The organism is Jiulongibacter sediminis (assembly GCF_001306455.1).
Classification (GTDB): Bacteria; Bacteroidota; Bacteroidia; order Cytophagales; family Spirosomataceae; genus Jiulongibacter; species Jiulongibacter sediminis.
In genome coordinates, this window is sequence record NZ_LGTQ01000005.1 from 576507 (window position 1) to 634177 (window position 57671).

The window sequence follows — 57671 nt, forward strand, 5'->3', positions numbered from 1 at the left end:
GTCACCATTGTACTCAACCTCTGATGCAACGATTTGGAATTGTAGGAACTTCCAGAGCGTCATTTGCGGTTTACAACACAAAAGAAGAAGTAGACCTGCTTGTTGAAGGCTTAGCAAAAGTGAAGCGGTTTTTATTGTGATTTTTTTAAGGCTGATTTAAGAAGTATTAATGACCATTAACGAAATACAAGACGAGATTATCGAAGATTTTGAACTCTTTGATGATTGGGAAGGCAAATACGAATACATTATTGACCTGGGCAAAAAGTTGCCTGAGTTAGCGGAAGAGCATAAACAAGATGAGAACATCATCAAGGGCTGCCAGTCTGTTGTTTGGCTTCATGCCTATGAAGAAGGCGGTAAAGTCTTCTACGAAGCAGACAGTCAGGCAATAATCGTGAAAGGTTTGGTGAGTATGCTAACCAAAGTCTTAAGTGGACAACCTGCTGAGGAGATAATGAAAGCTGATTTGTATTTTATTGATAAAGTAGGCTTGGCAAGTCATCTGGCACAAACACGCTCAAATGGTTTGGTGGCCATGTTAAAACAAATGAAAAATTATGCTCTTGCTTTCACGAGCAAAGAGGCAACGACAAAATAAAATGACGGAAGCAGAATTAGAACTAAAAGATAAAGTAGTAGCGGCCATAAAAGAAGTTTATGACCCCGAAATTCCCGTAGATGTTTTTGAACTGGGTTTAATTTATGAAGTTAAAATTTTCCCCGTTAATAATGTTTACATATTGATGACATTGACATCTCCTTCTTGTCCATCAGCTGAGCAGATCCCTAGCGAAATTGAACAGAAGGTTCGTGACGTCGAAGGTGTCAGTGATGTTTCTGTCGAATTGACTTTTGATCCTCCTTACAGCACGGAAATGATGTCAGAAGTAGCTAAGCTGGAGCTTGGCTTTATGTAGTACCAAATTTAAATTTAGATAGATATGTATTCTCCTCAATTAGTAGCCCCAATGAAAGCTCAGCTAACCGACGCCGGTTTCAGCGAGTTAACCTCAGCTGCAGATGTAGATAAGTTTTTTGAAGATCAAAAGGGAACAGCCTTAATTGTAATTAACTCAGTATGTGGTTGTGCAGCAGGAACTTGCCGCCCTGGCGTGTTAGGTTCGTTGCAGCGTTCAGCTGTTAGGCCAGATCAGTTGGTGACGGTTTTTGCTGGCTTTGACACAGAAGCTACTCAGCGTATGCGTGAATATATTCCAATGCCTCCTTCATCGCCTTCTATTGCATTATTCAAAGACGGGGAGTTGGTTCATTTTGTAGAACGTCATCACATTGAAGGTCGTTCGGCTGAAATGATCGCTCAGCATCTTGAGATGGTGTATGATGAAGTTTGCGGAGCTGAAGCCTAATTCAAAGGTTAAAGATCCTAGATTTAAGACAGAAGACTAGCTGTCATGAAAGCATCAGAATTTGTTCTGGTGCTTTTTATTACGTAAAGAACAAATCAGAAGCTATGCGATCAGCCTGAAGTTTTCCCTGTGGTGTGAGAAAGATAGTTTCACCCACTTTTTGGAGCATTTGATGATCTAAATAGTGAGAGAGCGTTCTGTTAAAATCCTCATCAATTAAGCTACTCACTTTAGTCAAGTCTACCCCCCATTTTGTTCTCAATCCAGTCATTATCAATTCGTTAGCAATATCTGTTTTGCTAAGCTGTTCCACTTCAAATAGCACCTTATCTTCAGCCAACGACTTTATATATAGTGCATTATTGGAAACATTCCACTGACGGTTAATACCATCAAAGGAATGAGCCGAAGGGCCGATACCTAAGTAAGGTTCTCCTTTCCAGTATGACGTGTTATGCCTGGCGTATTGATGATTTCTGGTAAAATTTGAAATCTCGTATTGTTCAAACTGATGCTTTCCAGTTTCTCCAAGCAATATCTCAAATTGCTCAACAGCAAAATCCTCATCTATTGGCTTCATTTGCTTTTTTTTCAATTGATGACCGAAAACCGTTTTATCTTCAATAGTCAAACAGTAGGCAGAAAGATGTGTAAATGAATAACTTAAAGCCTTTTCCAGGTTTTTTTTCCAAATATCATGCGTTGGGTGGGGGATTCCGTAAATCAGGTCAATACTGAAATCCTTAAAACCGGCATCTAACGACTTCTGAATACATAACTCTGCATGTTCAGCCGTATGTGCACGGTTTAAGTATTTAAGCTGAGCTTCGTCAAAACTTTGAATTCCAAGGCTTAATCGGTTGATTCCTAGGGATTTCCAAAGGCGAAGTGACTTGTCATTGACATCGTCGGGGTTTGCCTCAAGGGTAACTTCTGCTTTTGAATCAACGGTGTAAAAGCGGTTAATAGCTTCAAAAACCGATGAAAGTTCTTCTTTATCGAGTAAGGAAGGTGTACCGCCACCAAAGTAGATGGTGTTCAGATGTTTGTTCTTAAGATAATCTTTTTGCAGTTCAATTTCTCTGACCAGTCCACTCACCAGTTCTTTCTTTTTTGAAAGATTAGTAGAGAAGTGAAAATCACAATAATGACAGGCCTGTTTACAAAATGGGATATGCAGGTATAGGTGCATTATTTGGTTCCTACAAAGTAGAAATCAAGGCTCTCATCAGGCTCAACACAAACACAATAGTCTTTCCATTCGATACTGGCAGCGAGAGTATCCTGAGAATCATGAAGCTTATTTCTGTTCTTTCTATTCATGTACTCATATGGAATTCGCAGCACCCATGATGGCAGTTTATGTTGTAGATCAAGCACATCCCATTTCATCATTTTCTGAACAGAAACCTTATTTTTTTCGTAATAGTCCCAGACCTTGTCATTGCCGCTTACTCCCAGGGTATCTACAGTTTTGAAGTATTTTTCCATGAGTTCTTTGAGCTCATTAGTGAAATACTCTCTTACATGCCATGGATTTCGACTGAGTGAAAACTTCTTGTTGACTGTAGTCAAAATGATTTTACCCCCTGGTTTAAGTACGCGTTGAGCTTCAGCCACAAATTTCTTGTCGTCCTGGATATGCTCAATAACCTGAAATGAGACAACGAAGTCAAACGTATTGTCTTCAAATCTGGATAAATCGGGGAAACTAGCTGTTTGAAAAGTAGAATCAGGGTATTTTTCCTGAAGAGCCTTTATTAGCGATTCGTTTTTATCAAGACCTGTGTAATGATCAGATACCTCAATTAATTTTTCTACGCCACGGCCCCAACCACAGCCAAGCTCGAGGACGTTTCCGTGAAGAATTTTAGACACTTCTTCATATGGAAAATATAACCTCTGGTGTACAGGATTATCAGAAGCAATCTCTGCACTTGTAATTTCAGTTGTCGCGTAACTCATTTATTAGGAATTGCATTAAATCTGATCAGGCAAATACCAAAACAATGCCATGAACTGCTTTTGTTAATCAAAGATAGGAATTTGTCTCGATTTACATTAAAAAGAAAACCCGACCATCGTTGGTCGGGTTTTCAAATATCAAAATTGGTTTTGAATTAAGCAGGTTGCTGATTCATTACCTCTGTTTGCTTTCTGATTGACTCCATGTGAATCAACTTAAACAACTCTTCAACGGTTTCGTTATAAAGATTAAGGCTTTTGCCCCATTCTGCACGGCTATCGTGTACTTTATTCCATCTGTCAAGCTGAAGAACTGCTACATTATTATCTCTTTTGTACTCACCAAGTTGCTCAACAACCGCCATTCTGGCTGCGATTACTTCAAGAAGCTCTCTGTCAAGATTATCAAGACGACCTCTCAAACGCTCAAGCTCATCCTGGAAATCAGCACCGTAAGTTTCGTTTCTGAACTCGATACCTTTTAACATCTCGCCCAAAGCGTCAGGTGTTAACTGCTGAGCCGCATCAGACCATGCTTCATCAGGATTTCTGTGAGATTCAATGATCAAACCGTCATAGTTAAGGTCCATCGCTCTCTGAGTTAGCTCAGCAAGGTAGGCACGCTTACCAGCCATATGGCTAGGGTCACCTATCATTGGAATATCAGGGAAGATTGACTTGAACTCAACCGCGATCTGCCACATTGGAGAGTTTCTGTATTTAGCTTCCTGAGCATTAGAGAAACCTCTGTGAATAGCACCTAATTTAGTGATACCTGCACCTGCTATACGCTCAAAAGCTCCAACCCATAGAGCCAGATCAGGGTTTACAGGGTTTTTGATGAAAACAGGTACATCAACTCCTTTCAATGAGTCAGCAAGATCTTGTACGTTGAAAGGGTTTACTGTAGTTCTTGCTCCAACCCAAAGAGCATCCACTCCATATTTAAGGGCAAGCTCAACATGCTGAGGAGTAGCAACCTCACATGAAGTAGGAAGACCAGTTTCTTCTTTAGCTTTTTGCAACCAAGGCAAAGCAGGCTCTCCAACACCTTCAAAACTACCCGGACGAGTACGTGGTTTCCAAACTCCGGCTCTTAGAATGTGAGCATATCCTTCTTTTGCGATAGCTCTTGCAGTTTCAAGGTATTGCTCCTCTGTTTCTGCACTACATGGTCCGGCAATAATTAATGGTTTTCCTCCAGTATCAATCCAACTGCTGAGAGGTTCTGTGTTTAATTGTACGTTCATCTTCTACAAATTCAAGCTTTCGCCTATGGTTCCTAAAACTGATAATGAAGGCCCTGAATTAGAACTACTTCATTTTGAGGCCACAAAGATAGCAGATATTGTTTGAATTAATTCTCTAAGGATTATAAAAAAAGCTATGCTCCGTATTAAAAAAGCCTTTATTTTGTGCAACACTTTTAAATCAAACGGAAGGCTTTTACTTTTCAATGAAATCTCCTTTTAAGTTTTATCTTTTTGCGGTTATACTCATCATTATAGATCAGGCGATAAAGCTTTGGATGCACTTTGAGGTGATTCCAAACCACTTTGGTGAAATTGACCTTATACCCGGTTTTTTAAAACTTCATTATATCACTAATAAGGGGATGGCCTTTGGGATGGAGCTTGGCGGTGATTACGGTAAACTTATTTTAACAGCTTTCAGGCTGGTAGCCATGGGAGTAATCGTTTATATTCTAGCGAAGTTGGCCAGGAAAGGCTCCCCGGATGGTCTTTTATGGAGTTTAGGTGCCATTCTTGCCGGTGCAATCGGTAATGTAGTTGATAGTATTTTTTACGGTGTGTTTCTCAATAACGCTCCATTTGATGCTCCATCGCCGTGGTTTCATGGGCAGGTTATTGACATGTTTTATGCTTATGGTCTCGATGGCTACTGGCCGGATTGGGTACCTTTCCTTGGAGGAACATATAACAACACCCCGATCTTTAATTTTGCCGATGCCTGCATTTTTGTTGGTGTGGTTACCATATTAATTTTCCAGAAGTCATTCATTGATCAACCTCTGGAGAATTCAAAAAATGAATTTCAAACTGCAATAGAATCAGATTATGACAACGAAGAGAACTAACTGGTTAATTTCGCTTACTATATTATTCCTCTTTGTGATGATTTTTCTTCCTGCCCAGGTAGCGTCACCAAGAATTCAAACGATTATTGTCGCTGTGGTTGGAGTTTTTGCCCTTGCATTTCAGGTTTTACTTCTCAGAACCTCAAAAGAAAAGACCCAGTCGTATATTCTCCTGGGTCTTACATTGATTGCGATGGCTTTGATGTTTTTGGTATATCGATAGACCAAAACTTATTTGTTCTCTTTAAACGGAATAATCAGCTTTTCTCCTCTTTCAGCGTAATTTTTAGTCTTTTCGTTAGCTTTCATCAGTGCATCAACTGTAATGCCATATTTGCCACCAACTACTCGCAATATATCTCCCGGACCGACAGTATGAATAGCCATCACGGGAACGGTAAGTTTTTTGCCAACACTCAATGAGTTAGCGGAAATATTATCATTATAAGATTGTAGCGTACTTACAGAAATATTGTACCTGTTTGCGATACTGAAGAGTGTTTCACCTTTTGAAATGGTATGTGTAGCCATTTTGGCATCTCCCATAGCGGGCTGAGCTTTCACCGTTTCTTCAACTTTAGCAGCTGGTACTTCTTCTACGGGCTCAGAGCTTTCAGTCGCAACATCTTCTTCATTAGCAATAGGCTCTTCTCTAACGACAACAGCCTCGGGATGGTCAAGCTCTGCTACCGTAGAGGCTTCGTCTGAAATCATTTGCCAACCTACATAAAGTAGAAGACAAACAATACCCACCAGACTAATCAAAACTGCCATTGGCAGATTTTTCGATGCTTCCTCAGGCTTGGGGTTTCTTTTTTCAAATTCCATGTTTCTATTTATTAAGCACGTACTTCCTGGCTCATTTTGGCCACTTTTTCTTTTAATTTTTCTTTGTAGTTGTCCAGAGCTTTAGCCATTTCTACATCTGCTGATCCAATAATCTGTAAGGCAAGAAGGCCAGCATTTTGACTTGCGTTTAAAGCTACAGTGGCTACCGGCACACCATTGGGCATTTGCAAAATGGACAAAACCGAGTCCCAGCCATCTATAGAATTACTGGATTTTACCGGAACACCAATCACCGGTAATGAAGTGCATGAGGCTACCATCCCCGGTAAATGTGCGGCTCCGCCTGCTCCTGCTATGATGACCTGAACGCCTCTTTTTCGAGCATTCTGAGCAAACTCAACCATTTTGATCGGGGTTCTGTGTGCTGAGACTATATCCACTTCATGTTCAACGCCAAATTCTTTAATAACGTCTATAGCTCCCTGCATGACTTTGAGGTCAGAGCTGGACCCCATAATGATACTGATCATTTTTATGCGTTTTTGCTCGTTACTTTGAGCGTCTGTTTTACAAAATTCACTTTTTCTTTCAACTTATCAAAATCGGCATCCACGACTGTAATATGCCCCATTTTGCGAAATGGTTTGGTGATAGCTTTACCGTATAAAAACGGATGAACGCCAGGCAAACCAAGTACATCTTCCATACCTTCATAATTGGCCGGACCGGTGTGGCCTTCCTCCCCTAATAGGTTAACCATCGCCGATGGTCCCACTGCAGAAGTGTCCCCGAGAGGTAAATCAAGAATAGCCCTTAAGTGTTGTTCAAATTGAGAAACCAAATTGGCCTTTAATGTATGATGACCGCTGTTATGTGGTCTTGGAGCCACTTCATTGATCAAAATCTCTCCATTTTTTGTCAAAAACATTTCAACCGCCAATAGTCCTACAATTCCGAAACACTCTGCGGTTTGTTTCGCCAGAGATGTCGCCTTTTGAGTAAGTTCTTCATTGATTTTTGCAGGTGCAAAAAGGTATTCAACCAAATTGGCCTCAGGATGAAAAACCATTTCTACCACCGGGAAGGTCGTAATTTCTCCGCTCTCAGACCGGGCTACCACCACAGCAAGTTCCTTTTCAAAATCGACCATTTGTTCAACCAGAGAAGGTTCTTCAAAGGCCTTTTGAAAGTCGTCATTCGTTCTGATTAATTGAACACCTCTGCCATCATAACCACCTTCACCAAGTTTATTGACAAAAGGAAGCTCAAAACTTGATTTTTGAACCGCATCTTTATTGTCAGTTAACTCAAAACCGGCTGTGGGTAACTGATTATCCGCATAAAATTGCTTTTGAATCCTTTTATCCTTGATTTTTCGAAGAATTGCCGGTTGAGGAAAAACCTTCTTCCCTTGTTTTTCGAGGTCTTCCAGAGCCTCAAGGTTTACATTTTCAATTTCAATGGTTATCACATCACAATCTTCAGCAAATGACATGACCGTCTTATAATCTTTGAAATCACCGTTGACAAACTCATGAGCAATGAATTTACAAGGTGCAGATGGGTCAGGATCTATGGCTTTAATATAGATATCAAAATCAATCGCAGCCTGAATTAACATTCGGCCTAGCTGGCCGCCTCCTAATATTCCTAACTTTTTTTCTGTGCTGTATGCCATAACTGAATATTTGGCTGCAAAAATAGGAAGCCACCAATAAAACGTCTTATTATTGTTGAAATACTTCGCCCGGAAACTGAATGAATAGCTTCTTAAAAACGACTGCACAGCAAATTTTTGATCAGCATACTATTAAGGAGTTGAAAGACCTTTGTGTAGTGTTGCCGAGTAGAAGAGCAACATTTTTCTTTAAAAAAGAACTGTCTGAGTTTTCTGAAACACCCTTTGTTTCTCCGCATGTTTATTCCATTGACGATTTTGTGACCGAGCTTTCAGGTTTACAAATCGCTGATCAGGTGACGCTGACCTTTGATCTATTCGAGCTCTATAAGAAGCATGATGAAAGCATCAGTTTTGAAGAGTTTATCACCTGGGGGAGTACAGTGTTAAAGGATTTTGACCTGATTGATCAGTATTTGGTTCCTGATGTGAAGGCCTTATTTAATTATATGAGTGAAGCCGAAGCACTTAGTCGCTGGGAGCCCGACAGCAGCCGGCCTATTGAGGCTACAGCAAATACTCGTTCTTATTTTCGTCTTTACGAAATTCTGGGTAAGGTGTATTATGAGTTCCGGCAGCATCTTCAAAACCAGAAAAGTGCCTATAGAGGTATGGCTTACAGACTCTTAGCCGAAGATTTCGAGCAAATAGACATCGATGACGTAGAGTTCTCTCATTTCTATTTTGTGGGTTTAAACGCTCTCAGTAAATCAGAAGAACAAATTATCAGTCGACTGGTCAAATCTAAAAAAGCGACCTGCTTTTGGGACACCGATCAATGGTTTATGAACTCAACTCATCAGGCAGGTGATGTTCTGAGGAGATACAGGAATAGTCAGGTTTTCGGCAAATGGAATGAACCGGCTGACCTTTTAAGAACCGCTGAACGTGAGGTTAATATTTTCGATAGTCCTTTTGAGACTTTACAATCAAAGCTCGGAAGTCAGTTTTTAGGCTCTGAGTCAACGGTTTTCGTCGTTCCCGATGAAAATTTGATACAGCCTTTGCTCTTTTCCATGGGGCAGGATGTCGCAGATTATAATATCACGATGGGGCTCGGGATGGGCCAATCAAAGATTGCGGTATTAATGAACGATCACCTTGCAATGCATACTGAGGGTGCCTACCTCTCTGCTGACGGGGTGAAGTTTAATCATCGATACCTGCTTAAACTTTTAAATAATCCATTGGTAAAGGCTTACGAACAGATCGTTTATCCGATTGAGAAGCCTTATCAGAGCCTTTCTAATTTCATCATTGAGAAAAACAAGGTCTTTATTACGGGTGACGAGGTAACTAAAAAATTAGCTTCAGATAAGCTATTTGACTTATTCTGTAGAGCTTGGAAAGGGAAAGCACAGAATATCGTCGTATTGCAGCAAAAGGTTCTTGAACTGCTTCAGGATCAATTAATCCAGGAGTTAGATGTGATGGAAAAGGGGTTCTTTATGCTCTATTTTTCTGTTTTAAACAGACTGGTCGATGAAATTAAAAAACATTCTGAGTTTAACACCGATGCCTTAAAGGCACTTTTGAAAGAACTTTTGAAGCAACATCGCGTACCATTTACCGGCGAACCTGTCGCTCCTTTACAAATCATGAGTTTGCTGGAGACTAGATGTCTTGATTTTGAACACGTTGTGTTATTTTCATTCAATGAAGGTGTAGTCCCCTCTTCTCAAAAGAATAACTCGCTCATACCTTTTGAAGCCTGTAAAGAGTATGGTATTCCGGTTTTTTCTGATCAGGATAGTATCATGGCCTACCACTTTTACAGACTCATGATGCGGGCAAAAAAAGTGGATATTATCTATACTTCTGGAGGAACATCGGGTGTAGGTGGGGGTAAGGAGAAAAGCCGGTTTGTGCTGCAGCTTTTGCATAAACTTGCTCCTGAAAATCCAAAAATGAAGGTATCTGAATCCAAGGTGGATTTTGTAAAAGATGATATTGATGAGAATACCGAGATTATTATTGAGAAAGATCAGGAACTCGTTCAAAAGATAACCGAATATCTTACAAAAAGAGGAATATCGGCATCTGCTCTGAGTACTTACTATGATTGTAGTCTACGCTTTTACTACTCTAAAATTCTTGGTTTAAGTGAACTTGATGAAGTTGAGGAAACTTTCGGAAATGATGTTTTCGGTAATTGGATTCATTACAGCATTGAGAAAATTGCAAAGGAAGTTATTCTGGAGAAAAACCTGATTACCGATGGACTTAAGCCCAAGGTGCTCGCCGCTATTCCTCGTGTACTAGATTCAGTATTTAATGAGCATTTTGCTGGTTATAGTGCAGATAGAGGAATAAATGTAGTTTATCGGGTTATGGCTAATCAGCTTTTGAAAACGTATTATGAGAAAGTGCTTTTCGAAGGCAATGATAACCTGATTGTTGCGTCTGAACTTAAAATTAAGGCCCCTCAGCAGCACGAAAAACTGAGCTATAGTTTAACCGGTAATATTGATAGCGTGGAGTTTGAAAATGGTGTTTTAAAGCTTATTGATTTCAAAACCGGTACTGTAAAAAACGCCGAACTCAATTTTTCGTCAAAAGAAACCTTTAATGAAGCCTTCAAAAGTGCCTCAAAAGGGAAATTCAGGCAGATGTCTATCTACAAATATTTAGCATATCATGAGCTTCAGAAAAGTGGGAAACTTAACGGATTTAGTCTTAGCCCATCAACACCAATGGAAGCTGGGATGTATTCCTTCAGAGATTTGAGTGAATTCCATCAACAAAACCAGATCCCACTGGAAGACCTTAAAAGGGAGGTCGAAAAAGCTCTTTCCGATTTTGTGGACGAAATTACTGATTCCCAAATTCCATTTGCTCAAACGGATGACCTGAAAAAATGTGAATGGTGCCCATTTAAAGAGGTTTGTGGACGATAAAAACAACGGTATGAAACAGATATCTCTTTTCCTGATTTTAACCATTTTTCTTATTTCTTGTGAAAGCAAAGAGGAGTCAGATAACACTTTAAACAAGTCTGTTCAACTTGATCGGGAACTGGCAGAGAAGCTTGTTGAATTACCGCTGGCGTGTGTTCAGACGGAGTATCCGAACAGACTGGGACAAACTTTAGGGGCGGAAGATGATTTGGCAACTCCAAAACAACTCAGACCGGCCTTTTACGGCTGTTTTGACTGGCATTCAGCCGTTCATGGCCATTGGTCTTTGGTTAAATTACTAAGGCTTTACCCTGAACTTGAAAAGGCTGACCAAATCAAAGAAGTACTGGTTCAGCACCTTAGTTCTGATAATATCCAGACCGAGCTCGATTTTTTTATGACGGAGCACAATCGGAATTTTGAGAGAACGTACGGTTGGGCCTGGCTATTAAAACTTTCGCAGGAGTTGAAATTATGGGAAGACCCTTGGGGGCCCGAACTGGACCAAAATCTGGAACCCTTGACTCAGCACATTGAGAAAAGCTATCTTACTTTCTTGCCCAAACTTCAGTATCCCATTCGCACAGGTGACCACCCGAATTCGGCTTTCGGGTTAAGCTTTGCCTATGATTATGCCGTTTTTGCTGAGAATGATTCATTGAAATCAATGATCGAAAAGCGGGCAAAAGACTTCTTTTTATGCGATAAAGGTTGCCCAATGGAATGGGAGCCTTCCGGATACGACTTTCTTTCTCCATGCCTTGAAGAAGTTGGTTTGATGATCAGAGTTTTGCCCAAAGGAGAGTTTGATCAATGGTTAGGGAATTTCATGCCTGACATTTTGAATCCAAACTTTTCTCTGAAGCCAGGTAAAGTAGGGGATAGAGCCGACGGAACTTTGGTTCATCTGGACGGACTGAACTTCAGCCGGGCCTGGAATCTTTACTTATTAGCAGAACGGTATCCGGAAAAAGACCACCTTCAAAAACTAGCCGATGATCACATTAATTACTCTCTTGACCAGATAAGTGATGAGAATTATGAAGGGACGCATTGGCTGGGAACTTTCGCCCTCAAGGCTCTGGAGGGTGCGGATTAAGCATTTGAAACGAAAAAAGCTCCGATTTCTCGGAGCTTTCTATTTGCAGAGGGATAGCGATCCGAACCCCCAGACCTTTTTTAATTATATAGTTTTCGTGACACCCAAAAAAAGTTGATAATTTTTAGCCTTGAAACCTACAAAAAAGCAAGCATTACTTTTTGATTTGGAGTGAAAGAGTGAAGAGAAATTATAAAGGTTATAACCTCTAGTCAACTTAATATTTAATAAAATCAACTTATTCTTTCTGAAAATTAGTCTGAAGACCCGCAAAGAGGATAAAATGAAATATATTGTCGGCCAATCAATTTGAAAGAAGCAGGGAAATAATTGGATAAAATATTCAAGACCTTTTCCAAATTGAGAGTAAATACTCGTCTATTTTCAATTAGTGAAATACTACTTTAGAATAATGGTGCTCAAATTAAAATATTTATGACGAAAGTTTCCTTCAGCGTTTCTGCCAGAACTGCCAAACTAATTGGGCAAGAGAACTTTGCATCAGCCGAGGGGGCGATTGTTGAGTTGGTTAAAAATGGATATGACGCCGATGCTAAGAACTGTATAATAATCTTTCAAAATCATGACAGCTTTTCTAAGCATCCAGTTCTTTACATCATTGATAACGGTGTGGGAATGACCAGAAAAGTAATTCAGGATCACTGGATGAAGATTGGAACAGATGATAAACTTCAAAACTACCTATCGGCCGATGGTCGTGTAAAAACCGGGGCCAAAGGTATTGGAAGGTTTGCATTAGATAGACTTGGGCAGGAGTCAGAAATGAAAACTATTTCCAAAGAAGAGCCAATTGAGAAGTCGATTTGGAAAGTCAAATGGAGCGATTTCGAACAAGTAGGCGTGGCCATTCATCAAGTAAAGGCCGATTTGGACCCAAGTGATGAACTAGACATTAAAGATGAGTTAAAAGCACAGTTTCAAGGATTTAAAGAAATTATAAATGTTCTGGACAAAACAAAATTTGATTCGGGAACTGTACTCAAAATATCCCCACTAAAGGATGACTGGAATGTTGAGTCTATAAAGAGTCTCTTCAATAATTTGGAGGTTTTAATTCCACCTAAGGAGCAGCCAGAATTTGCTGTACATCTGTTTTCAACCAACCAACTAGACGATTTTGGAGAAGTCAATAGTGCATATTATGATGATTTTGACTACAAAATTACAGCTAAGTACATGGCAGATGATAAAAACACGGTATCAGTTGAAATTACAAGGAATGAGCTAGATGTAAAAAGACTCGAAGAGAATTTTGGTGAAGTTTTTGAGTTTGACCAAATGAAGGAATTTCCATACCGACTTGAGGACTTCAAAAAAGAGAATTTGACAATAAGTCGTCCTCTACTCAAATTGCCTGGTTTTTCGAAAGTAGACCCAGAATTACTTAAACAGATTGGCAAATTTGATTTCACATTTTACTTCCTGAAAAAGTCGCTTGTGAAAAAGGATTTAGTAAGATATCCGTATAAGAGTATGTCTCAGGCAAACCGAAAGGCTTGGCTTGAGAAATTTGGAGGAGTTAAGATTTTTAGAGATGATTTTAGGGTTAGGCCATATGGAGAAGATGGACAAGATTGGCTTGACCTTGGTAAAAGAGAGTCACGAAGTCCAGGGGGACCAGGTCAAAAAATGGGTGGCTATCGAATAGGACCAGATCAAATTTCAGGAACTGTTTCTATTTCCAGAATTGCCAATGCAAGTTTTCAAGACAAATCCGGTCGTGAGGGTATCCAGGAAAATGAAGCTTTTAATCTATTCAAGAATATTATTGTCGAGATCATTGCAATTTTCGAGCGGGATCGTAATGTTGTGATGTTTAATCTCAATGAACTTGAAAAGGCAAAAAACAAGGTTGAGGGGGATAAGCAAAAGGCAAAAGAAGAAGCTGAAAAAATATTAAGCCAAGGAGAAAATGTGGAATCCGACGGTTCAGAAGATGGGCAGGATGATTCTACCCCAGATGATTCGGACCCTACGGAGCGAGAAAGGCTCTTTGCTCGTAACACAAAAGTCCTTGAACAAGAAATAGAAGAAAAGGATGAGGAGATAAGGTTTTTGAGAGGGTTAGCAAGTGTAGGTCTGATAATTTCATCTTTTGCTCATGAACTGAAAAGCTTGAGAACAAGATTATCTCCTAGAACTGATTTTCTAGCTGGTGAGCTAAAAAAGTATATCTCCAAGGAAGATTTAAACGATGTCAATAAGCAAGAGAATCCTTTCTTCATGTTACAATTGATGAAAGAAGAGGACTTGAAACTCAAGCACTGGCTCGATTATTCCCTTAGTACATTGAAAAGGGATAAGAGAACCAGAACAAATGTGAATATTGGTGAGTACTTCGAAAAATTTGAAGCAATTTGGAGCAATGCCTTGAAACAGCGAAAAGTTCAGATTGTAAGAAAAGGTAGCAAAGACTCTGCGAATGTCATTAAGGCTTTTGAGGTTGATCTTGATGCCATTTTTCATAATCTTTTATCCAACTCCCTGACGGCTCTAAAAGAGAGAAAAGGAGACTATAAAAAACAAGTAACAATTGAATGGAAGGTTGTTGATGATTACATTGAAATTTTGTTCAACGACAATGGTGTCGGTCTGGCTGAGGAATATCAAGCAGAACCAAATCGAATATTTGAGTACAACGAATCTTCAAAGCGAAATAATAAAGGAGATAAAATTGGAACTGGAATGGGTCTGTATATTGTCAATCTGGTTATTGACGATTATAACAAAGCAAAGCTCCAGCTAATGCCCGCTGAAGAGGGCTTTACAATTAAAATAAATTTGCCAAAACGAAAGAAATAAAATCGTCATGCTTAGGGTAGGATATATTGATGAAGATGAAGGACAAAGGAATTCTTTCCATCACTTGTTCAAAGATGAATTTGAAGTAATTCTTTTTGAAATAACCGAGGAGACCAATGCAGAAAATTTGGTTGATGAGGTATTGAAGTCGGCTATTGATGTTTTAGTTCTCGATTTCAGATTGGACGAAAATGGTCTGGTTGATTTCAATGCGGATAAACTAGTTGAGGGAATTCAAGCCATAAATTTGTTTTATCCTCTGGTAGTTCTTACTTCTCATGAAGTAGATGCCCTTGATCATCTGGAAAATGCACATCTAGTCAATGGTAAAGATGACATGCTGGACTCGAAAATTGACATTTTTAAGCAAAAGCTCAGAAGTATAGCCTTGGATAATAAGAGAAAGATTGAAAGTGCTGAGGCAGAGTTAAAGAAATTGGAAGAGAAAAGAATAAATGGAGGCTTTGATTCAAAAGAAGAAGATAGATATGTTGAACTGAGCAGCTTTCTGGATCAAACTATTTCTGCAAAAGGAAGAGTATCGAGGAGCTTCTATTCTGAACATACAAACAAGAAGCTAGATGACTTGATTGGCCTGGCGGAACAGATGTTAAACAAAATGCCAGATCAGGAGTAATGCATCCATTTAGAGAAAAAACACCCTTAAGAAGACCTGATAGAGCTAAATGTGAGCATTATAGCTCATACCTGAAGACACTCCGTGAAGACTTTACCCAAAGGTGTGGGTATTGCAATGACTTAGATAATTATCGAATTAGAAGTTTTACCATAGATCACTTTGTTCCACAAAAGCCTATAGGATTTAAGACCACTATTGCTCCGAATTACTACTATAACCTTGTCTATGCATGCAGGTATTGTAATACCTCTAAAACTAACAAATGGCCGACCAATGACGAGAAGGTTCACAATGATGGCTCTAGAGGCTTTATTGACCCTGTTAAGCAAGAATATACTGATCTGTATAAAAGAACAAAATCAGGTAGAATTGTACCTGTAGATGACAAGAACGCGTTGGCTCATGATATCATAGCTGAGTTGAAGCTATGGCAGCCAATTCATGAACGGATGTGGAAATTCGAAAAGATTGACCGACTGATTGAGCAAATTGAACTGAGATTGAGCAAGGTAAAAGACCAGGCCGCTAAGGAAGTAGCAGAGGCTATTCATTACAAGCTCCTTAAGAGCTGGAGGGAGATTCAAAAAGGAATCTTTGTTGACAATGATTAATGATCTATTCTCATATCTCAAGTTTTATTCAAAAAAAACTTTAGAAGTCGATAAACTTCTTGTTTCTGCCTTTTTGTACACCAATGAATTGACTGATAGAGCTAACGGCTTTCTTCAGGACTATCTCATTCACCCTGAAGAACCGGATTTTCAAGACCTATCGGATTTCATGGCAATTCACAGTCTTGTAGATCTTGAGGAATTAGTAGCACTATTTGAGTTTGTTATTTCACCTGCCGAAAAGATCGTTTCGGGTGCAGTTTATACTCCCAAAAACATAAGAAACTACATCTTAGATAAGTGTTTGAATGATCTGGATGATTTAAATTCTGTAATGATCTGTGACCCTGCATGTGGATGTTCAGGTTTTTTGTTTTCTGCTGCAAGAATCATCAAGCATGAAACCAAAAGAGCATACTATCAAATATTTGCAGAGAATCTATTCGGTTTGGATATTCAAGAATATGCAATCACACGCTCAAAAATTTTATTGAACCTTTTGGCAATTAGTGAAGGGGAGATAAATACAGAGTTTCAATTCAATCTTTTTACTGGGAATTCATTAAGCTTTCATTGGGCTGAGCATATAGAGGGCTTTGACGGTTTTACGACAATTGTAGGGAATCCACCTTATGTATGTTCGAGAAACATAGACGACGAATCAAAACGATTGATTTTTGATTGGGAGGTTAGTTCTTCAGGTCACCCTGATCTTTATATTCCATTTTTTCAAATTGGTTATGAAAACCTCAAACCTGATGGCAAACTTGGCTTTATTACCATGAATACCTTCTTTAAAAGCGTTAATGGTAGGGCTTTAAGACAATATTTTGAAGATAAATCTATTTTGTTGCAGATTCTTGATTTTGGAAGTAATCAGATTTTTCAAAGTAAATCAACATATACTTGTATTTGTATTATTCAAAAAGCTGAATCCAATGAAATTAAATTTGCAACCGGTGATAAAAACTTTTTGGATAAAAAAATTCTCTTCCATTCGATTCCATATACTAAACTAAACCATAGAAATGGTTGGAACCTTCGACATCATGATCTATTGAGCCAGATTGAAAATACTGGTCAGCCATTTGGGGAGTTATACTCTACACGAAATGGGATTGCAACACTTAAAAATCATATTTATATTTTCACTGAAATTAAAGAAGATAGAGATTACTACTACCTAGAGAATGGGGCTGTATACCCGATAGAAAAGGAAATTTGTAAAGACATTATTAATCCGAATAAATTCACTAAAGCAACCTCAATAGATCAATTAACTGAGAAAGTTATTTTCCCATATAGTTTTGATGATTCTGGCCATGCAAGATTGATTTCCGAGCATAAAATGAAAGAAGAATATCCAAAGGCCTATGAGTATCTCAAGTCGAAAAAAGAGTTATTGGCAAGTAGAGATAAGGGTAATGGGAAATATGAAAACTGGTACGCCTATGGAAGAAATCAATCCTTAGAGAAATATAAGTTTAAAATGTTTTTTCCTCATATAACTCCACATATTCCCAATTATACCATCAGTACGGATGAAAACTTGCTTTTTTATAATGGTATTGCAGTGGTGTCTGAGAAAGAGCAAGAGCTAAATTTTCTCAAGAAACTCATGAGTTCGGACTTATTCTGGTTTTATGTTATTCATTCGAGCAAACCTTATGGATCAGGTTACTTCTCGCTAAGTAGAAACTATATCAAGGGTTTTGGTGTGGCGGAATTTAGTGAAGAAGAAAAGTCCGATATTGCCCACTTGGAGCAACCCGTGGTTAACGAATTAATCAATAGGAAATATGGTATTGATCCTTATGTTTGATTTTGAATACTTATTTTTTCTTTCCCAAAATGAACATTTAAACTTATGCAGCTTTATTTAATGTAGTCTTTTCGATTAAAGAAAATACTTTCTGAAGCTCATGGTGATTTACTCTAGTATTCAAATAATGTTTCAAATAAGCCGTTGACTTCAAGCCCAAGGCAAAAGCTATCTGATCGTCATTAAGGCCGTAAATCGCCCTCAAGGTTTCAGCAAAAGTTTTCCGTCCTACCTTGGTAGTAATTTCTTTGTCAATACCACATCTTGAAGCCAAGTCTTTTAAATGGCTATTCAAACTTTGATGGGCATATCTTGGCAAGTTCTGAAGGCCCCCGTATTTGTCAATTATTCTCAAAACACGATTGGTAAGCATTATACTATGAGGCACCAAAGTCTTCTGTCTGGCCATATCTACCCAGGAATTTCCGTATTGATCGAGATAGACAATACTCGATTTTACAATCCTGTCATAATCTCCAATGTGTTGTCCGATGTCACATAATACAAGCAAAATATCTCTAACCTTATCTAAGCGACCTATTAACGCCTGATGTTCGATTGTAGAAACTTCATCAGGAGTTAAGAAAAGAGTTTCGGGTAAGCCTTCCCGATGGCGTAATATATCTTTTGTTTGAACTTTCATCTGCCATCCATCAGAGAGGTAAAAAGTCGAATCCACAATTTCCCGTAAGATTTGCCTATGTTTATTCGCAGTAGTCTCTTTGAAATGGTAATTATACTTGAGTGCTTTAATGAAGTTGTTACAGAAATCGAGATCAATTACTGTGACCGGGGTATTGGCTGGATTCAATTTCAAATCATTCAGATAAGCCAGAAGATTCCTTTCATATTGTCGGTATCGACTAGCCGAGACCTTAGAAATTGTAAGGCCAATTTTTGATTCCCTCCGTTCGTGAACTTTTATCAAGACTTCGGAAATAGTATTAACCCGAATTTCCTTTGTCTGAAATAAAGCATCAATACCATCCTGGTACTTTTTGACAATAATTTCAGGACTCAAGGGCAGTTTGTTGGATTTCAAATGATGGAAAACACGAAGAAGGTCAGCCCTAATTTGGGACAAGCTTGTATTGATTTCAATGTTTACCGGACTTGAGTGGTCCAGGTATTGTTTAGAAGAAATCCATTGGTCAGGGTGAATAATGTGACCCGTGGCAAAGTTCTTTTGCTCGTTGTTGTGGTGAACTCTACCGATAATGGATTTGTAAGGATTGTTTCTTGTAGGCCGAAGCCAGAAGGAAATTTTCATTGTACTGATATTGAATAAATTGAGATTAGTTAAGCGTTGAATTGCAACACTTGTGCCAACTGGTCGCACACCAAAATACCCGTGCGACCATTCTTGACGTATACGAGTATTAAGTACAGTAAAGGCAGAAGAAAAAAAGGGCTCCAAAATGGAGCCCTTTACTCTATATTATAGTTTTCGCAGAGGGAGAGGGATTCGAACCCCCGGACCTTTGACAGTCAACGGTTTTCAAGACCGCCGCATTCGACCACTCTGCCATCCCTCTAATCGAATGAGGATGCAAATGTATTTTGATAGATTTGATTTGTCAAGTACTCCTGAGTATTTTTTTTGACCTTTTTTCGGCCTCAGGATTCAATTCCTTGTTTATAAGCCTCTAAGGCTCGTTCCCTAGCTTCTTTGTGATCTACCATCGGATTTACATATTTGTCGGTGCCGAATTCAGGTACCCATTTTTTGATGTATTTATGTTGTTTATCGAATTTGTCTATCTGCGTCATCGGATTGAAAATCCTGAAATATGGGGCCGCATCACAACCCGTTCCGGCAGCCCACTGCCAGTTGCCGTTATTGGAGGATAGCTCGTAGTCCAGAAGCTTTTCAGCAAAATAAGCCTCACCCCATTTCCAGTCGATTAGGAGATGTTTACATAAGAAACTGGCCACCACCATTCTGACTCTATTATGCATGTATCCGGTGGCATTGAGTTCTCTCATGCCGGCGTCTACCATGGCATATCCGGTTTCTCCGTTGCACCATTTTTTGAAGTCATCTTCATTATTTCGCCATTTAATACCGTCATATTTTGATCTGAAATTATTCTTCACCACAGAGGGGTAATTGTAGAGAATTTGCATGAAAAACTCACGCCAAATCAACTCATTCATGAACTTCTGCTCCTCTTTGCCAAGCTTTGAGATAATATCTCTGATACTCACGGTGCCAAACCGCAAATGCGGACTCAGGTAACTTGTGGCATCCTTGGCAGGGAAATTTCTTACAGAGTCATACTTGTCAAGATCAGACAAATCATAATCCCTGACTTCTATCTCTGACTTTTCAAAACCTATATCTTTTAGGGAAGGAAAGTCAACTTCAAATTCATGAAAATTAGGTCTCCTCGGCAGTTCCTGAACTGAGAAATCTTTCTTTTTAAACTGGCTGAGCCACTTATTTTTATAAGGCGTATAAACCGTGTACGGGTCTCCATCGTCTTTTACAACCTCTTTCTCCTCAAAAATGACCTGATCTTTGAAGCGATGAAAATCGATCTCCCGCTCTTTTAATATGTCCCTGATGGCTCCGTCTCGTCGACGAGCATAAGGTTCGTAGTCCTTATTGGTATAAACGGCCTCAATTTCATACTCTTCAATCAATTCTGACCAAACCTTTTCAGGCTCTCCATGTTTGACTAATAAACTTGAATTATGATCGGATAGCTTCTGATTGATTTTCTCCAGCTGCTGGTGAATAAAAGTCACTCTGGCGTCATTTGACGGTAATTCTTTGAGAATCTTCTCATCAAAAATAAATAGACAAAGAACCGGATTGCCTTGTTTGAGAGCTTCAATAAGTGCGGTATTATCAAAAAGTCGGAGGTCTCGTCTAAACCAGAATATGTTGAGTTTCATAAATTGTTTTAATTCTTTATGGATGAAATACCACCGTCAATATGATGGATTTGGCCGGTAATCCAAGTGGCTTCATCAGATAAAAGGAAAGCCGCCATAGAAGCAATATCGTCTGCCGAACCAATTCTTTTCAAAGGATGTCTTTCGGCGTTCGCCTCTTTCTTCTGATCAGAGTTTAAAAGTTTTGATGCCAGAGGTGTATCTGTTACTGAAGGGGCTATGGCATTCACACGAATTGCTGGGGCAAGTTCAGCAGCCAAAGCCCTGGTTAATCCCTCCAGAGCTCCTTTCGTCGCTGAAACCTGGGCATGAAAAGGAAAGCCGCTTTGCACCGCAACCGTCGAAAAAGTCAACACCGATCCACTTTTTGACTTTTTTAAGGCTGGTAAAGCTTTGTTCAAAATATTGACAAAACCGACTACCTGCAGTTTGTAATCATTCAAATAATCATCAGCTTGAAGTCGCCCAAAAGGTTTGAGATTGATGGTGCCCGGGCAATAAACCAAACCATCTAAAAATTCGGGTAGGAAATCAATTCCGCCGGAATCATTGACATCAAAATGATGGTATTCCAGATTCTTTTTATTCTCCGTTTGATGTTCAAAATAGGTGGCAATGACTTTGTGGCCTTGCGAGGATAGTTTTTCAGCCAGCGTTTTGCCAATTCCGCTGGAGGCTCCGATAATAAGATAGGTTTTCATATTTTGGAAACATGTATCTACATCTATTAGTTTGATTTATTTAAAAATTGAACAAGAAAGGCTTTCACGGTCGGTTTGCCTATTTTTGCGGCAATGAAGAACAAGCGTAAGATTTTCAATGATCCCGTTTACGGTTTTGTCAAAATACCGAACGACCTGATTTTTGATCTTATTGAACATCCGTATTTCCAACGGCTGCGAAGAATTAAGCAGTTGGGGCTTGCCGATTTCGTCTATCCCGGTGCTCTACACTCCCGTTTTCAGCATGCTATCGGAGCCATGCATTTGATGACTCAGACTTTGAATTCATTGGAGTCAAAAGGTATTATGATTATGGATATTGAGCGTGAAGCGGCTCAAATTGCCATTTTATTGCATGATATTGGTCACGGCCCGTTCTCACACGTGCTTGAATATACCATTCTGGATGGCGTTTCTCATGAGGCTATAACGGATATGATTGTTGAGGAACTTAACAGCGAGTATCAGGGAAGGCTACAAATGGCTCTTCAAATGTTCAGAAACACTTACGCCCGTCCGTTTTTTCATCAATTGATTTCCAGCCAGCTGGATATGGACCGCATGGACTATATCAATCGCGATAGTTTCTTCACAGGGGTGGCCGAGGGAAGTATTGGTGTGGAGCGAATTATTAAAATGTTCACGGTCAAAAACAACCAGTTGATGGTTGAAGAAAAAGGCCTATTGAGCGTTGAAAATTTCCTTAATGCCCGCAGAATGATGTACTGGCAGGTGTACCTTCACAAGACTTCGGTGAGTGCAGAGGTGGTCCTTACCAAAGCTCTTGAACGTGTCAAAATGCTGCTCAGAGAGGGCAAACCGACCTTCTGCCCTGGTTATCTCAAACCTTTTCTGATTCAGGATGTTAACGCTGAAATGTTCAGAGAAGATAGCAGCTATTTGCAAAACTTCCTTCAACTTGATGATATGGATATCTGGTTTGCCATGAAAAACTGGCAGAACGAAGAAGACCCCATTCTCAGCTCGTTATCAAAGGCTTTTGTCAATCGAAAACTTTTCAAAGTAGCCATTTTTGAAGGTGGAGTAAGTGAGGAGTTAATTCATACGTTGAGATCAAAGCTACTTCAAAATGGGGTTAACCCAAACGACCTTAATTTTTACTATCAGACTGGCAAAATCAGTAACTCAGGCTATATTCCTGAGAATAGCCGCATAGAGATTTTGATGAAATCGGGGGATATTCAGGATGTGGCTGAGGCCTCAGATTTACCAACAATTAAGGCTCTCGGTAAGATCGTAGAAAAACATTATCTATGTTGGACGAATGACGTATATTTGCAGGACGATATTTATCAAAGCCGGAACCAGCTTGTATGAAATTTACAGTCCGACAAATCGCACACCTGATTGGTGGGGAAGTAGAAGGAGATGACAGTTTAGAGATAGATCAATTCTACAAAATTGAGGAAGGACAAAAAGGTGGAATCTCATTTCTGGCGAATCCCAAATACGAAAACCACATCTATAAAACCGATTCCTCTGCCGTCATCGTTTCTGATCAGTTCAGACCTCAGAAAGCCGTAAAGTCTTCTTTGATAAAGGTTAAAGACCCATACATGGCTTTCACAGAACTTCTCACTGAATACGAGAAAATATCAAGAAAAAAACAAACGGGTAGTGAACAGCCAGCATCTATCGCTGATGGTGCACAACTTGGCGAAGACGTTTTCGTCGGTGCTTTCAGTTACGTGAGTCCGGGAGTTAAAATTGGAGTCAATACGCAGATCGCTCAGCAGGTTTTCATCGGTGAAAATGTAAGCATAGGGGCAAACTGCATCATTCATCCAGGGGTGAAGATTTATAAAGAGAGTATTATTGAAGATAACTGCATCATTCACAGTGGAGTAGTTATTGGTTGTGATGGTTTTGGTTTTGCACCACAGGCTGATGGTTCTTATAAAACCATTCCTCAACTCGGGAATGTACATATTAAAAATAATGTGAGCATCGGTGCAAACTCAACGATCGACAGAGCTACAATGGGAAGCACCATTATTGATGAAGGTGTTAAGCTGGACAATCTGGTTCAGGTGGCTCACAACGTTTCTATTGGTAAAAACACAGTGATTGCCGCACAGGCTGGCATAGCGGGATCGACTAAAATCGGTGCCTACTGTGTTATCGGTGGTCAAGTGGGTTTTGTGGGGCATATTGAGATTGCCGACGGTACAAAAATTGGAGCTCAGGCCGGTGTAAACAGTTCAATCAAAGAAAAAGGAACAAATGTGACCGGAACGCCACATTACGACCTTAAAAAATATTTAAAATCTCAGGTGTACTTTAGAAAACTTCCTGAGATAATTAAGGAAATCGAAGATAAAACGAACAAGAAATGAACTCAAAACAATCTACAGTAAGTAGTGAAGTTTCGTTATCTGGAGTAGGGCTACATTCAGGTGAAAATGTAAACCTGAGTATTGCTCCTGCCGCTATTAATCATGGAATTGTATTCCAAAGAACTGATCTGGATGGCCAGCCGCTAGTGCCGGCTTTGGTAGATTTTGTGGTAGATACCAGTAGAGGTACAGTCCTTGAAAAGAATGGTGCCCGTGTTCAAACAACAGAACATTTACTTTCCGCTCTTGGAGCTCTTCAAATTGACAATGTTCTGGTAAAATTGGATGGTCCTGAAATTCCAATCCTTGACGGCAGTGCCCTACCTTTTGTAGAATTGATTGAAAAAGCTGGGATTGAGGAACAGAATGCTCTTAGAAATTATTTCACAATAACGGAGGCTGTTCAAATCAATAATGACGATCATAGTATTGAACTCGCTGCTCTTCCATTAGATGATTATCGATTGACCGTTATGGTTGATTATCAATCAAAAGTGATCAGTTCTCAACATGCTCAGCTGCATAATCTTGCGGATTATAAAGAATATATCGCCCCGTGCCGAACTTTCGTTTTTGTTCATGAGCTCGAAACTCTGTACAAAGCAGGTTTGATCAAAGGCGGAGATCTTTCAAACGCTGTTGTTATTGCTGAAAACATTGAGTCTGATGAGCGAATGAGTCAATTGGCGGAGCTTTTGGGCAAAGAGAAGATTAGCATTGGTGAAACCGGAATTGTGAATGATGAGCCATTGAAATTCAAAAATGAGCCGGCTCGTCATAAACTGCTCGACCTGATTGGTGATTTGGTTTTAGTCGGTCGTCCTCTGAAAGGCCATATTCTGGCCGCACGTCCAGGCCATGCAGCCAATGTTGATTTGGCGAAAGCGATCAAAAAAGCCATCGCTGCAAGTGACAAATCGGCCCCAACTTTTGACCCGAATGCCGAGCCAGTATTTGATGTCAATGGGATTGCAAAACTTTTACCTCACAGGTACCCTTTCCAACTGGTAGATAAGGTTGTTTCTCTAGATGGAACCTCTGTGGTAGGAATCAAAAATATAACCATGAACGAGCCACAGTTCACAGGGCATTTTCCTGATAACCCGGTAATGCCGGGCGTTCTACAGGTTGAGGCCATTGCTCAAACAGGTGGTGTTCTCGTACTTACATCCACTGGAGAACCAGAAGCTTATTGGCCGTATTTAGTGGGTATAGACAAATGCAGGTTTTTTAAAAATGTTTTACCGGGTGATACGTTAGTTATAAAATGTACGCTTCTGGCACCTATCCGTCTGGGCGTGGCTAAAATGCATGGAGAAGCTTGGGTAGGGGATAAAATGGTCTGTAGTGTCGATATGACAGCAAGACTCGTTAAAAAATAAACTCAAAACTCACGTATGAATCAACCTCTGGCATATATACATCCAGAAGCAAAAGTAGCTCAGAATGTAGTCATTGAGCCTTTTTCCACTATTTCAAAAGACGTTACAATTGGCGAGGGTACCTGGATAGGACCAAACGTTACTATCATGGAAGGTGCCCGTATCGGGAAAAATTGTAAGATTTTCCCGGGAGCTGTTATAGCAGCTGAGCCCCAAGATCTGAAGTTTCAGGGTGAATATACAACGGTAGAAATTGGAGATAATACCACCATCAGAGAGTGTGTTACTATCAATCGAGGTACAGTCGATAAGTATAAAACAGTAGTAGGCAAAAACTGTCTTATTATGGCTTATGTGCACATAGCTCACGATTGTATTTTGGGAGATCACGTGATTTTGGCGAACTCAGTTCAGCTAGCTGGCCACATTGAAGTGGGTGACTTTGTATTTATTGGAGGTACTTCTGCGGTTCATCAATTCGTCAAAATTGGTATTCATGCCATGATAGCCGGTGGTTCACTGGTACGTAAAGACGTGCCTCCCTACATTAAGGCGGCGAGGGAGCCTTTGTCGTATTCTGGTGTTAATTCGATCGGATTACGAAGAAGAGGCTTTGATAATGATCAGATCACTGACATTCAAAATATTTACCGTTACCTCTATTTAAAGGGTTTGAATTTTACTGATGCTCAATCAGCCATAGAACTTGAACTCGCCGCTACTCCTGAAAGAGATGAGGTTCTTTTCTTTCTCAAAAAATCAGAAAGAGGTATTATCAAAAACGGTCTTAGCAGAGGAGAGGAGAAATAGATTTGGAGATTCTACTTTCAAATATTGGTAAGAAATTCAGGACGGAGTGGATCTTTCGAGGCATTGATTATCATTTTAAAGAGAGTAAATCGTATGCTATTACCGGCCACAATGGTTCCGGCAAGTCGACTCTATTAAGGGTGATTACGGGAATGATGCCTGCCAATGAAGGAAAGGTTATTTTTCAAAATCAAGGAATTGAGCTCGGCAATGATGAGACGTATAAAAGAATTTCTTTTGCCGCTCCTTATCTGGAGCTTATCGAGGAATTTACGCTTCAGGAAATTCTTGATTTTCACATCAATTTTAAGCCTCTAATTGATGGGGTTAAGAAAGATGATTTTTTTGAATTGGTTTACCTAACCAGAGAAAAGACTAAACAGCTGAAGCAGTTCTCATCGGGCATGAAGCAGCGACTAAAATTAGGTTTGTCTTTTTTTACCGAGTCAGATGTCATTTTTTTAGATGAGCCTACAACCAATCTCGATGAAACTGGCATTCAATGGTATATTGATCAGGTTTCTAAGCTCAAAAAATCTAAATTGGTTATTATTTCCTCCAATGATAAAAGAGAGTATCAATTTTGCGATGAGATTCTGGACGTTACTGCGTTCAAATAGCCACTTTTTTATCTTTGCCAGCAGCCTCTTTTTCATTCAATCTGTGTCTTTTGCATACAATCCGGCCGGGAAGTATGTTTTTGTAGAAAATAAAGGTCAATGGCCTGAAGAAGTACTATTCAAAGCTGATATCCCAGGTGGTTACCTATTGGTAAAACAACAAGGACTTCAATATTTCTTTTATGACACCAAGACTTTAGCGGGTTTACACGCAGGCCCAAAAAAGGAGGAAAATACCAGAAAAGAAGTTGAAAGGATAAAAACTCAAAATGTATTTATAGAGTTTGAAGGTTCCCAAAGACCAATTTCTAATCCGCTTGAAGAACAAGCTCAGCTGTTCAATTATTTCTATGGAAAGAATAGCACCAAGTGGGTTCAAGGGGCCAGAGGTTTCAAAGAAATTTGGCTCAAAGGAATTTATACTAATATTGATTTCAGACTTTACAGCATGGGGGAGGCTCTCAAATATGAGTATGTGGTTCATCCCGGTGCCAAAGTTTCTGATATAAGCATGGCCTATTCAGGCCATTCATCCCTTCAGATTGAAAATGGAGCATTGAAGTTGGCAACGGAGGTAAATAATTTGAAAGAGTTTGAACCTTACACTTTCCAAAAAAGTGAAAATTCACGAAGAAGTGTAAAATCATCCTTTCATCTCGAAAATGACGTTGTCTCTTTCAGGGTTTCTGACTATAATCAAAATGAAGATTTGATCATTGACCCTGAATTGATTTTCTCAACTTATAGCGGGTCAGCCTCAGACAATTGGTCGCACACGGCTACTTATGATTCGCAAGGTAACCTATACGCTGGCGGAACTGTCTTTGGACCTTCCTTTCCGGTAACTCAAAATGCGGCTCAGAACTCCGTTGGTGGTGCCACCAATTCTTCCGGATTCTTGCTCACTACCGACGTGGTAATCATGAAATATAGCTCTGATGGCCAAACTCTGCTATATTCCACATTTCTTGGCGGTACACACTCAGAAGTACCCCACAGCATGATATGTAATTCGCAGGATCAGTTAGTTGTTTTTGGAACTACTTCATCTCCTGACTTTCCGGTGAGCAATTCAGCATTTCAGAAGAACTTTAGAGGAGGGCAAACTTTAAATGGTGGCCCCATTACGACAGGAATTGGTTTTGTGAATGGAACTGACATGTTCTTAACAGTTCTCAGAGAGGACGGCTCGGCCCTTCGTGGAAGTACGCTTTTAGGAGGTTCTGAAAACGATGGGATCCATGATTACAGAGCTTTTTTGATACAAAACTATGGTGACGAGTTCAGAGGTGAAGTTTATGTCGGTCCTGATGATGATATCTACGTGGCTTCAATTACAACTTCAGATAACTTTCCGGTAGTAGGTTCAAATAGTTCATTATCATCTGGTTATGACGGAATTGTTTTTCAAATGAGTCCTAATGTTTCTCAACTCAAATGGAGTACTTATTTGGGGGGAAAACGATATGACGCCGCCTACGGTATTAGAGTTAACTCGGCAAATGAAGTTTTCGTAGTTGGAACTACGCTCAGTGATGATCTTAATGCTTCATCAAACGCCATCAATAGAACAAGACAAGGGGAAGCGGATGCGTTTGTTATCAAATTTGTAAATGGTCAGCAAGTAGCCCTGACCTATTTGGGAACTGCTGAAGAAGAAATCGGCAATTTGATAGATCTTGATACTGAGGACAATGTTTATGTTTTCGGTCTTAGTCAAGGGGCTTATCCTATTAATGGCGTGGTTTACCAGAATCCCGGCAGCGGTCAGTTTATTCATTCCCTAAATTCAAGCTTGACTGAAACTAACTTTTCGACCGTTATAGGCACTGGAAAAGGGGTAGGGATGGTTGATTTGGTGCCCACAGCTTTTCTGGTGAACGATTGCGGAAATATTTACCTGGCTGGTTGGGGAGGAAAAATCAATACAAACAATGGCTATAACCCAAACAGTACCACCGAGGGTTTACCCGTGAGCTCAGATGCCTACAGAACCGAGACTAGTGGGAATAATTATTATTTAGCTATCCTTGAAGCCGGAGCCCGTTCCCTACTATATGCAACTTATTTCGGTTCTCAAACTCCTGCTGACCCGGACGATGAACGGGGAGATCACCTGGATGGCGGAACCTGCCGTTTTGATAAAAATGGTATAATTTATCATTCAGCCTGTGTTTGCCGCGGTCAAATCACCGGAAATGTCAGCTTTCCGACTGAAAACGGACTTCAGGCCAATCATAACAGTAATAACTGTAATATGGCGGCTTTCAAGTTTGATATTGATGTTTTGGAGGCCAATTTCGATTTGGTGGATGGGAGTAGCATTAATCCGGATTCGGTTTGCCAGGGTTCAAAGTTGAAACTTGAAAATAAAAGTAAAGGGGGAATAACCTATCAATGGTCTGTTAACGGAGAGGTGATTTCCAGATTGAGAGAACCCGAATATCTTTTTGAAGAAGCCGGTAATTTTGAAATAAAACTGGAAACTTTCAATGTGGTGACCTGTGCAAAGTCTGACTCATTTTTCCGTAGCATTCATATCATTCCTTTTGAAAGTTCGGTGATGGCTGATACCTCCGTATGCGGTGGCAGCGAGGTAATATTAAATGCAGAAGGAGGAGACTTCTATACCTGGTCCCCATCAAATTTGCTGGATGACTCAGAAATTCAAAACCCGACAGCATTGGTCTCAGAAAGCACAACCTTCACTGTTTTAATTAGCAATGATTTATGTTCTGTTGAGCGGGAGGTCACTTTATTAGTGGAAGATACCAAAGAGGATTTCATTGTCACCGAGAGTTCTGAAATATGCTCAGGTGATGAAGTTATTCTGAAAGCCACCGGTCTGGCAGATTATTTTGTCTGGTCTTCATCTGATATATCTGAATTGGAATCAGATAGTTTGACAGTACAGCCTTTTATTAGCTCTACTTACACGGTTCAGGCTTTTTACGCCGATGGTTGTAAGCCTAAGAAAGAGGTCAGTCTTTTGGTAGATGATTCCTATGCTCCTGATTTTGACTATTCCATTGAGTATGATTGTGGGAAGCCGTTTGAGCTAAAGTTTGAAAATCTTTCTTCCGGAAGTGCCTTGTACACATGGAAAATGGGCAATGGTGATTCGCTGTCTTCACAAATTCCTGAGAATTATACTTATGCTGCTCCCGGCATCTATGAAGTTACTGTTGATGCTCAGAACCCTATCGGTTGTGTTTTGAGTATCACAAAGCCTGTTGAGATACCTGAAGATGATGGACTTATCCCCAATGCGATTTCACCAAACAATGATGGAAAAAACGATACGTTTATTATTGGGATGAGCAATGTTCATCTCAAGATTTTTAATCGGTGGGGCAAAACAGTTTTTGAGTCTGAGGATTATCAAAATGACTGGGGCACGGATGTTGCAATAGGAACTTATTATTACGAAATACAGATTCCAAACGGTAGAAATTGTAAAGGGTGGATTGAAGTATTTCCTTAATTTTGAATACAAGAAATATTAAGAAAATGAAAAGGGTATTATTTTTAGCAGTTATTGTTTCATTCGCGGCTATTTCCTCAAAGGCTCAGGGCTATACTGTTTTTGGGGAAAGCTTTAAGCCAGGTAATTCTCTGGTTAATGTCAACGACCTGACAGAAGAAATGAAAGACATGACAGTAGAAGTTAAAGGTGAGGTAGTTGAAGTATGTCAGGTAAAAGGCTGCTGGATGAAAATCAAAATGGACAACGGTGAAACCATGCGTGTGACTTTTAAAGACTATGGTTTCTTTATGCCCAAAGATTTGGCTGGCAACTCTATCATTTTTAAGGGCGTGCCGACTGTAGCAACAACATCAGTTGAGGATTTACAGCATTATGCAAAAGATGCCGGAAGGTCAGATGCAGAAGTTGCTCAAATCACTCAACCAAAAGTGGAAATGACTTTTGAAGCTACTGGTGTACTGGTGCCTGCGGCATTTTAATAGGTAGATTTCAAATGCTATTTATAAAAAAAGCTCCTGAGAAGGAGCTTTTTTTAATCTCTTGTATTTCTTCGTTCCCGTAATTCTCTCAAAATCATCTGATTAAATTCACGTTCTGCTAAAAGTAAATCTGAGTATTGTTTAGCAGAAATCACCTCTAGAAATTGAGGACGATAACTTTTTGCTAAAGCCAACTCTTTTTCACGAAGCTTGAAAACTTCATCCTGGCGGGCAATCTCATTATCTTCGTTTCGCTGTCCACGAGTTTCACGAAGCTTTGATCGCAAATCCTGATTTAGCTGACGTTTTTCTTCGTCATATCTGTCATAAATGGGCCAGAAAGACTTTGCCTGTTCCTCTGTAAGAGAGATCTTTTGAGTAATCATTCCAACTTTCATAGCCCTCAGTTTCTCAAATTGTTCCCGGCTCGGTGGTCCACCAGGCCGTTGTGCCCATGAAATCATTGACCCGAAAATTAATAGAGAAAGCAGTAAACCTTTCAGTTTCATTTTAAATATCGTTAGCGTATTGTAAATCAATTAATTGCAGTAGCTCATCTTCACTGATTTCATCAAGAGGGTCGATATTTAAACCATTTGCTTCAAAACTATCATCCACAATCGAAGCAAAGTCTACCATATCTAACTCTTGATTCTCAAGGTAGCTTACCAGCGTTTCTGTTTCAAAATCAGCAAAAGCGATTTCAGAATTGGTTGCGGTATTATTTGAATTCAAAAAGAAATATCCGGCGGCTCCAATTGCTAATACCACTGCGGCCGCTCTTACATAGGTAGTACTGTTTCTCCAGATTTTGGTAAAAACACTTTGAGAAGGTTTATTCTGAAGGGTTTGACCTAAAACACTATTTTCTAGTTGTTGAAAATAACCCTCAGGAGCCTGGAAAGGATGTTCTATGCCCAACGGTAAATGAAATACACTCCTTTCTGTCTTGTCTAAAATTCTTTTTTCAAATTGTGCGAAATACTTTGAATCCGCTTTGAAAGGATGATCCACGTCAAGAGATAAATGCGTAGCACCACGCTCTACCTTACTTAAGATACTCTCTTCCAATTGTTTGAAGTAATCTGAATCTCCTTTGAAAGGTGTTTTTTCAGTATGTTTTTGATCCTTTTTCATGATTCAGTGCTTTGATGTCATTTTGACACAAAGGTTTAATCAAGCTCTATTATTTCTTCAATTTTTTTCTTCGCAGCATGATAGTTCGCTTTGAGACCTCCGATACTGGTATCGGTAATTTCTGCAATTTCCTCGTAAGTCAGGTGTTCAAAATACTTGAGATTAAAAACAAGCCTTTGCTTTTCAGGCAATTGCAATACAGCCTTTTGAAGAGCTATTGCGATATCATCTCCGGAAATATGTTGGGCTTTGCCACCGCCAGAATCTAGCATCCTTAAAAGCTCAGGATTCTCATCCATAGAGATATTATTCTGACTTTTTCTTCTTCTTAGAAAAGTAAGAGCTTCATTGGTGGCTATTCTGTAGAGCCAGGTATAGAGATTAGAGTCCCCTCGGAACTTGTCAAGATTCTTCCAGATTTTTACGAAAGCCTCTTGTAATACATCATCAGTATCATCATGATCAATGACAATCTTTCGAATGAGAAAGTACAATCGCTCTTTATAGGTTGAAAGGATTAATCTGAAAGCTTCGGGGTGTTTCTCCTCGTCTTCCAGCAATTGAATGATGTCTTTTTCTTCTGCCATATAAAAAAGGGTCAGCCTGAAAACACAGACTGACCCTTAAAATTAGTCAATTCTATTAACTCTTACGAGCGATAACTTTCAAAGTCTTTTCAACGATAGCTTCAGCTGAAAGACCATATTTTGCCATCAATTGCTCCGGTGTACCAGACTCACCGAATGAATCATTCACTGCCACATACTCCTGAGGAGCAAGGAAATTCTGAGCCAGAGTCTGAGCCACAGCATCGCCTAAACCACCATTTGCCTGGTGCTCTTCGCAAGTAACCACACATTTTGTCTTTCTTACAGACTTCAAAATTGCAGCGGTATCCAAAGGCTTAATCGTATGAATATTAATGATTTCAGCATCAATTCCTTTTTCAGCTAAAATTTCACCAGCCTGAATCGCTTCCCATACTAAATGGCCTGTAGCGAAAATACTGACGTCTTTACCTTCATTTACCGTCCATGCTTTACCAATTTCAAATTTTTGGTTTGGATCAGTGAAAATAGGCACTTTCGGACGTCCAAATCTTAAATAAGCCGGGCCAACATGATCTGCGAGTGCGATAGTTGCCGCTTTCGTTTGGTTATAATCACAAGGATTAATCACCGTCATGTTTGGCATTGATCTCATCATGGCGATATCCTCAAGAATTTGGTGTGTAGCACCATCTTCACCAAGAGTAAGGCCGGCGTGAGAAACAGCAATTTTTACGTTCTTATTTGAGTAAGCTATCGACTGTCGAATCTGATCATAGACACGACCTGAACCAAAATTTGCGAAAGTAGTCGGGTAGGGGATGTATCCACCGATGGTCAAACCGGCAGCAATACCCATCATGTTTGCTTCCGCAATACCTGTCTGGAAAAAACGCTCTGGGTTTTCTTTGATAAAAGTGGCAGTTTTCAATGAACCAACGAGGTCAGCACAGAGTGTAACCACCTTCGGGTTAGTTCTGCCAAGTTCAGTCATACCATCACCAAAACCTGAACGAGTATCTTGCTTTTCTGTATATGTATATTTCTTCATTTCTATTCAGATTTTAGGATTAATAATCGCCAAGTGTTTCAGGTAACTGAGCTAAAGCGGCCGCTAATTGCTCATCGTTTGGAGCAATACCATGCCATTTATGGCTACCCATCATAAAATCAACACCGGCACCCATTTCTGTATTCATCAGAATCATAATTGGCTGACCTTTTCCACTGATTCTTTTGGCTTTACGAAGGCCTTTCACCACTTCTTCCATATCGTTGCCGTTGGCAATTTCCATTACTCTCCAGCCGAAAGCTTTATACTTGGCTTTCAGGTCGCGGTTGTTCATCACCTGATCGGTAGAACCGTCAATCTGCTGTCCGTTGAGGTCAATCACTGCAACAAGGTTATCTACTTTGTGATGTGGGGCAAACTGAGCTGCTTCCCAGATTTGGCCTTCCTGTTGCTCACCATCACCCATTAAGACATAGACCATTCGGTCATCTCCATTGAGCTTTTTCGCCAATGCAGCACCAATAGCCACTGACATCCCCTGACCCAATGAACCTGAAGCCACACGGATACCCGGTAGGTGTTCATGAGTAGTAGGGTGACCCTGAAGCCTGCTGTCTATTTTTCTGAAAGTAGAAAGCTCGGCAACATCAAAATATCCTCTTCTGGCAAGAACTGAATAGAAGACTGGTGAAATGTGGCCATTAGAAAGGAAAAACAGGTCTTCATTAACGCCATCCATTCTAAATGACAAGAAACCACCTTTACCTTTTCTGTTGCTAATTTTCATTTGCTGGAAATAAAGGCCTACCAGCAAATCTGTACAGCCCAATGAGCCGCCTGGGTGGCCTGAGGCACATCCGTGCACCATCCTCACAATGTCTCTTCTAACCTGCGAAGCGATGTCTTCAAGTTCTTTGATTTGCATTAAAAAGTCGATTTTGATTGTAAACGGCACAAAAATAGCCATTTCTTCACAATAAGGAAGAATAACTTCATTTAATTAAATGTCATATTGACAATTATTAAAAAAGGTAAATAAAAAAGGGCTGGAGCCCTTTGACAAATTATGCCAGAATCTGATCTGTATGTTCTTTCGCCTTTACATTATCAATGATGTTTTCAATAACACCATTTTCATCAATAACAAAGGTGGTTCTTACTGTTCCCATATACTTTTTGCCATACATTTGCTTCTCCTGCCAAACTCCGTAGGCCTCGTTAAGGGCTTTTTCATCGTCAACAAGTAAGTCGAAAGGCAAGTCGAATTTTTTAATAAAATTCTGGTGCTTCTTCGCTGAATCAGGGCTTACTCCGAGTACCTTGATACCTTTTGAGGTATACTGCTGATAATTATCCCTGATATTACAGGCCTGGGTAGTACAGGTTGGAGTATTGTCTTTAGGATAGAAATAGAGGACTACTTTCTGGCCTTTAAAGTCGCTCAGTTTGACGGTTTCGTTATTTTGATTCTTAACTTCAAAATCAGGGGCTTTGTCACCTATTTTTAATGCCATTTTATAATGTTGATTTAAAGGTTTGTGTATTATTACAATTGTCAGTTACTCTAAAAACAATTTCCCCTGAAAATGGTTTACTCTCTTTCTTTTCAGACCAGGCTAAACCATTTTTGTATTCATACTCCATTAAAGTCCACTCTCCGTTTATATAGCATTCAAAGCTTTTTATGCCGGAAAGTCCGTCACTAATTTTAAAAGTCAGCTTATCGGAGTTCAGGCTCACTGCCCGAATTTCCGGCTTTTCACTATCTCTGAGAATTTCATAAGTCGAAAACTCTTTTGGATTAAACTCAATGACATCACCATTCCAACTACCACCAACATAAGTAGGTCTTCTACCGCTTGTTATATAAACCTTATCTTTTTCCAGATCAATTTCGGGTCTATTTACTCGCCAACGAGCTTTAAAGCGTCCGCCAAGCGGCTTGTCGTCTTTGTCCATGAATAGTTTATCGTCCGAAGACCGAATGTTGAGAAACAAAGTATGATAGAGCTGATTCTCAAAGTCAACTTCGAAATCGCGATCTTTAATTGTATTTCTTTCAGGACTTACCGAATGGGTGACAGGTAGTTCAAAGGTTTTTCCTTTAAATACGTATTGGGCAAAAAAGTCATCTCTTAAATCTACTAAATATGTGTTCTCAGTGGCGTTTTCATAAGCGGGCATCACTGGTTTTTGACGGTTTCCGTCAAGAAGAATTAAAGGTTCGGCAATTTTGCTTGTGATGATTTTTAATATACTATCGTAAAGTTCTACTTTATGACTTTCATACTTCCCAAGTTTTTTTAGTGATTCTCCGGTCGATTGATTCTGATTTAAATCAAAAAGTAAACTACGTGTGTTTTTATAACTGTCTTGAAGAGTCACGGAAATATTTGCCTTACCCGATTGGCGAAGATTAAATACCCCCATATTCTGATCATATTCGTAGAAATCCATAGTATTTCCACGCTCAAAATAGGCCTTGTGAAGTTTATCATTTTCTTCCACCATTCTTTTATAATTGGTGTGAAGATTCATATCCAACTTATTATGAAATGCCAGACGATCGAGGTTGAAGGAGTACGTCGGTATCTCATTGGCTTTGACCTCAATATTTTTGATACCTAACCTAAAAGGACTTGTATGTGATTTGTCATAAGTGTATAATTCAAGGCCTACATCGCCCCAAACCGAGATATTCCGATTAATCGTATAATTTCCATTTGCGTCAAGAGTTACCGGAAAATCAAAAGTTCCGAATTCGCCGTTTACTCGGGCATCTTTTGACATACAACGTAGGCTCACATATTCAATTACCGGTGCTCTGTTATCCTGAACTTCACTAAAGCCAAACATCGAAGGGTCCAAGGTGTTTTCTTCTGCATCTCTGATTTCAAAATGAAGGTGGGGACCACCGCTTCCTCCCGTATTTCCACTGATAGCGACCATCTCACCTTTATTCACGGGAAGTTCATTCGGTTCAAAATAGAGGTCGACCTCCCATTCTTGCTGCTCATATTGTTCCTTAGTCAGTCTCTTTTTGATTGCAGAAGCATATTCTTTGAGGTGGCCATAAACTGTTACCAAACCATTTGGATGAGTAATATAAAGTGCATTGCCGTATCCACCGCGACTCACTTTGATGCGGGAAACATAGCCATCAGCTGCGGCATACACTGATTTCCCTTCACGTCCGCCAGTGCGTATATCCAGGCCGGCATGAAAGTGGTTTATCCTGAGATCACCGAAAGTGCCGGAAAGCGAAGCTTGTCTGCCCGGATCAATAGGGAAGATAAAGTAACCCTGAGGATACTCTTCTTCTACAAGAAATTGAGGTTGTTTCCTCTCAACAACCTCGTTTGGCCAAAATGAGGCCAGAAATAAAAAAATATAGGGTAGCAAATAATTCAATGTTTACTTTACCTCAAAATCCAACATAACATTCCCCTCCAGACTTGCCTGAAGTCTGTCACCAATTTTAACTTCTGCCACACCAGCCGGAGTGCCCGTAAATAGAAGATCGCCTGTTTTCAGAGTAAAAAATTTTGAGACGAAACTTATAAGATAATCAAAAGTGTAAATCATAAGGCCGGTGTTTCCTTTTTGTCGAAGCTCGTTATTCACTTTCAAATCGAAATTCATGTTTGAAAGGTCAAATTTTTCTTTAGAAACAAAATCTGAAATTGGAGCTGAGCCATTGAAGCCTTTGGCCAAATCCCACGGCAATCCTTGTTCTTTTAAACGAGTCTGAATATCACGTGCGGTGAAGTCAATTCCCAGGCCAATTTCATCGTAGTATTTGTGTGCAAATTTTTCCTCAATATTCTTCCCCACCTTGTTGATTTTCAAAACCACCTCGAGCTCATGGTGAATTGAATTTGAAATAGAAGGGTAATAAAAGGGCTCATTGCCTCGTAAAACGGCCGTGTCTGGCTTTGTAAAGATAACCGGCTCGGTGGGAACATCATTTTTTAACTCTTCAATGTGGGCAACATAATTTCTGCCGACAGCGATAATTTTCATACTGGAACGTTTTGTTCGTAAGATTTTGCAAATTTACCGAAACAACGAACAAACGGTACCAAATCACATCTAAATTTCAATTTTACCTCAACTAAAAATGAACACATTTAAAAAGATATTTATAGCCTTGGTAGGCATTGGCTTTGTAATCCTCTCTTGCCAAAGAGTGCCAATCACCGGAAGGAAACAATTTGTTGGCCTTGTTTCTTCTGACCAGATGCTACAATTAAGTTTTGCACAATATGATGGCTTTATGGATACTTCCAAGGTGGTATCTACACGTCAAAAAGAAGGAGCAATGGTGGCAAGGGTTGGTTCGCGTATAAAAAAGGCTGTTGAGGACTACCTGATTGCCAACAACTACAGCGAGGTGATTGATGGTTATCAATGGCAGTTTAATACTGTAGAAAATGATCAATTAAATGCCTGGTGTATGCCGGGTGGCAAGGTCTGTTTCTATACCGGTATTCTTCCCATTTGTCAGAATGATGAAGGAATAGCCGTTGTAATGGGGCATGAGATAGCCCATGCAATAGCAGAACACGGCCGTGAGCGTATGAGTCGTGCTATGGCCGCAAATGGGATTACTCAGGTCGGAGCAGTGGCCGCAGGAATTGCCACTAAAAGTGAAGATGTCATGCAGGTCGCCGGACAGGTTCTGGGGATTGGTACTCAGGTAGGAGGGGTGCTTCCTAACAGTCGAAAGCAGGAATCAGAAGCTGATAATCTTGGATTAATTTTTATGGCCATGGCAGGATATAATCCTCAGGAGGGTGTTGCTTTTTGGCAAAGAATGCAGAAAGCAGGCGAAGGTAGCCAGAAACCACCTCTTATTTTAAGTACGCACCCTGCCGATGATCAGAGAATTGCTGATATGGAGAAAATGATGCCGAAAGCAATGAAATATTATTACGCCTACGGTGGACAATAGAAATAATAACTGACAACAAGGAGGGACTTTTCTATTAGAGAAGTCCCTTTTAATTACCTCTATAGTTCCTTAAGATTCGTTCTTTTTGATTCCAAGCGTTCCATCTTTTACATGAAGATCACGCTGAGGGAAAGGTATTTCGACGTTTTCATCTCTGAATTTCTTCACCACCATAAAACGTAGTTCACTTTTGGTGTTCTCAATTAAAAAGCCGTTGCTACTCCAGAATAACAATTGAAAATCAAGTGAACTGTCTCCAAAATTCGTCAATCGAACGATGGGGGCATGAGCAGTTGTATTCACATCCGGATGCTCTTCTGCACATTCTGTTAGTATTCTCTTGACCTGTTCGGGGTCACTTCCGTAAGCTACTCCTACCTTAATATCAAAACGTGTCAGAAAGGCATTGTGGCTCCAGTTTACCACATTCTCTGTAATGAACTTATGGTTGGGTACGATGATTACAATACCGTCACGGGTGAGAATTTCACTGGTTCTAAGATTAATTTCAGTTACCCGACCCACAATACCATCGACCTCCATGATATCACCGATTTTAACGGTACCCTCAACGAGGAGAAATACTCCCGAAACGATATCAGAGAAAATTTGCTGAAGACCAAGCCCTAAACCAACCAGTAAGGCGGCAGAACCGGCAAGAAGTAGTGTTATTTCAAAACCAACGGCTTCAAGACTTAATACTATAGCAATTACCCAAATGAAATATTTGATCAACAGCCAGAAACTCTCCTTATTTCGTTCATCTAAAGCCTTTCTTGTGACAAGCCTGTTCAAAATAGACTTGATTGAAAAAAGAAGTATTCTTGTTGTAATCAGAATGATGACAACAAGGAGCAAGTCCAGTACTTCCAGACTAAACTTTTCAAATTCCAGAAGCTTAAAACTCAATATTTCTTTGATTCTATTCATTGCTGCACAATCCTGATATCTTCCGTTTTTAATCGAATTTTTAACCAATCCTCCATTTGTGACAGGCGTTTTCCACGAACTGCTGCCTTAGTGTCAATGTAAACCATTGTTACTGTATCAATTTTGCCTTCTTTTTGATATATCTTTAGTTTGCTAAAGGCACTGGCTTCCACTTCCGGATATTGAACTTCCAGTTCGGCACAAACATCTGCTTGAATTCGGTCATATGCGGTGTAAGTACTTAGCTGTTCTTCCAGAAGGTTTATTCTTTGGTCTTTGGTTTCTACGAGTTCTTCATTTTTTCGGTAAAGGTCCTCGATGATACCCGCCCTCATGGTCTCAGCATCAGGCATATCCAGGTTATTCTTATTTTGACGAATCACCAAATTGGCATCTGCAATATTATAATCCGCCAGTTCTTTCTGTAAACGAGAAACTTCATAATCAGGAATTTCCGACCCGAATAGAAAGACCTCTATGAGCTTTTCTTTGGGCTCAATTTTTTGCTCTAAAACCCGACTATCCTCATATTGAAACTCATTGGTAATAAAAGCATTGGCATTTCTGGTGAAGATACTTCTTTTCACAATACCGTATCCCAAATAGATACTGGGCACCATGGTAATAATGGCCACAATCCAAACGTAAGTCTGCATTTTTCGCTGTTGAATAGCATCCACCCACTTCTTACTTGGAATGCCCATGAAGCGAATAATCAAAATCGTAGAAACGGTGATGAAAACACTGTTAATAAAGAAAAGGTAGGTGGCTCCGAGGAAGTAATTCAGGTTTAAGGTAGCAATTCCGTAACCCGCCGTACAAAGTGGGGGCATGAGTGCTGTAGCAATAGCAACGCCCGGTATAGCATTTCCCTTGTCTTTTCGGGTAGAGGCCACAATACCCGCTAATCCGCCAAAGAACGCGATGAAAACATCCCAAATCGTTGGAGTTGTTCGTGAAAGAAGTTCAGATTGAGCATCGCTCAAAGGGGTTAAAGCAAAATAAGCTGCAGAAGCAAAAACTGAAATCAAAACTGCAGCCATTAAGCTTCTGAATGACTTTTTGATCAATGGAAAATCGTAAATTCCAACTCCAAGACCCATTCCCATAATAGGCCCCATAAGAGGAGAGATAAGCATGGCTCCGATAACTACGGCTGTGGAGTTCACATTTAAACCAACCGAAGCCACGATTATGGCAAACATCAGAATCCAAAGGTTAGTGCCCCTGAATTCTACACCTTTCTCAATGGTCGCGATAATCTCATTATAAGAAGCCCTATCGGACTCCAGGTCCAGGAATCTCTTAATGAATTCCCTTAGTTCTTTCCAGATTTGATTCATTCTTTTATATAAAAAAGCTCCGTAATCCTGATGATTACGGAGCCTAAGATAGTAAGTCTTTCTTTATTACTTCAGTACACTTTGTACCAATTCTGCTGCTTCTTTTAGTTTTACAGCAGACGATACTTTCAAACCTGATTCATTGATAATTTTAGCACCTTCTTCGGCATTTGTACCTTGAAGACGTACAACGATTGGTACTGGAATCTCACCGATTGACTTATAGGCTTCCACAATACCATTGGCCACTCTGTCACATCTTACAATACCGCCAAAGATGTTTACGAAAATAGCCTTAACGTTGGGGTCCTTAAGAATGATTCTAAAACCGGCCTCAACGGTTTGAGCGTTTGCTCCACCCCCTACATCAAGGAAGTTCGCAGGCTCACCTCCGTAAAGTTTGATGATGTCCATAGTAGCCATCGCCAAACCGGCTCCATTTACCATACAACCTACGTTTCCGTCAAGTTTGACATAGTTAAGATCACTCTCTGAAGCTTCTACTTCCATTGGATCTTCCTCAGATTTATCTCTTAATTCAGCAATATCTTTCTGACGATAAAGAGCATTGTCATCGATGTTTACTTTAGCATCAACAGCTAAAATTTTATCATCTGACGTCTTCAATACTGGGTTGATTTCAAACATAGAAGAGTCGGTTCCTTCATATGCCTGATAAAGAGCATAGATGAATTTCACCATCTCCTTGTTAGCAGCACCGGTAAGACCAAGCTTGTTGGCTACTTTACGAGCCTGGAAGCCCTGAAGACCAACACGTGGGTCAATCCATTCTTTGATGATTTTTTCAGGAGAGTTCTCTGCTACTTCTTCGATATCCATTCCTCCCTCAGTAGAGGCCATGATCACATTACACGCCTTAGCTCTGTCAAGCAAAATAGACATGTAGTATTCTTTTGGCTCGCTATCTCCAGGATAGTAAGCATCTTCAGCGATCAACACTTTATTAACTACTTTTCCTTCAGGACCGGTTTGATGTGTTACCAGTGTATTGTGAAGCAGATTTGTAGAAATTTCTTTTACATCCTCCGGAGATTTAGCCAACTGAACACCACGCTGCTCAGTGCCAACAATTTTACCTTTACCGCGACCGCCGGCGTGAATTTGTGATTTTACAACCGCAAATTTGGAATTCGTCATTTTGGCAATCTCTTTATACGCAGAAACTGCTCTGTCAGGTGAATCTGCTACGATTCCACGCTGAATTCTTACTCCGTACTTCGCTAAAATTTCCTTACCTTGGTATTCGTGAATGTTCATTGGTTATATCTATGAAAATTGAACTTTTCTAATTCGTGGCAAATTAGCTAATTAATTGCTTCGTTCATAAAAAAATACCCGTGAAAAACTGATATTATTGTGATTAAAATAGAAAGCGATTCATGCTCAAAGGCGTAGATATAAAAAAGAAATATGGTGAATTAGAGGTTCTGAAAGGAATTGACCTTGAAATTCAATCCGGCGAAATTGTTGCTATAGTTGGTCCTTCCGGTGCCGGAAAAACTACACTTCTACAAATTTTAGGAACCTTGGATAAGGCTGATTCAGGAAAGATATTTTTGGATAATACGGAGTTAAGTGGTCTGAATGATAAGTCATTAGTTAGGTTGAGAAATGAAGAGCTGGGATTTGTTTTTCAGTTTCACAATCTGATGGCCGAGCTTACCGCATTGGAGAATGTTTCATTACCAGGCTGGATTGGTAAAAGAAATGAAGAAGCGGTAAAGGCAAAGGCAGCAAAACTTTTGGAAACGCTCGGATTGGGAGAGAGAAAAGATCATCTGCCATCTGAGCTTTCAGGGGGAGAACAGCAACGGGTAGCGGTTGCAAGAGCTCTGGTGAATGACCCCAAAATCATTTTTGCAGATGAACCGACTGGGAACCTTGACACCAAAAACGCGGATGAACTTCATCAGCTCTTTTTTGACATCAGAGAACAATTTAACTGCTCTTTTGTGATTGTTACACACAATAAAGATCTCGCCGCTCAGGCTGATCGAACTATTACTTTGAAAGACGGTTTATTAGTCTAAAATAACTAGCCTTGGAAACTAAGAAGCAAAAACTCTATATCATTCTCTGTGGTATTTTTTTAACAAATGCCATCACAGCCGAAATTATCGGAGCCAAAATTTTCAGCCTTAGTGATACATTGGGTATGGATATCAAGGGCTTTTCATTTCTTGGAATGGATATGGGTTTTGCTCTATCGGCTGGAACGTTAAACTGGCCTATTGTTTTTATTATTTCGGATGTCATTAATGAGTATTTCGGAAAGAAGGGCGTTAAGTTCATTTCGTACCTGACAGCTGCACTCATTACTTTTAGTTTTGCCGTAATCTATTTGGCTGTTTCTGTAAGGCCGGCAGAATTCTGGTTAGATGTCAATTCAACTGACACTCAAGGTAACCCTATCAATATCAATGAGGGTTTCAAAATGATTTTCAGGCAGGGAATGGGAATTATTATTGGTAGCATCGCCGCATTTTTAATAGGCCAAATACTTGATGCTCTGGTTTTTCACCGTTTGAGAAGAATTACAGAAAACAGGCTGGTTTGGTTAAGAGCGACGGGTTCTACAGTTTTCTCTCAGTTTTTTGATTCGTTCCTGGTCATTTTCATTGCCTTTTATGTCTTCGGCAACTGGTCTTTTAATCAGGTGATTCAGGTGGGTACCAATAACTATTTGTATAAATTTCTTGTGGCCATTGCATTGACTCCACTTGTTTACCTCGCTCATTTCCTAATTGATAAATGGCTTGGCAAGGAGAATTCTAAGGAATTAATCAGTGAGGCAACTAATGCAGATTAATTATCTGAAGGTACGTATTTCTCGAAATCAGGAATAGAACTGCATGAACCTGATGAGCAAGAGGAACATCCAGATTGATTTTTCCCATTTTTCAGAATAAAACGATCAGATCCTTTTTTGATTAAATAGCCTAGAGCACCTCCAAAAAGTGCCAGAATCAATATATTTTCTAAAACTACCATTCTCCTTTACAGATTTTTATATGTGCCAAATGGTGCTGACCATGCCAGGCGTATAGTGCCATCACCGTTTTAATATTCCAGAGTTTTTTGGACTCAGGGTGGAAGTATTGCTTGTTTAATTCGTCATCAGTATAAGATGACAATAAGGCTACCACTTTGGCGTGAATGCTTTTAATCATATTCACTGAAACGTCTATTGGTAATTGATAATCAGCTTCTTTAGCCCATCTGTCTTCAAAATAAGCTTTAATATGAGGGGTTTCCTCCGTTTGCGTCCACTTTAACCTGACCAGCATATTCATATGACTATCAGCAACATGATGAATAACCTGCCTCGCCGTCCAACCACCTGGCCTATAAGCCGTTGAAAGTTGTTCTTCCGAAATATCTGAAGTAACAGTGGCCAATTCTTTAGGGAAATCTCCCAGATTCTGAAGAAATTCATCAAGTTCAGCACGAGTATAAGAATCCTGAGCTTTGAAGTTTCCAATGGGATATTGCAATTCTTTCATATTGAATCAATTAAACCAAAAACGTTTTATTTCAGACAGAAGTTCTTTGTGAACCGCATTTCCGGCGACAACAAACCCTCCAAATAAATGATCATCACTTCCCTCAAAATCTGTGACTATTCCCCCGGCTTCTTCAACAAGTAAAATTCCGGCAGCCATGTCCCATGAATTGAGATTGTACTCATAAAAACCGTCAAAATATCCACTTGCTACGTATGCCAGATCAATGGCGGCTGATCCAAAACGCCTCAAACCATGAGTTTTTTGCATTAATGACTCAAGGATAAGAAGATACTTATCCATATTTTCAAATTTGTAGTACGGAAAACCTGTGGCTAATAAGCTTTCACCTAAAGTTTGAGACTGAGCCACCTTGATGGAGCGACCATTACAAAAAGCACCACCACCTTTTATCGCGGTATACATTTCATTAACCGGTATATGATAAATCACACCGACCAATACTGTTTTGCCCTTGGCCAAAGCCAGACTAACCGAGTAATTCGGAACATTATGAATGTAATTAGCTGTACCATCAAGTGGGTCAATAATCCAGTTCAGGCCGTCCATATCTGCAGTATCTGCCGTTCCTTCTTCTGTAATGAACCCCGCTGCTGGCAAAATTTGACGTAGTTGAGATACAATCAGTTTCTCCGCTTGTTTATCAACATAAGATACCACATTATTGACATCTTTGTACTCTACAGCCTCAGAATAAAACCTTTTACGCTCGTTTGCAATGAACTCTCCGGCTTCCTGAGCCGTTTTTTGAAGCTTTTCGCAAATATCCTTTAAATCATTCTTTTCCATACTAAATATGATCTCATCAGTACAATTCCTGCAATGGGCAGAATGGCTACATTAAATGTTTGTGGTAAAAACTTGAACAGTAGGAGCAAGGCGATTACCATAACCATTTGAACCAGAAAAACCTTTTTCACTAAAGGCTGTTTTGCTTTTTTCTTAACAAAAAGTGCTAAAGGAAAAAGAATCGGCAGAGCCCATAATACATTCCAGTTGTATTCAGTTACTCCGTGATCAGTAAAAAACCAAAGGAGTAAAAAGATAAAACCGCATAGACCTGTTAGAGTGAAAAGAACTTTATCCAGCGACAAATACCATTTTCCACTCTGAGATTCTCTATAACTGATGAAAAGAAAAGCCAGAAACAAAATAGCGAAGAACATAAATGGCTTTATTGGAAGCGACTTTGATTCATTTGAAGCCATATTCAAATCGTACTTCGTTTGTACTAGAGGAAACCATTCGCCATTTCTTCTAATTTTAGCCGAGTCAAAGGCTGCCATCAAATTATCAGGAATAAACATTGCCCGATAGGCGTTGGTGGTCTCATCGGCTGGAACTCCAATTAACAAGTCCATCCCAAACTCTGACCAGTCATTATTGCTTTTCTGACTGCTAATTTTTATCCAATCCCGGAAGGACTTTTCTGCATTCAATGTTTGGCTGAACTGTAAACTATCTCCTGTGGCATACTCCAGAACATCTCTGACTCTTGTAGAGCAGTTGTCATAAAAGAATTTGTATCGATACTCACGATTTTCTGGTTGATAATTCTCCATCAGGAAATCAAAAAATCGTTGTTTTTGCTCTTGGTTGAGGTTTAATACCTGCTGTGTTACCTTTCGGTTTTCGCTGATCCAGTAAGGCGTTTCATCTCTGAAATTATAGGCTCCTATTTCGTAGGGGAGGGTTCCTCTGAGAAATTTGAGATAAAAACTCTCTTTTCTGAAGTCGAAAACTCCATAATTAAAATTGACATCAATTCCCTGAACAGGATCTTTAACCCGAATGGCTGTATGACCAGCGAACGACCACAATTCTTCGCCCGGGGAAATGGTTAGGAGAGAAATTTCGGATTGTTCCGACAGTTTCTGAGGCTGAAACTGTGCAAATAATTTTGTACCAACAAGCAGTACAAAAGTCAGGAATAGTAGTTTTTTCATTCAGAATGCAATATAAAATAAAGAAGCACGGCTTTTGCCGTGCTTTCCTATTTATTGTTCTACTGCCTTTTCTTTCTTTTTACTGAAGGTCAGTTCTTCACCTTCACCTGAATAATCGACGATAAGTATATCGGCTTCTTTGACATCACCCTTGAGAATCTCCTCTGCCAGTGGGTCTTCTACATATTTTTGAATAGCCCTATTTAAAGGTCTGGCTCCATATTGCTGGTCATAACCTTTTTCAGCAATGAAATCCTTGGCTTTGTCAGTTACCTCAATTTCATAACCGAGGCTGTTAATTCTCACAAAAAGTTTCTTCAGCATCAAATCGATAATCTGATGAATTGATTCTCTGCCAAGTGAATCAAAAATGATAACATCATCAAGACGGTTCAAAAACTCAGGAGAGAAAGTCTTTCTCAGGGCATTTTGAATAGTACTTTTTACCGCTTCCTCCTGATTATCTTTTCTTGCCTTTGTGGCAAAACCGATTCCTGCACCAAAATCTTTCAAATCTCTAACACCAATATTTGATGTCATGATGATAATGGTGTTTCTGAAATCTACTTTTCTACCAAGGCTGTCGGTCAAAATACCATCATCTAATACCTGAAGAAGAATGTTGAAGACATCAGGATGAGCTTTTTCAATTTCATCAAGCAGAATCACCGAATAAGGCTTTCTTCTAACTTTTTCAGTAAGTTGACCACCTTCTTCATATCCTACGTAACCCGGAGGAGCTCCCACAAGTCTGGAAATGCTAAACTTCTCCATGTATTCACTCATATCTATTCTGATAAGTGAATCTTCACGGTCGAAAAGATATTCAGTTAGAGCTTTAGCCAATTCTGTTTTACCAACACCCGTAGGGCCAAGGAATATGAATGAGCCAATAGGCTTTTTCGGATCTTTCAGGCCAACGCGAGTTCTTTGAATAGCTTTGACGAGCTTTTTGACCGCACCATCCTGACCAATTATTCTTCCTTTCAGAGCATCTCCCATCTTCAGAATACGCTCTCCTTCGTCCATATTGACCTTGTTAATTGGAATACCAGTGATTTGTGCAATCACCTCACCAATATTCTCCTCAGTCACCAAATGACGCTTTGATTTACTTTCTTCCTCCCAAGCCTCTTTGACACGATCAAGCTGATCAATCAGTTTCTTTTCCTTGTCTCGTAGCTGAGCCGCTTCTTCATAACGCTGACTCTTAACTACCGCATTTTTCTCAACCTTGATATCCTCAATGGCCTCTTCAAGGTCAATGATTTCCTGTGGTACATGAATATTGCTGATGTGCACACGGGCTCCTACTTCATCAATAATATCAATGGCTTTATCTGGTAAGAATCTATCTGAAATATAGCGTTCAGAGTATTGAACGGCCGAAACGATGGATTCATCACTGTAAGTTACGTTATGATGATCTTCATATTTGTCTTTGATATTATGAAGTATTTCAATGGTTTCTTCAACAGTCGTTGGCTCCACCATTACCATCTGAAAACGACGGGCTAAAGCTCCATCCTTCTCAATATACTGACGATACTCATCTAAAGTGGTTGCACCAATACATTGAATTTCACCTCTTGCCAGGGCCGGTTTGAACATATTTGAGGCATCAAGCGAACCGCTGGCTCCACCTGCACCTACAATGGTGTGAATCTCATCAATGAATAGGATGACATTTGGGGATTTTTCCAATTCACCCATTACAGCCTTCATTCTTTCTTCAAACTGGCCACGGTATTTTGTGCCAGCCACCAGCGAAGCCAAATCAAGTGTTACAACTCTTTTGCCATAGAGTACTCTGGATACTTTCTTTTCAACAATTCTCAAGGCCAAACCTTCAGCAATCGCCGTTTTACCTACGCCTGGCTCACCAATAAGGATCGGATTATTCTTCTTTCTTCTGGATAGAATCTGAGCCACACGCTCAATCTCTTTTTCACGTCCGATAATCTGATCCAGTTTTCCGGCATCAGCCAGTTTGGTCAAATCTCTTCCGAAATTATCAAGAATTGGTGTTTTAGACTTCTCGGCTCCTTTAGGTTCTCTTGATTGTCCACTACCGCCTGTGCTGGCAAATGATCTTTCATCATCGTCATCGGTGTCTGGGGAATCCATTCTTGGACTTTCTCCTGTCATTTGATATTCCAGCATTTCTTTAATAAGCTCGTAATTGACCTTGAATCTGTTCAGAATCTGACAGCCAAGATTGTCACCATCTCTTAGGATGGCCAGTAACAGATGTTCCGTTCCAATAACTTCCGCCTTGAAGATTTTAGCCTCGAGGTGTGTTATTTTTAATACTTTTTCAGATTGACGTGTAAGGGGGATATTCGCCAGATTCTTAATATTATTTGTTGCAGTACCTCTTGTGGCTGACTCAATGCTTTGCTTAAGATCAGGAATACGTATGCCCGTTTTACGGATTAGCTCTAAACCCATGCCATCACCTTCTCTGATCATACCTAATATAAGGTGCTCAGTCCCAATGTAATCATGCCCTAATCGTAACGCTTCTTCTCGTGCGAGGGATATAACCTCTTTTACTCTTTGTGAAAACTTAGGTTCCATTAAATGCCTTTTCCTTTAATTTCAAATATAACGAAATATGCCTAGTGAGTGTTCAATGTAAATTGATTTATTAGGATTTCGCTTGTTTCTGGTCCTTTGTTAAATAGTAGGTCCAATATACTTAAATGTGGTACAAACTCTTCTCCAAAAGTCTGATGATATTCAATTACCTGTCTATTTGTCCTTTTCTTTGGTGAAAATTCAAGAATATCTTGCATTTCGTCAGGTTTTGACCACATTAAGTGCTTATTCCATTGCATGCATTTCTGACAAATTTGCATGGCTTCTATTTGGAGGTCAACCAGAAAGTTGAATTGTTTTTGAAATAAAATCTCAATTAGATAGTCATAATATTGAAAATATGGCGATCCGCGATAGGCGGCTTCTAAAGTTCTCAATTGTGTTCTTTGCCAAGCAGAGTGATTGTCAATTTTGACATCTTTAAGTAATGTTTTGCCTGAGCTTGCATGTACGGGTACAATCAAAGATTCAACTTTATTTGCTCCCAAAATATTAGCTCTGTTTCGGTAGGATTGCTTGAAATAAATGTCCTCCGAATTCCAAACTATCGTTTCATTTGTACATATTTCTGAGAAATAAGTTATGCTTGGCAGAAAATTTGGGGTAGAAATCATTGATTGGTTTCAGCTAAAAATATGAAATTGCAATCTGCTGCGTTTCAATAGATAAGAATCGAGGCAAAAATACGCTTTCTAATAAACAATGAGCTTCAATAAACCCGTTTTCATAAGAAGTTTTCTACTGGTTCTGTTTACAATGAGTTTTGCCACTGGCAGTATAGCTCAGGAAATAATCTATTTACAAGCTTCAAACGACTATAATGGTCAAAGTTTAGATGTAGAGTTCAGGGTAGAATCTTCAAAATCAAAGAAATCTTACACCATTAAAAACGAGGGAAATCTTAAATATGTGGAGATTCCCCGAATGGAATCTCTGACCATAAAGGCTTTTAAGGATGGATACTACGTTGAGGAGAAAGAATATTCAGAGGATGAATTGATTTCAAATAACTATGAGGTCAAGGTTTCCATGCAACAGCGGCCTACAGCCAGATTGATTATTTCGGCCATTTCTTCAGAGAATAATAGAAAAGTGCCAGCCTCTTTTGACGTTTTCTACTTGGGTAAAATGATTGGTCGTGGTAATACCACAAGAAATGTGGAATCTTACGAATTACCTGTAGAGCAGGATGGAATGTATGTTATTCAAACCAAATCGGACGGTTTTGATGATCTGCAAAAACAGATTCAGGTAAGTGTTGGCATTCCGGAAAACAGAGTTTCGGCTGAAATTATTTTGGAAAAAGAAGCCAATGAAGTGGCTTTGAAGATGATTGACGAGCAAACAGGGAGACCGGTTCCTTCTACAGTTACGATTTTAAATACTCAAACAGGAGATTCCAACTTTAGCGAATTTAGCGGAAATGGTACTGTTCTTTTTGCTTTCAAAAGCGGAACTAATTATAAAATTATCGTTGATGCTGAAAACTATAAAAAACTCGAAAAATCAATTACCGGAAGGCAAATTGAAGATCTTACTCTAAGATTAAAGCAAAATACATTCGTTGACTTTGAGGTAGTTGACAGAGCCACCCAGCGAAAAATTGATGCCGAAATTGAGATAACATCGCCCTCCGGCAAAAAAGAAGTGGTAAAAGAAGATACTTTCTTTCCACAGGAAAACGGAAATTACAAGATTGTCGCTCATAGTCCGGGTTACCTTGAAAATAGCGGAACTGTAATGGTTAATAGCCTTGCTGGAGGTAAAATGGACTTTAAAATTGAATTAACTGAAGCAGATAAACAGTATTATGTCAAGGTTATAGACCATTACAGTAAACAGGAACTTAGAGATGTAGAATTCAGAGTTTTTGGACCCAAAGGAGAACAATTAAGAGGTATAAAACAGAATGAGGATGGTGAATGGGTTTTCATAACTGACCCTACTAAAGAATACTTTATTGAAGCTAATCTTGAAACTTATCAGGATTTTACCAAAATGCTGAAGGAGGATGAAAAGAAATTCACCATAGAGCTTTTTTGGGCAATTCCTTTTACTCATACCATTAAACTCCTTGACAAATATGATGGAGAAGTAGTTAATTCCGCGGCTCTAAAAGTGGTTGACAAAAATGGTAACGACTTGTTCGTTTTTCATGATGTCAGAAACCAGGCCTTTAAAGTGAAATATGAGAAGTCAATGGCGGTTTCTTACTCCATCGTAGCCAATGGTTACAAAGATGACATAGCTGGTATAAATACAAAGCCGGGAAATAATGTTGAAATAATTCTTGAAAGGGCCGATAACGAGCGTGTAACCTTCTTTGCGGTGGATTATGTGACTGATAAACCAATTGAGGCCGTTTACCGATACTTCAGAGATGACAAACTTGTTGACCTAAGTAAGAATCTAAAGGCAGGAGAGGCTACAGGAGACTTGAACGATGCCGGCAAATACCGTCTGGAGGCAAGATTAGATAATTACAGACCTTTTAACGGAGAAATTTCAAAAGCTGGGGTCGTCGATGGCAGGTATAAAATTCGATTGAAGAGAGACACTTACAAAGTTAAGTTTGACATAGAAAATTTTAGTACACCGCAAGAGTTATCAGACTTAACATTCCGAATTCTGACGGAGGGTAGGGTGAGAATACCTGAAACCTTTACAGCGGCAACCGGAATGTATGAGGCCAATCTTGATGCCGACACTGATTATATGCTGGAGCTTGTCAAAAATGGCTATGCTGAGTATAATGAACGATTTAACATCAAGGAGCTCGTTAGCAGCAACTTTGTCAAAAGTATTAACCTCGAAAAGCTTCCGGAACCTGAACCTGTTGCCATAAAAACACCGAAACCTGAGCCAACTCCTCCAAAGCCAGAACCAAAAGTTTCTTACGAAACACCTGCGGAAGAGATGCCTGAAACCGCTCAGGCTATGGCAAAAGAGTTTACCGCCAAAGAGTCCATAGGCAAAAGGTATCTACTGGATGAGGTATATTTTGATCAAAGTAGTGCCGCAATTCGTAAAGATGAAATCCCTCAATTAAATGAGCTGGCCAAAACTTTGGCTGAGAATAAAAGCCTTGTGATTAAGATCGTTGGTTACACGGATAACGTGGGTGATGCAAGGCTTAATCTTGGTTTGTCAAAATTTAGAGCGAAGGCGGTATCGAATTATCTTTTTTATCAAGGAGCAGATCCCAATAGGATACATTCCGACGGTTTTGGGCAAGATAAACCGGTAGCCTCGAATGATTCTGAAGAGGATCGCTCTAAAAATCGGAGAGTAGAAATGGTGCTTTTAGAAAATTAGCCTTGAGCCGCCGCTCTTCTTAACCGATCATTAATCGCTCTTCCTATTCCAATATCAGGGACAAGCTCCAAATAAATGGTCTCAATGTCAAGACCGTCCAGATATCGCAGTCCTTCAAAAAGCCTTTGGGCAGCTTCATTCAGGTTTTTAGTATTTGAGAGGATAAATTGATTTTCTTCAGATAGTTCAATATTAACCTCACTAAACCTTAGTAATCCTATTTTTTTGCGAAGCTTATTTCCCAAGTCGTCCAAAAATTTTACTTCTTTATTTGGTGCATAATGCGATTTAAGCATACCCGGAGCTGAGGGATTACTGCTGGAGTGCTCTTTGACCTCAACCGGGCCGAAATATTCTTCTATTTTCTCGATTGCTAAACCACCTTTTCGATAAACGGTTAGCTGATTATCCTCAAAACCGACGATAGTAGACTCTAATCCAACCTCACAACTACCACCATCCAAAATGTAAGAAATTTGATCACCCAGTTGCTGATTAACATGAAGAGCAGAAGTAGGACTGATATACCCAAAAGGGTTTGCTGAGGGAGCCGCTAAAGGAAAATCGAGCTGAGAAAGAAGATCTAAAGCTATTGGATGGCTTGGAATTCTTACGGCGACTCTGGGTAATCCCGAAGTAACTAAATCCGGGATAATTGGCTTCCTTGGAAGCAGAAGAGTTAATGGCCCGGGACTAAACTTCCTAAACATTAACTCTAAATCCAATGGAATACTCTCCACCCAGTCTTTTACCTTTTCTATACTATCGGTATGAATAATCAGAGGATCAAAAGTTGGTCTGTTCTTTACCTCAAAAATTTTAGCAACTGCAACTGGGTTTAGAGCATTTGCTGCTAATCCGTAAACCGTTTCAGTGGGAAGTCCTATGACTTCACCAGCTTCTAAAAGGTCCTTAGCCCTGATAATATCTTTTCCTATTTCAGCCATTAATTCAGTTTCTTTTCAAAATAGAGAACAGTTTCATCCGGGTTGTAATTATAAGCCTCAGTTTCTTTGAAACCCAGATTTCTGTATAAATCTACGGCTGGTACAAGCCGGGCTAAAGTGTCCAGTTTCATCAAAAGATAACCTTTTCTCTTAGCTTCCTCGATTACTGCATGAGCCAAAGTCTTACCAATTTTCTGACCTCTGAATTCATCTTTGACATAAAGACGTTTCATTTCACATATTTCTGTCTCCAGAGCCTTGAGAGCCACGACACCTCCAACTTCACCTTCAGATATATATAGCAAAATACAGCCTTCGGGTTCAGCATATTTACCTGGTAAAGCAGCAAGTTCTTCTTCAAAACCCTGAAAACAAAGGTCTAACCCAAGTCCTTTTTCATAAGCTCTGAAAAGGCTTCTCACCGTTTCGATATCTCCTATTTCAGCTTTTCTTACCATTGAAATAATTATCAGGGTAATTCACTTCTTCTAAGGTTAGGCCGATCGCCTCTATAGATCTTCCTGCCCGTGTTCTTTTTTTTGACTCTATAATTGACCTAAGGTCATTGATATCCATTTTACCTTCTCCGATATCCAATAAAGTTCCTACAATAGCCCTGACCATTCCCCGAAGAAAACGGTTGGCCTTTATATGAAATTCTAATTGATGATCATTTTGCACCCAATGAGCTTCTTCAATAGTACAGTTGAACGTATTTACATCAGTCTTCACCTTACTGAAACACTCAAAATCCTCATATTCAAATAGAATCTGGGCCGCCTCATTCATTTTTTCTACGTCTAATGGTTTGCGAAAGAACAATGAATTTGAAATCAAAAATGGGTCCTTTTTGAGATGAATACGATAAACATATTTGCGGTTCAACGCATCAAAACGAGCATGTGCCTCATCAGTTAAAGGGATAATTTCATTGATTGAGATATCCTCCGGCAAAAAACTATTGAGCTTCCAAACCAAATCCTTGAAACTCATTTCAATGTCTTCTACATCAAAATAGGCATACTGCTGTCGAGCATGTACTCCGGTATCTGTCCGACTACTCCCATGAATTCGGATTTGTTTCCTCAGGATTTTGGAAAAGGCGTCCTCAAGCTTCTCCTGAATGCTCACTGCATTAGGTTGTAACTGCCAGCCATGATAGACTGTGCCCAAGTAGCTTAACTCTACAAAATACCGCATGCTTTGAATTTGTGGCAAAAGTAAACCATTGAAATGATTTAGATTGAGTAATTTGGGCAAATTACTAACCTTGAATCATACAGAAACCACGCAAATGGTTCTTATATGATTGTTTATCAACCTTTAATAAATGAAAACAGCTCTGAAAATCAGATTAATGCTGATGATGTTCCTGATGTTTTTCACATGGGGAGCGTGGTACGGTCAAATCACCAAATACCTTATCACCGAATTAGGTGCTACCGGAGATCAGGCAGGTAATGCTTTCTCTACATTCAGCATTGCCAGTATCATTTCACCTTTTTTTGTTGGGCTAATTGCTGACCGTTACTTTTCGGCTCAACGTGTAATGGGAGTCATTAATATTCTTGGAGCAGTCATTCTCTATTTCTTAATTCAGTGTAAAGATCCAGGTGTCTTTTTCTGGTACATTCTGGCTTATACAATCACTTTCGCTCCGAACCTCGCTCTCTCTACTTCCATTTCTATCAAGCAAATGAATGACCCGGAAAAAGAATTCCCTCCAATTCGGGTATTCGGCACAATCGCCTGGATTGTGGTAACCAATATTGTCGGTTATTATGGTTTTGGAGACAAAGTGACCATTTTCTCACTAGCCATGTTTACCTCTATTGCCCTCGGAATCTATGCATTTACGCTACCAGATACGCCGCCAGATTCTTCAGAGAAGGTTACTCTGGGTCAACTAATCGGTAAAGACGCATTTGTTCTTTTTAAAGACAGATCATTTCTGATTTTCTTTATTGCTTCAATACTGATATGCATACCGCTATCATTCTATTATGCCTTCGGAAACCTTGCATTGACCGACCTAGGAATGCAAAACGTAGAAAATAAAATGTCGCTCGGGCAGGCTTCTGAGGTTATTTTTATGTTCCTCTTACCACTGGCCTTCAGGAAGTTTGGTGTTAAATGGATTCTCATCATCGGACTTTTAGCCTGGATTCTACGATTTATGCTTTTCGGTTACGGTACTGTTCAGATGGAGTGGATGCTCATTATCGCAATTCTTTTACATGGTATTTGTTATGATTTTTTCTTTGTAACCGGTCAAATCTACACAGATACCAAAGCAGGGGAGAAGATAAAAAGTTCGGCACAAGGGTTAATCACTCTGGCCACATATGGCGTAGGAATGGGCATCGGCTCTAAACTATCAGGACTAGTTCTTGATCATTACTCTACTTCAGCTGGAGGATCAATTTCTTATGACTGGGAGGCTGTTTGGTGGGTGCCTACGATCATAGCGATTTTAGTTTTGGCCTTATTTATTCTCTTCTTTAAGGACAAAAAAGGAACAATAGCGATTTAAAATGAATAATAACCTGATGACCTTATGTAATAGAATAGTTGCCCTTGCTGTTGTTAGCTTTTCATTGCTTTCATGCTCTGAATCGGTAACTACAGAACAAAGTTCAAAAAAGTATAACTACGTTGTCATTTTCGCCGATGATATGGGTTATGGCGATCTCGGAGTTTATGGACATCCAACCATCAAGACCCCTTATCTGGATCAAATGGCTGCTGAAGGTCAAAAATGGACTAATTTCTATGTTGGGGCTTCGGTCTGCACACCTAGTCGTGCGGCTTTACTGACAGGGCGATTGCCCATTAGAAGCGGTATGGCTGGTGAGCATAACCGCGTGCTTTTTCCTGACTCAGAACATGGTTTACCTGAAAGCGAGCTTACCATAGCAGAGCAATTGAAAGAAGGCGGCTACGCAACCGCTTGTATCGGGAAGTGGCATTTGGGACATAAGGAGCAATACTTACCAACCAATAATGGTTTTGACTACTATTTTGGTATCCCATATTCAAATGACATGGACAATGTTATTTTGCAAAATGCTAATTCATATCAAAGTTATTTTGATTTCTGGAAAGGTCCGGAAAGACAAAACACTGCTTCTTTCAATGTTCCTCTGATGAGAAATACCGAAATCATTGAAAGACCGGCAGACCAAAATACCATCACAAAAAGATACACTCAAGAGGCTATTCAATACATCAAAAGGAATAAAGAGAAACCATTTTTCCTGTATCTGGCTCACAATCTACCTCATGTACCTTTGTTTGCATCTGATGACTTCAGAGGAAAAAGTTTAAGAGGTATTTATGGTGATGTGGTGGAGGAAATTGACTTCAGTGTTGGTCAGGTTTTGAACACCCTAAAAGATGAAGGTTTGGCTGAAAATACCATTGTCGTTTTTACTTCTGATAATGGACCTTGGTTGATTATGAATTCTGAAGGTGGCAGTGCCGGACTTCTAAAAGATGGTAAAGGAAGTACCTGGGAAGGAGGAATGAGAGAGCCTTGTATTTTCTGGTCACCCGGTAATATAAAGCCAGGTGTAATTGCCGATTTGGGAACTACAATGGACCTTTTCGCCACTTTTAGCTCGCTTTCAGGTTTAGAAATTCCAAATGATCGTGAGATGGATTCAGTTGATTTAAGTTCGGTGCTATTCGAAAATAAAGCCAGTGATCGAAATGACATGTTTTATTACAGAAACCGGGAGCTTTATGCCGTCAGACTAGGAGAATATAAGGCCCATTTTATTACACAGGGAGCATATGGTCAGCCAGCAAAAGAATATCATGAAACACCTCTGTTGTACAATCTGAATGTTGACCCTTCTGAGAAATATGACATTTCCACGGAACACCCGGAGGTTCTGGCAGAAATAGAGAAACTTGTGGAAAAGCACAACAGTAAAATGATAAAAGGTGAAGATCAGTTAGAGTCAAGAACTCCTAACTAAGTATTTAAATGTCATCTGAATTGAGATATTTCGTACTTCATAAGCCTTTTGGGATATTATCGCAATTCACACCCGAAGGTGGTCATCAATCTCTTGCTGACCTTGATTTTACATTCCCAAAGGATGTTTATCCTGTCGGGAGGCTCGATCAGGACAGCGAGGGACTTTTAATTTTGACCAATGACAATTACCTCAAAAACAATCTTTTGGATCCGAAGTCTGAGAAACAAAAAACGTATTTGGTACAGGTAGAGGGTGAGATTAATGATGAGGCTCTACGCCGATTGGAAGAAGGAGTTTCCGTCAAACATAAAGGTAAAGTTTACCATACCCGGCCTGCGGAAGCTAGTCACTTTTCAGGTATTATTCCCGAGGAAAGAGACCCACCTGTGCGATTCAGAAAAAGTGTGCCGACCTCGTGGCTAACTCTCACCATTATTGAAGGTAAAAACCGGCAGGTGAGGAAAATGACCGCTGCAGTGGGATTCCCAACCTTAAGACTTATTCGTCTGGGTATCCAGAATCTGAAGCTCAATGAATTGGCGATAGGAGAGGTGCAGGAAATTTCAAAAACTGATATTTATCAACAGTGCGGAATTAAACCATGAATGGCTTGAAAGCCTTTATTTCCTGACTTATTTTTGCGGCTCAAAAAGAACCAAACCAAGATCATGGACTATAGAATTGAAAAAGACACCATAGGTGAAGTACAGGTACCAGCAAATGTATATTGGGGAGCCCAAACTGAACGCTCCATCCAAAACTTTGATATTGCCAAAGACATCAATAAGATGCCGAAGGAAATCATTAAAGCATTCGCTTATCTGAAAAAGGCGGCTGCCTTGACCAACAGAGATGCA

General features: G+C 39.7%; 56 protein-coding genes and 1 tRNA gene (2 of these 57 cut by a window edge). 27 read left to right on the forward strand and 30 right to left on the reverse strand.

All coding sequences use genetic code 11. The annotated features are described in order from the left end of the window. The 4 genes in view from AFM12_RS02555 to AFM12_RS02570 are tightly spaced (at most 29 nt apart) and all read left to right on the forward strand, a layout consistent with a single transcriptional unit that may run on beyond the window. On the forward strand, positions 1–140 hold the 3' end of the coding sequence (locus AFM12_RS02555; protein ID WP_082391162.1) for a SufS family cysteine desulfurase. It extends 1084 nt beyond the left edge of the window; only the last 140 of its 1224 coding nucleotides appear in the window; its start codon lies beyond the left edge, outside the window; its stop codon occupies positions 138–140. Positions 141–169: 29 nt separating this feature from the next. Further along, on the forward strand, positions 170–601 hold the full coding sequence (locus AFM12_RS02560; RefSeq protein WP_055143704.1) for a SufE family protein: 432 nt from the start codon (positions 170–172) through the stop codon (positions 599–601). A gap of 1 nt (position 602) precedes the next feature. Continuing rightward, the gene (locus AFM12_RS02565) at positions 603–920 is read left to right on the forward strand and encodes an iron-sulfur cluster assembly protein (protein ID WP_055143705.1); all 318 of its coding nucleotides are present in this window, start codon (positions 603–605) and stop codon (positions 918–920) included. A gap of 24 nt (positions 921–944) precedes the next feature. Continuing rightward, positions 945–1370 (forward strand): BrxA/BrxB family bacilliredoxin, encoded by a 426-nt coding sequence (locus tag AFM12_RS02570; RefSeq protein WP_055143706.1) that lies wholly within the window; start codon positions 945–947, stop codon positions 1368–1370. Positions 1371–1449: 79 nt separating this feature from the next. Here the strand turns inward: AFM12_RS02570 and hemW are convergent, their stop codons facing one another. From hemW to AFM12_RS02585, 3 genes are all read right to left on the reverse strand, one after another. Continuing rightward, positions 1450–2562 (reverse strand): radical SAM family heme chaperone HemW, encoded by a 1113-nt coding sequence (gene hemW, locus AFM12_RS02575; protein WP_055143707.1) that lies wholly within the window; start codon positions 2560–2562, stop codon positions 1450–1452. Beyond that, positions 2562–3335: a class I SAM-dependent methyltransferase gene (locus AFM12_RS02580; protein ID WP_055143708.1), complete on the reverse strand. Its 774-nt coding sequence runs from the start codon at positions 3333–3335 to the stop codon at positions 2562–2564. Before AFM12_RS02580 ends, hemW begins: the two co-directional genes overlap by 1 nt. 155 nt (positions 3336–3490) lie before the next feature. Then, positions 3491–4585, reverse strand: a complete 1095-nt coding sequence (locus AFM12_RS02585) for a chorismate mutase (RefSeq protein ID WP_055143709.1) — start codon at positions 4583–4585, stop codon at positions 3491–3493. Positions 4586–4791: 206 nt separating this feature from the next. Between AFM12_RS02585 and AFM12_RS02590 the strand changes: the two genes are divergently transcribed. Together AFM12_RS02590 and AFM12_RS02595 are read left to right on the forward strand one after the other, a co-directional pair. Next, on the forward strand, positions 4792–5433 hold the full coding sequence (locus AFM12_RS02590; RefSeq protein WP_055143710.1) for a lipoprotein signal peptidase: 642 nt from the start codon (positions 4792–4794) through the stop codon (positions 5431–5433). Then, positions 5414–5656 carry a hypothetical protein gene (locus AFM12_RS02595; RefSeq protein WP_131458158.1) on the forward strand — a complete coding sequence of 81 codons (243 nt, stop codon included), beginning with the start codon at positions 5414–5416 and terminating at the stop codon, positions 5654–5656. The genes AFM12_RS02590 and AFM12_RS02595 overlap by 20 nt, the downstream gene beginning before the upstream one ends. An 8-nt stretch (positions 5657–5664) precedes the next feature. Here AFM12_RS02595 and AFM12_RS02600 read toward each other — a convergent pair whose 3' ends face one another. From AFM12_RS02600 to purK, 3 genes are read right to left on the reverse strand one after another with little or no spacing between them, the layout of a single operon-like run. Next, positions 5665–6261 (reverse strand): LysM peptidoglycan-binding domain-containing protein, encoded by a 597-nt coding sequence (locus tag AFM12_RS02600; RefSeq protein WP_055143712.1) that lies wholly within the window; start codon positions 6259–6261, stop codon positions 5665–5667. Positions 6262–6272: 11 nt separating this feature from the next. Further along, on the reverse strand, positions 6273–6752 hold the full coding sequence (purE, locus tag AFM12_RS02605; protein ID WP_055143713.1) for a 5-(carboxyamino)imidazole ribonucleotide mutase: 480 nt from the start codon (positions 6750–6752) through the stop codon (positions 6273–6275). 2 nt (positions 6753–6754) lie between these two features. Next, positions 6755–7900, reverse strand: a complete 1146-nt coding sequence (purK, locus tag AFM12_RS02610; protein WP_055143714.1) for a 5-(carboxyamino)imidazole ribonucleotide synthase — start codon at positions 7898–7900, stop codon at positions 6755–6757. A gap of 80 nt (positions 7901–7980) precedes the next feature. Between purK and AFM12_RS02615 the strand changes: the two genes are divergently transcribed. The 6 genes from AFM12_RS02615 to AFM12_RS02640 all read left to right on the forward strand — a co-directional run bounded on the left by AFM12_RS02615 (position 7981) and on the right by AFM12_RS02640 (position 17792). Further along, the gene (locus AFM12_RS02615; protein ID WP_055143715.1) at positions 7981–10797 is read left to right on the forward strand and encodes a PD-(D/E)XK nuclease family protein; all 2817 of its coding nucleotides are present in this window, start codon (positions 7981–7983) and stop codon (positions 10795–10797) included. Between the two features lie 10 nt (positions 10798–10807). Then, complete coding sequence (locus AFM12_RS02620; protein ID WP_055145085.1) at positions 10808–11896, forward strand: DUF2891 domain-containing protein; 1089 nt, start codon at positions 10808–10810, stop codon at positions 11894–11896. A 435-nt stretch (positions 11897–12331) separates the two neighbouring features. After that, positions 12332–14719, forward strand: coding sequence for an ATP-binding protein (locus tag AFM12_RS02625; RefSeq protein WP_055143716.1), 2388 nt, complete (start codon positions 12332–12334; stop codon positions 14717–14719). A 7-nt stretch (positions 14720–14726) separates the two neighbouring features. Then, a complete protein-coding gene (locus AFM12_RS02630; protein ID WP_055143717.1) occupies positions 14727–15356 on the forward strand; it encodes a hypothetical protein in 630 nt (209 codons plus the stop codon). Next, entirely contained in the window at positions 15356–15970 is a 615-nt protein-coding gene (locus tag AFM12_RS02635; protein ID WP_055143718.1) for an HNH endonuclease, read from the forward strand. The genes AFM12_RS02630 and AFM12_RS02635 overlap by 1 nt, the downstream gene beginning before the upstream one ends. Further along, positions 15963–17792, forward strand: coding sequence for an Eco57I restriction-modification methylase domain-containing protein (locus tag AFM12_RS02640; protein ID WP_055143719.1), 1830 nt, complete (start codon positions 15963–15965; stop codon positions 17790–17792). The genes AFM12_RS02635 and AFM12_RS02640 overlap by 8 nt, the downstream gene beginning before the upstream one ends. A 43-nt stretch (positions 17793–17835) precedes the next feature. Here AFM12_RS02640 and AFM12_RS02645 read toward each other — a convergent pair whose 3' ends face one another. The 4 genes from AFM12_RS02645 to AFM12_RS02660 form a co-directional block, all read right to left on the reverse strand. Beyond that, positions 17836–19062: a phage integrase SAM-like domain-containing protein gene (locus AFM12_RS02645; RefSeq protein ID WP_055143720.1), complete on the reverse strand. Its 1227-nt coding sequence runs from the start codon at positions 19060–19062 to the stop codon at positions 17836–17838. Positions 19063–19242: 180 nt separating this feature from the next. After that, positions 19243–19327, reverse strand: a tRNA-Ser gene (locus tag AFM12_RS02650). Positions 19328–19409: 82 nt separating this feature from the next. Then, positions 19410–20693, reverse strand: a complete 1284-nt coding sequence (locus AFM12_RS02655) for a cryptochrome/photolyase family protein (RefSeq protein ID WP_055143721.1) — start codon at positions 20691–20693, stop codon at positions 19410–19412. A gap of 8 nt (positions 20694–20701) precedes the next feature. Continuing rightward, on the reverse strand, positions 20702–21394 hold the full coding sequence (locus tag AFM12_RS02660; protein WP_055143722.1) for an SDR family NAD(P)-dependent oxidoreductase: 693 nt from the start codon (positions 21392–21394) through the stop codon (positions 20702–20704). 93 nt (positions 21395–21487) lie between these two features. Between AFM12_RS02660 and AFM12_RS02665 the strand changes: the two genes are divergently transcribed. From AFM12_RS02665 to AFM12_RS02695, 7 genes are read left to right on the forward strand one after another with little or no spacing between them, the layout of a single operon-like run. Further along, positions 21488–22753 carry an HD domain-containing protein gene (locus AFM12_RS02665; protein ID WP_055143723.1) on the forward strand — a complete coding sequence of 422 codons (1266 nt, stop codon included), beginning with the start codon at positions 21488–21490 and terminating at the stop codon, positions 22751–22753. Further along, positions 22750–23772, forward strand: coding sequence for a UDP-3-O-(3-hydroxymyristoyl)glucosamine N-acyltransferase (gene lpxD / locus AFM12_RS02670; RefSeq protein WP_055143724.1), 1023 nt, complete (start codon positions 22750–22752; stop codon positions 23770–23772). The genes AFM12_RS02665 and lpxD overlap by 4 nt, the downstream gene beginning before the upstream one ends. Beyond that, a complete protein-coding gene (locus AFM12_RS02675; protein ID WP_055143725.1) occupies positions 23769–25154 on the forward strand; it encodes a bifunctional UDP-3-O-[3-hydroxymyristoyl] N-acetylglucosamine deacetylase/3-hydroxyacyl-ACP dehydratase in 1386 nt (461 codons plus the stop codon). Before lpxD ends, AFM12_RS02675 begins: the two co-directional genes overlap by 4 nt. Positions 25155–25169: 15 nt before the next feature. Next, on the forward strand, positions 25170–25964 hold the full coding sequence (gene lpxA / locus AFM12_RS02680) for an acyl-ACP--UDP-N-acetylglucosamine O-acyltransferase (RefSeq protein WP_055143726.1): 795 nt from the start codon (positions 25170–25172) through the stop codon (positions 25962–25964). 2 nt (positions 25965–25966) lie between these two features. Next, positions 25967–26584, forward strand: coding sequence for an ABC transporter ATP-binding protein (locus AFM12_RS02685; RefSeq protein WP_055143727.1), 618 nt, complete (start codon positions 25967–25969; stop codon positions 26582–26584). A gap of 43 nt (positions 26585–26627) precedes the next feature. Next, positions 26628–30068 (forward strand): DUF7948 domain-containing protein, encoded by a 3441-nt coding sequence (locus AFM12_RS02690; protein WP_157687267.1) that lies wholly within the window; start codon positions 26628–26630, stop codon positions 30066–30068. A 26-nt stretch (positions 30069–30094) separates the two neighbouring features. Beyond that, complete coding sequence (locus AFM12_RS02695) at positions 30095–30550, forward strand: DUF4920 domain-containing protein (RefSeq protein WP_055143729.1); 456 nt, start codon at positions 30095–30097, stop codon at positions 30548–30550. A gap of 53 nt (positions 30551–30603) precedes the next feature. On the opposite strand, the gene AFM12_RS02700 is transcribed toward AFM12_RS02695, so the two are convergent. The 8 genes from AFM12_RS02700 to AFM12_RS02735 all read right to left on the reverse strand — a co-directional run bounded on the left by AFM12_RS02700 (position 30604) and on the right by AFM12_RS02735 (position 37270). Then, positions 30604–31059: a hypothetical protein gene (locus AFM12_RS02700; RefSeq protein WP_055143730.1), complete on the reverse strand. Its 456-nt coding sequence runs from the start codon at positions 31057–31059 to the stop codon at positions 30604–30606. Between the two features lies 1 nt (position 31060). Further along, entirely contained in the window at positions 31061–31687 is a 627-nt protein-coding gene (locus tag AFM12_RS02705; protein ID WP_055143731.1) for a hypothetical protein, read from the reverse strand. 35 nt (positions 31688–31722) lie between these two features. Then, a complete protein-coding gene (locus tag AFM12_RS02710; protein ID WP_055143732.1) occupies positions 31723–32274 on the reverse strand; it encodes an RNA polymerase sigma factor in 552 nt (183 codons plus the stop codon). A 55-nt stretch (positions 32275–32329) separates the two neighbouring features. Then, the gene (locus AFM12_RS02715; RefSeq protein WP_055143733.1) at positions 32330–33286 is read right to left on the reverse strand and encodes a transketolase family protein; all 957 of its coding nucleotides are present in this window, start codon (positions 33284–33286) and stop codon (positions 32330–32332) included. Between the two features lie 19 nt (positions 33287–33305). Next, positions 33306–34172, reverse strand: coding sequence for a transketolase (locus tag AFM12_RS02720; RefSeq protein ID WP_055145088.1), 867 nt, complete (start codon positions 34170–34172; stop codon positions 33306–33308). 139 nt (positions 34173–34311) lie between these two features. Further along, on the reverse strand, positions 34312–34761 hold the full coding sequence (gene bcp / locus AFM12_RS02725; RefSeq protein WP_055143734.1) for a thioredoxin-dependent thiol peroxidase: 450 nt from the start codon (positions 34759–34761) through the stop codon (positions 34312–34314). Between the two features lies 1 nt (position 34762). After that, complete coding sequence (locus AFM12_RS02730) at positions 34763–36649, reverse strand: M23 family metallopeptidase (RefSeq protein WP_055143735.1); 1887 nt, start codon at positions 36647–36649, stop codon at positions 34763–34765. Between the two features lie 12 nt (positions 36650–36661). Next, positions 36662–37270 (reverse strand): fumarylacetoacetate hydrolase family protein, encoded by a 609-nt coding sequence (locus AFM12_RS02735; protein WP_055143736.1) that lies wholly within the window; start codon positions 37268–37270, stop codon positions 36662–36664. A 97-nt stretch (positions 37271–37367) separates the two neighbouring features. On the opposite strand from AFM12_RS02735, the gene AFM12_RS02740 reads away from it, so the two are divergent. Beyond that, positions 37368–38201 carry a M48 family metallopeptidase gene (locus tag AFM12_RS02740; protein WP_055143737.1) on the forward strand — a complete coding sequence of 278 codons (834 nt, stop codon included), beginning with the start codon at positions 37368–37370 and terminating at the stop codon, positions 38199–38201. A 69-nt stretch (positions 38202–38270) separates the two neighbouring features. Here the strand turns inward: AFM12_RS02740 and AFM12_RS02745 are convergent, their stop codons facing one another. From AFM12_RS02745 to sucC, 3 genes are all read right to left on the reverse strand, one after another. Next, a complete protein-coding gene (locus AFM12_RS02745) occupies positions 38271–39131 on the reverse strand; it encodes a mechanosensitive ion channel family protein (RefSeq protein WP_055143738.1) in 861 nt (286 codons plus the stop codon). Then, positions 39128–40474 carry a TIGR00341 family protein gene (locus AFM12_RS02750; RefSeq protein WP_055143739.1) on the reverse strand — a complete coding sequence of 449 codons (1347 nt, stop codon included), beginning with the start codon at positions 40472–40474 and terminating at the stop codon, positions 39128–39130. Before AFM12_RS02750 ends, AFM12_RS02745 begins: the two co-directional genes overlap by 4 nt. Positions 40475–40540: 66 nt before the next feature. After that, positions 40541–41752 (reverse strand): ADP-forming succinate--CoA ligase subunit beta, encoded by a 1212-nt coding sequence (gene sucC, locus AFM12_RS02755; protein ID WP_055143740.1) that lies wholly within the window; start codon positions 41750–41752, stop codon positions 40541–40543. 122 nt (positions 41753–41874) lie between these two features. Between sucC and AFM12_RS02760 the strand changes: the two genes are divergently transcribed. Next, positions 41875–42525, forward strand: a complete 651-nt coding sequence (locus AFM12_RS02760; protein WP_055143741.1) for an ABC transporter ATP-binding protein — start codon at positions 41875–41877, stop codon at positions 42523–42525. A gap of 11 nt (positions 42526–42536) precedes the next feature. Further along, positions 42537–43304 carry a queuosine precursor transporter gene (locus AFM12_RS02765; protein ID WP_055143742.1) on the forward strand — a complete coding sequence of 256 codons (768 nt, stop codon included), beginning with the start codon at positions 42537–42539 and terminating at the stop codon, positions 43302–43304. On the opposite strand, the gene AFM12_RS02770 is transcribed toward AFM12_RS02765, so the two are convergent. The 6 genes from AFM12_RS02770 to AFM12_RS02795 are packed head-to-tail and all read right to left on the reverse strand — an operon-like array spanning position 43301 to position 49180. Then, positions 43301–43486: a hypothetical protein gene (locus AFM12_RS02770; RefSeq protein WP_055143743.1), complete on the reverse strand. Its 186-nt coding sequence runs from the start codon at positions 43484–43486 to the stop codon at positions 43301–43303. The genes AFM12_RS02765 and AFM12_RS02770 overlap by 4 nt on opposite strands. After that, complete coding sequence (locus tag AFM12_RS02775) at positions 43480–43998, reverse strand: YfiT family bacillithiol transferase (RefSeq protein WP_055143744.1); 519 nt, start codon at positions 43996–43998, stop codon at positions 43480–43482. The genes AFM12_RS02770 and AFM12_RS02775 overlap by 7 nt, the downstream gene beginning before the upstream one ends. A gap of 6 nt (positions 43999–44004) precedes the next feature. Then, entirely contained in the window at positions 44005–44808 is an 804-nt protein-coding gene (locus AFM12_RS02780; RefSeq protein ID WP_055143745.1) for an inositol monophosphatase family protein, read from the reverse strand. Next, complete coding sequence (locus AFM12_RS02785; protein WP_055143746.1) at positions 44790–45965, reverse strand: lipoprotein N-acyltransferase Lnb domain-containing protein; 1176 nt, start codon at positions 45963–45965, stop codon at positions 44790–44792. Before AFM12_RS02785 ends, AFM12_RS02780 begins: the two co-directional genes overlap by 19 nt. Positions 45966–46016: 51 nt before the next feature. Beyond that, positions 46017–48545: an ATP-dependent Clp protease ATP-binding subunit gene (locus AFM12_RS02790; RefSeq protein WP_055143747.1), complete on the reverse strand. Its 2529-nt coding sequence runs from the start codon at positions 48543–48545 to the stop codon at positions 46017–46019. 41 nt (positions 48546–48586) lie between these two features. After that, positions 48587–49180: a WbqC family protein gene (locus AFM12_RS02795; RefSeq protein ID WP_055143748.1), complete on the reverse strand. Its 594-nt coding sequence runs from the start codon at positions 49178–49180 to the stop codon at positions 48587–48589. A gap of 88 nt (positions 49181–49268) precedes the next feature. Here AFM12_RS02795 and AFM12_RS02800 point away from each other — a divergent pair, with 88 nt between their 5' ends. Further along, positions 49269–51881: an OmpA family protein gene (locus AFM12_RS02800; protein WP_055143749.1), complete on the forward strand. Its 2613-nt coding sequence runs from the start codon at positions 49269–49271 to the stop codon at positions 51879–51881. Here the strand turns inward: AFM12_RS02800 and AFM12_RS02805 are convergent. From AFM12_RS02805 to truA, 3 genes are read right to left on the reverse strand one after another with little or no spacing between them, the layout of a single operon-like run. Further along, entirely contained in the window at positions 51878–52828 is a 951-nt protein-coding gene (locus AFM12_RS02805; RefSeq protein ID WP_055143750.1) for an L-threonylcarbamoyladenylate synthase, read from the reverse strand. The two genes, AFM12_RS02800 and AFM12_RS02805, sit on opposite strands and share 4 nt — an antisense overlap. After that, the gene (locus AFM12_RS02810) at positions 52828–53286 is read right to left on the reverse strand and encodes a GNAT family N-acetyltransferase (RefSeq protein WP_055143751.1); all 459 of its coding nucleotides are present in this window, start codon (positions 53284–53286) and stop codon (positions 52828–52830) included. The genes AFM12_RS02805 and AFM12_RS02810 overlap by 1 nt, the downstream gene beginning before the upstream one ends. Continuing rightward, complete coding sequence (gene truA, locus AFM12_RS02815) at positions 53270–54028, reverse strand: tRNA pseudouridine(38-40) synthase TruA (protein WP_055145090.1); 759 nt, start codon at positions 54026–54028, stop codon at positions 53270–53272. The genes AFM12_RS02810 and truA overlap by 17 nt, the downstream gene beginning before the upstream one ends. A gap of 130 nt (positions 54029–54158) precedes the next feature. On the opposite strand from truA, the gene AFM12_RS02820 reads away from it, so the two are divergent. The 4 genes from AFM12_RS02820 to fumC all read left to right on the forward strand — a co-directional run. After that, positions 54159–55361, forward strand: a complete 1203-nt coding sequence (locus tag AFM12_RS02820; RefSeq protein ID WP_055143752.1) for an MFS transporter — start codon at positions 54159–54161, stop codon at positions 55359–55361. A 1-nt stretch (position 55362) separates the two neighbouring features. Then, positions 55363–56811, forward strand: coding sequence for a sulfatase family protein (locus AFM12_RS02825; protein WP_229308450.1), 1449 nt, complete (start codon positions 55363–55365; stop codon positions 56809–56811). Between the two features lie 8 nt (positions 56812–56819). Further along, positions 56820–57419 carry a pseudouridine synthase gene (locus tag AFM12_RS02830; RefSeq protein WP_055143753.1) on the forward strand — a complete coding sequence of 200 codons (600 nt, stop codon included), beginning with the start codon at positions 56820–56822 and terminating at the stop codon, positions 57417–57419. Positions 57420–57482: 63 nt separating this feature from the next. Beyond that, positions 57483–57671, forward strand: the 5' portion of a protein-coding gene (fumC, locus tag AFM12_RS02835) for a class II fumarate hydratase (RefSeq protein ID WP_055143754.1). The gene runs 1215 nt beyond the window's last position; only the first 189 of its 1404 coding nucleotides appear in the window; the start codon lies at positions 57483–57485; its stop codon lies beyond the right edge, outside the window.

Coding starts and splice junctions, on each gene's coding strand:
- AFM12_RS02590 (WP_055143710.1), top strand. CDS start 4,792: ATGAAATCTCCTTTTAAGTTTTATCTTTTTGCGGTTATACTCATCATT.
- AFM12_RS02625 (WP_055143716.1), top strand. CDS start 12,332: ATGACGAAAGTTTCCTTCAGCGTTTCTGCCAGAACTGCCAAACTAATT.
- AFM12_RS02805 (WP_055143750.1), bottom strand. CDS start 52,828: ATGGCTGAAATAGGAAAAGATATTATCAGGGCTAAGGACCTTTTAGAA.
- AFM12_RS02565 (WP_055143705.1), top strand. CDS start 603: ATGACGGAAGCAGAATTAGAACTAAAAGATAAAGTAGTAGCGGCCATA.
- AFM12_RS02595 (WP_131458158.1), top strand. CDS start 5,414: ATGACAACGAAGAGAACTAACTGGTTAATTTCGCTTACTATATTATTC.
- AFM12_RS02570 (WP_055143706.1), top strand. CDS start 945: ATGTATTCTCCTCAATTAGTAGCCCCAATGAAAGCTCAGCTAACCGAC.
- AFM12_RS02710 (WP_055143732.1), bottom strand. CDS start 32,274: ATGGCAGAAGAAAAAGACATCATTCAATTGCTGGAAGACGAGGAGAAA.
- bcp (WP_055143734.1), bottom strand. CDS start 34,761: ATGGCATTAAAAATAGGTGACAAAGCCCCTGATTTTGAAGTTAAGAAT.
- AFM12_RS02750 (WP_055143739.1), bottom strand. CDS start 40,474: ATGAATCAAATCTGGAAAGAACTAAGGGAATTCATTAAGAGATTCCTG.
- AFM12_RS02800 (WP_055143749.1), top strand. CDS start 49,269: ATGAGCTTCAATAAACCCGTTTTCATAAGAAGTTTTCTACTGGTTCTG.
- AFM12_RS02780 (WP_055143745.1), bottom strand. CDS start 44,808: ATGGAAAAGAATGATTTAAAGGATATTTGCGAAAAGCTTCAAAAAACG.
- AFM12_RS02795 (WP_055143748.1), bottom strand. CDS start 49,180: ATGATTTCTACCCCAAATTTTCTGCCAAGCATAACTTATTTCTCAGAA.
- AFM12_RS02660 (WP_055143722.1), bottom strand. CDS start 21,394: ATGAAAACCTATCTTATTATCGGAGCCTCCAGCGGAATTGGCAAAACG.
- AFM12_RS02820 (WP_055143752.1), top strand. CDS start 54,159: ATGAAAACAGCTCTGAAAATCAGATTAATGCTGATGATGTTCCTGATG.
- AFM12_RS02675 (WP_055143725.1), top strand. CDS start 23,769: ATGAACTCAAAACAATCTACAGTAAGTAGTGAAGTTTCGTTATCTGGA.
- AFM12_RS02830 (WP_055143753.1), top strand. CDS start 56,820: ATGTCATCTGAATTGAGATATTTCGTACTTCATAAGCCTTTTGGGATA.
- AFM12_RS02560 (WP_055143704.1), top strand. CDS start 170: ATGACCATTAACGAAATACAAGACGAGATTATCGAAGATTTTGAACTC.
- AFM12_RS02585 (WP_055143709.1), bottom strand. CDS start 4,585: ATGAACGTACAATTAAACACAGAACCTCTCAGCAGTTGGATTGATACT.
- AFM12_RS02600 (WP_055143712.1), bottom strand. CDS start 6,261: ATGGAATTTGAAAAAAGAAACCCCAAGCCTGAGGAAGCATCGAAAAAT.
- lpxD (WP_055143724.1), top strand. CDS start 22,750: ATGAAATTTACAGTCCGACAAATCGCACACCTGATTGGTGGGGAAGTA.
- AFM12_RS02645 (WP_055143720.1), bottom strand. CDS start 19,062: ATGAAAATTTCCTTCTGGCTTCGGCCTACAAGAAACAATCCTTACAAA.
- AFM12_RS02700 (WP_055143730.1), bottom strand. CDS start 31,059: ATGAAACTGAAAGGTTTACTGCTTTCTCTATTAATTTTCGGGTCAATG.
- AFM12_RS02655 (WP_055143721.1), bottom strand. CDS start 20,693: ATGAAACTCAACATATTCTGGTTTAGACGAGACCTCCGACTTTTTGAT.
- AFM12_RS02745 (WP_055143738.1), bottom strand. CDS start 39,131: ATGAATAGAATCAAAGAAATATTGAGTTTTAAGCTTCTGGAATTTGAA.
- AFM12_RS02760 (WP_055143741.1), top strand. CDS start 41,875: ATGCTCAAAGGCGTAGATATAAAAAAGAAATATGGTGAATTAGAGGTT.
- purE (WP_055143713.1), bottom strand. CDS start 6,752: ATGATCAGTATCATTATGGGGTCCAGCTCTGACCTCAAAGTCATGCAG.
- AFM12_RS02580 (WP_055143708.1), bottom strand. CDS start 3,335: ATGAGTTACGCGACAACTGAAATTACAAGTGCAGAGATTGCTTCTGAT.
- AFM12_RS02715 (WP_055143733.1), bottom strand. CDS start 33,286: ATGAAGAAATATACATATACAGAAAAGCAAGATACTCGTTCAGGTTTT.
- AFM12_RS02740 (WP_055143737.1), top strand. CDS start 37,368: ATGAACACATTTAAAAAGATATTTATAGCCTTGGTAGGCATTGGCTTT.
- purK (WP_055143714.1), bottom strand. CDS start 7,900: ATGGCATACAGCACAGAAAAAAAGTTAGGAATATTAGGAGGCGGCCAG.
- sucC (WP_055143740.1), bottom strand. CDS start 41,752: ATGAACATTCACGAATACCAAGGTAAGGAAATTTTAGCGAAGTACGGA.
- AFM12_RS02695 (WP_055143729.1), top strand. CDS start 30,095: ATGAAAAGGGTATTATTTTTAGCAGTTATTGTTTCATTCGCGGCTATT.
- AFM12_RS02720 (WP_055145088.1), bottom strand. CDS start 34,172: ATGCAAATCAAAGAACTTGAAGACATCGCTTCGCAGGTTAGAAGAGAC.
- AFM12_RS02785 (WP_055143746.1), bottom strand. CDS start 45,965: ATGAAAAAACTACTATTCCTGACTTTTGTACTGCTTGTTGGTACAAAA.
- AFM12_RS02735 (WP_055143736.1), bottom strand. CDS start 37,270: ATGAAAATTATCGCTGTCGGCAGAAATTATGTTGCCCACATTGAAGAG.
- AFM12_RS02770 (WP_055143743.1), bottom strand. CDS start 43,486: ATGGTAGTTTTAGAAAATATATTGATTCTGGCACTTTTTGGAGGTGCT.
- AFM12_RS02790 (WP_055143747.1), bottom strand. CDS start 48,545: ATGGAACCTAAGTTTTCACAAAGAGTAAAAGAGGTTATATCCCTCGCA.
- lpxA (WP_055143726.1), top strand. CDS start 25,170: ATGAATCAACCTCTGGCATATATACATCCAGAAGCAAAAGTAGCTCAG.
- AFM12_RS02635 (WP_055143718.1), top strand. CDS start 15,356: ATGCATCCATTTAGAGAAAAAACACCCTTAAGAAGACCTGATAGAGCT.
- AFM12_RS02630 (WP_055143717.1), top strand. CDS start 14,727: ATGCTTAGGGTAGGATATATTGATGAAGATGAAGGACAAAGGAATTCT.
- AFM12_RS02620 (WP_055145085.1), top strand. CDS start 10,808: ATGAAACAGATATCTCTTTTCCTGATTTTAACCATTTTTCTTATTTCT.
- AFM12_RS02775 (WP_055143744.1), bottom strand. CDS start 43,998: ATGAAAGAATTGCAATATCCCATTGGAAACTTCAAAGCTCAGGATTCT.
- AFM12_RS02615 (WP_055143715.1), top strand. CDS start 7,981: ATGAATAGCTTCTTAAAAACGACTGCACAGCAAATTTTTGATCAGCAT.
- AFM12_RS02665 (WP_055143723.1), top strand. CDS start 21,488: ATGAAGAACAAGCGTAAGATTTTCAATGATCCCGTTTACGGTTTTGTC.
- truA (WP_055145090.1), bottom strand. CDS start 54,028: ATGCGGTATTTTGTAGAGTTAAGCTACTTGGGCACAGTCTATCATGGC.
- hemW (WP_055143707.1), bottom strand. CDS start 2,562: ATGCACCTATACCTGCATATCCCATTTTGTAAACAGGCCTGTCATTAT.
- AFM12_RS02705 (WP_055143731.1), bottom strand. CDS start 31,687: ATGAAAAAGGATCAAAAACATACTGAAAAAACACCTTTCAAAGGAGAT.
- AFM12_RS02825 (WP_229308450.1), top strand. CDS start 55,363: ATGAATAATAACCTGATGACCTTATGTAATAGAATAGTTGCCCTTGCT.
- AFM12_RS02640 (WP_055143719.1), top strand. CDS start 15,963: ATGATTAATGATCTATTCTCATATCTCAAGTTTTATTCAAAAAAAACT.
- AFM12_RS02810 (WP_055143751.1), bottom strand. CDS start 53,286: ATGGTAAGAAAAGCTGAAATAGGAGATATCGAAACGGTGAGAAGCCTT.